Annotated in this window: 57 protein-coding genes (2 of these 57 only partly in view); 14 read left to right on the top strand and 43 right to left on the bottom strand. The window is 63.8% G+C overall.

Annotated elements, in window-relative coordinates; all coding sequences use genetic code 11:
• From RX330_RS31550 to RX330_RS31575, 6 genes are all read right to left on the bottom strand, one after another.
• Positions 1–153: the beginning of a putative bifunctional diguanylate cyclase/phosphodiesterase gene (locus tag RX330_RS31550; RefSeq protein ID WP_212088126.1), read on the bottom strand. 2,172 nt of this gene lie to the left of the window's left edge; only the first 153 of its 2,325 coding nucleotides appear in the window; it begins with the start codon at positions 151–153; the stop codon falls past the left edge of the window.
• Between the two features lie 240 nt (positions 154–393).
• Positions 394–1,761: a Tol-Pal system beta propeller repeat protein TolB gene (gene tolB / locus RX330_RS31555; protein WP_249153344.1), complete on the bottom strand. Its 1,368-nt coding sequence runs from the start codon at positions 1,759–1,761 to the stop codon at positions 394–396.
• 23 nt (positions 1,762–1,784) lie between these two features.
• Entirely contained in the window at positions 1,785–2,744 is a 960-nt protein-coding gene (locus RX330_RS31560) for a protein TolA (RefSeq protein ID WP_317241080.1), read from the bottom strand.
• Between the two features lie 3 nt (positions 2,745–2,747).
• Entirely contained in the window at positions 2,748–3,197 is a 450-nt protein-coding gene (gene tolR / locus RX330_RS31565) for a protein TolR (RefSeq protein WP_212088121.1), read from the bottom strand.
• 43 nt (positions 3,198–3,240) lie between these two features.
• Positions 3,241–3,957, bottom strand: a complete 717-nt coding sequence (gene tolQ / locus RX330_RS31570) for a protein TolQ (protein WP_212089081.1) — start codon at positions 3,955–3,957, stop codon at positions 3,241–3,243.
• Positions 3,958–4,513: 556 nt separating this feature from the next.
• The gene (locus RX330_RS31575; protein WP_317241081.1) at positions 4,514–5,281 is read right to left on the bottom strand and encodes a serine O-acetyltransferase; all 768 of its coding nucleotides are present in this window, start codon (positions 5,279–5,281) and stop codon (positions 4,514–4,516) included.
• A gap of 323 nt (positions 5,282–5,604) precedes the next feature.
• Here RX330_RS31575 and RX330_RS31580 point away from each other — a divergent pair, with 323 nt between their 5' ends.
• Positions 5,605–6,768, top strand: a complete 1,164-nt coding sequence (locus tag RX330_RS31580) for an acyl-CoA desaturase (RefSeq protein ID WP_317241082.1) — start codon at positions 5,605–5,607, stop codon at positions 6,766–6,768.
• 439 nt (positions 6,769–7,207) lie between these two features.
• On the opposite strand, the gene RX330_RS31585 is transcribed toward RX330_RS31580, so the two are convergent.
• From RX330_RS31585 to RX330_RS31600, 4 genes are all read right to left on the bottom strand, one after another.
• Positions 7,208–7,699 (bottom strand): DUF2852 domain-containing protein, encoded by a 492-nt coding sequence (locus tag RX330_RS31585; protein WP_212088115.1) that lies wholly within the window; start codon positions 7,697–7,699, stop codon positions 7,208–7,210.
• 121 nt (positions 7,700–7,820) lie between these two features.
• Positions 7,821–8,561 carry a TetR/AcrR family transcriptional regulator gene (locus RX330_RS31590; protein ID WP_212088113.1) on the bottom strand — a complete coding sequence of 247 codons (741 nt, stop codon included), beginning with the start codon at positions 8,559–8,561 and terminating at the stop codon, positions 7,821–7,823.
• Positions 8,562–8,678: 117 nt separating this feature from the next.
• Entirely contained in the window at positions 8,679–9,044 is a 366-nt protein-coding gene (locus tag RX330_RS31595) for a YciI family protein (RefSeq protein WP_317241083.1), read from the bottom strand.
• A gap of 55 nt (positions 9,045–9,099) precedes the next feature.
• The gene (locus tag RX330_RS31600; RefSeq protein WP_317241084.1) at positions 9,100–9,504 is read right to left on the bottom strand and encodes a YciI family protein; all 405 of its coding nucleotides are present in this window, start codon (positions 9,502–9,504) and stop codon (positions 9,100–9,102) included.
• Between the two features lie 398 nt (positions 9,505–9,902).
• On the opposite strand from RX330_RS31600, the gene RX330_RS31605 reads away from it, so the two are divergent.
• Positions 9,903–11,567, top strand: a complete 1,665-nt coding sequence (locus RX330_RS31605) for a PAS domain-containing methyl-accepting chemotaxis protein (RefSeq protein WP_317241085.1) — start codon at positions 9,903–9,905, stop codon at positions 11,565–11,567.
• A 115-nt stretch (positions 11,568–11,682) separates the two neighbouring features.
• Here RX330_RS31605 and RX330_RS31610 read toward each other — a convergent pair whose 3' ends face one another.
• Positions 11,683–13,260 (bottom strand): M6 family metalloprotease domain-containing protein, encoded by a 1,578-nt coding sequence (locus RX330_RS31610; protein ID WP_317241086.1) that lies wholly within the window; start codon positions 13,258–13,260, stop codon positions 11,683–11,685.
• Between the two features lie 189 nt (positions 13,261–13,449).
• Here RX330_RS31610 and RX330_RS31615 point away from each other — a divergent pair, with 189 nt between their 5' ends.
• The 3 genes from RX330_RS31615 to RX330_RS31625 all read left to right on the top strand — a co-directional run bounded on the left by RX330_RS31615 (position 13,450) and on the right by RX330_RS31625 (position 15,693).
• Positions 13,450–14,238 carry an SDR family NAD(P)-dependent oxidoreductase gene (locus RX330_RS31615; RefSeq protein WP_212088105.1) on the top strand — a complete coding sequence of 263 codons (789 nt, stop codon included), beginning with the start codon at positions 13,450–13,452 and terminating at the stop codon, positions 14,236–14,238.
• 99 nt (positions 14,239–14,337) lie between these two features.
• Complete coding sequence (locus tag RX330_RS31620) at positions 14,338–14,775, top strand: hypothetical protein (RefSeq protein ID WP_212088103.1); 438 nt, start codon at positions 14,338–14,340, stop codon at positions 14,773–14,775.
• 552 nt (positions 14,776–15,327) lie between these two features.
• A complete protein-coding gene (locus tag RX330_RS31625) occupies positions 15,328–15,693 on the top strand; it encodes a hypothetical protein (RefSeq protein WP_317241087.1) in 366 nt (121 codons plus the stop codon).
• 120 nt (positions 15,694–15,813) lie between these two features.
• Here the strand turns inward: RX330_RS31625 and RX330_RS31630 are convergent, their stop codons facing one another.
• The 4 genes from RX330_RS31630 to RX330_RS31645 all read right to left on the bottom strand — a co-directional run bounded on the left by RX330_RS31630 (position 15,814) and on the right by RX330_RS31645 (position 18,626).
• Positions 15,814–16,227, bottom strand: a complete 414-nt coding sequence (locus RX330_RS31630; protein ID WP_317241088.1) for a VOC family protein — start codon at positions 16,225–16,227, stop codon at positions 15,814–15,816.
• A 30-nt stretch (positions 16,228–16,257) separates the two neighbouring features.
• Positions 16,258–16,797, bottom strand: coding sequence for an SRPBCC family protein (locus RX330_RS31635; protein WP_317241089.1), 540 nt, complete (start codon positions 16,795–16,797; stop codon positions 16,258–16,260).
• 177 nt (positions 16,798–16,974) lie between these two features.
• Positions 16,975–18,261, bottom strand: a complete 1,287-nt coding sequence (locus RX330_RS31640) for an RNA polymerase sigma factor (RefSeq protein ID WP_317241090.1) — start codon at positions 18,259–18,261, stop codon at positions 16,975–16,977.
• Positions 18,258–18,626 (bottom strand): YciI family protein, encoded by a 369-nt coding sequence (locus tag RX330_RS31645; RefSeq protein WP_212088087.1) that lies wholly within the window; start codon positions 18,624–18,626, stop codon positions 18,258–18,260. Before RX330_RS31645 ends, RX330_RS31640 begins: the two co-directional genes overlap by 4 nt.
• Before the next feature lie 139 nt (positions 18,627–18,765).
• Here RX330_RS31645 and RX330_RS31650 point away from each other — a divergent pair, with 139 nt between their 5' ends.
• Entirely contained in the window at positions 18,766–19,731 is a 966-nt protein-coding gene (locus RX330_RS31650) for a 2-hydroxyacid dehydrogenase (protein ID WP_317241091.1), read from the top strand.
• A 109-nt stretch (positions 19,732–19,840) separates the two neighbouring features.
• On the opposite strand, the gene RX330_RS31655 is transcribed toward RX330_RS31650, so the two are convergent.
• Positions 19,841–20,545, bottom strand: coding sequence for a TetR/AcrR family transcriptional regulator (locus tag RX330_RS31655; RefSeq protein WP_317241092.1), 705 nt, complete (start codon positions 20,543–20,545; stop codon positions 19,841–19,843).
• Positions 20,546–20,648: 103 nt separating this feature from the next.
• On the opposite strand from RX330_RS31655, the gene RX330_RS31660 reads away from it, so the two are divergent.
• Positions 20,649–21,293, top strand: a complete 645-nt coding sequence (locus RX330_RS31660) for a glutathione binding-like protein (protein WP_317241093.1) — start codon at positions 20,649–20,651, stop codon at positions 21,291–21,293.
• 500 nt (positions 21,294–21,793) lie between these two features.
• On the opposite strand, the gene RX330_RS31665 is transcribed toward RX330_RS31660, so the two are convergent.
• From RX330_RS31665 to RX330_RS31710, 10 genes are all read right to left on the bottom strand, one after another.
• The gene (locus tag RX330_RS31665; protein ID WP_317241094.1) at positions 21,794–23,944 is read right to left on the bottom strand and encodes a methyl-accepting chemotaxis protein; all 2,151 of its coding nucleotides are present in this window, start codon (positions 23,942–23,944) and stop codon (positions 21,794–21,796) included.
• Positions 23,945–24,215: 271 nt separating this feature from the next.
• Positions 24,216–25,520: a TRAP transporter large permease gene (locus tag RX330_RS31670; RefSeq protein ID WP_212088072.1), complete on the bottom strand. Its 1,305-nt coding sequence runs from the start codon at positions 25,518–25,520 to the stop codon at positions 24,216–24,218.
• A gap of 31 nt (positions 25,521–25,551) precedes the next feature.
• Positions 25,552–26,145, bottom strand: coding sequence for a TRAP transporter small permease subunit (locus RX330_RS31675; protein WP_317244008.1), 594 nt, complete (start codon positions 26,143–26,145; stop codon positions 25,552–25,554).
• A gap of 10 nt (positions 26,146–26,155) precedes the next feature.
• Positions 26,156–27,157 (bottom strand): TRAP transporter substrate-binding protein, encoded by a 1,002-nt coding sequence (locus RX330_RS31680; protein WP_317241095.1) that lies wholly within the window; start codon positions 27,155–27,157, stop codon positions 26,156–26,158.
• 38 nt (positions 27,158–27,195) lie between these two features.
• Entirely contained in the window at positions 27,196–28,854 is a 1,659-nt protein-coding gene (locus RX330_RS31685) for a hydantoinase B/oxoprolinase family protein (protein WP_317241096.1), read from the bottom strand.
• Between the two features lie 2 nt (positions 28,855–28,856).
• Positions 28,857–30,941 carry a hydantoinase/oxoprolinase family protein gene (locus RX330_RS31690; protein ID WP_317241097.1) on the bottom strand — a complete coding sequence of 695 codons (2,085 nt, stop codon included), beginning with the start codon at positions 30,939–30,941 and terminating at the stop codon, positions 28,857–28,859.
• 141 nt (positions 30,942–31,082) lie between these two features.
• Positions 31,083–31,904, bottom strand: a complete 822-nt coding sequence (locus RX330_RS31695) for an NAD-dependent protein deacetylase (RefSeq protein ID WP_317241098.1) — start codon at positions 31,902–31,904, stop codon at positions 31,083–31,085.
• A gap of 52 nt (positions 31,905–31,956) precedes the next feature.
• On the bottom strand, positions 31,957–33,756 hold the full coding sequence (locus RX330_RS31700; protein ID WP_317241099.1) for a cation:proton antiporter: 1,800 nt from the start codon (positions 33,754–33,756) through the stop codon (positions 31,957–31,959).
• Positions 33,757–33,901: 145 nt separating this feature from the next.
• Complete coding sequence (locus RX330_RS31705) at positions 33,902–34,738, bottom strand: SDR family oxidoreductase (protein ID WP_317241100.1); 837 nt, start codon at positions 34,736–34,738, stop codon at positions 33,902–33,904.
• A gap of 72 nt (positions 34,739–34,810) precedes the next feature.
• On the bottom strand, positions 34,811–36,121 hold the full coding sequence (locus tag RX330_RS31710; protein WP_317241101.1) for a solute carrier family 23 protein: 1,311 nt from the start codon (positions 36,119–36,121) through the stop codon (positions 34,811–34,813).
• 142 nt (positions 36,122–36,263) lie between these two features.
• On the opposite strand from RX330_RS31710, the gene RX330_RS31715 reads away from it, so the two are divergent.
• Positions 36,264–37,598, top strand: a complete 1,335-nt coding sequence (locus RX330_RS31715; protein ID WP_212088057.1) for a dicarboxylate/amino acid:cation symporter — start codon at positions 36,264–36,266, stop codon at positions 37,596–37,598.
• Positions 37,599–37,782: 184 nt separating this feature from the next.
• Here the strand turns inward: RX330_RS31715 and RX330_RS31720 are convergent, their stop codons facing one another.
• The 10 genes from RX330_RS31720 to RX330_RS31765 all read right to left on the bottom strand — a co-directional run bounded on the left by RX330_RS31720 (position 37,783) and on the right by RX330_RS31765 (position 47,705).
• Positions 37,783–39,396, bottom strand: a complete 1,614-nt coding sequence (locus tag RX330_RS31720; protein WP_317241102.1) for an ABC-F family ATP-binding cassette domain-containing protein — start codon at positions 39,394–39,396, stop codon at positions 37,783–37,785.
• A gap of 168 nt (positions 39,397–39,564) precedes the next feature.
• Positions 39,565–39,912: a RidA family protein gene (locus RX330_RS31725; protein ID WP_025034068.1), complete on the bottom strand. Its 348-nt coding sequence runs from the start codon at positions 39,910–39,912 to the stop codon at positions 39,565–39,567.
• Between the two features lie 15 nt (positions 39,913–39,927).
• Positions 39,928–41,049: an NAD(P)/FAD-dependent oxidoreductase gene (locus RX330_RS31730; RefSeq protein WP_317241103.1), complete on the bottom strand. Its 1,122-nt coding sequence runs from the start codon at positions 41,047–41,049 to the stop codon at positions 39,928–39,930.
• Positions 41,046–42,464, bottom strand: coding sequence for an NAD(P)/FAD-dependent oxidoreductase (locus RX330_RS31735; RefSeq protein WP_317241104.1), 1,419 nt, complete (start codon positions 42,462–42,464; stop codon positions 41,046–41,048). Before RX330_RS31735 ends, RX330_RS31730 begins: the two co-directional genes overlap by 4 nt.
• On the bottom strand, positions 42,461–42,757 hold the full coding sequence (locus RX330_RS31740; protein WP_317241105.1) for a (2Fe-2S)-binding protein: 297 nt from the start codon (positions 42,755–42,757) through the stop codon (positions 42,461–42,463). The genes RX330_RS31735 and RX330_RS31740 overlap by 4 nt, the downstream gene beginning before the upstream one ends.
• Before the next feature lie 18 nt (positions 42,758–42,775).
• Positions 42,776–43,912: an NAD(P)/FAD-dependent oxidoreductase gene (locus tag RX330_RS31745; RefSeq protein ID WP_317241106.1), complete on the bottom strand. Its 1,137-nt coding sequence runs from the start codon at positions 43,910–43,912 to the stop codon at positions 42,776–42,778.
• Positions 43,913–43,921: 9 nt separating this feature from the next.
• A complete protein-coding gene (locus tag RX330_RS31750; RefSeq protein ID WP_317241107.1) occupies positions 43,922–44,731 on the bottom strand; it encodes an ABC transporter permease in 810 nt (269 codons plus the stop codon).
• The gene (locus RX330_RS31755; RefSeq protein ID WP_317241108.1) at positions 44,728–45,606 is read right to left on the bottom strand and encodes an ABC transporter permease; all 879 of its coding nucleotides are present in this window, start codon (positions 45,604–45,606) and stop codon (positions 44,728–44,730) included. The genes RX330_RS31750 and RX330_RS31755 overlap by 4 nt, the downstream gene beginning before the upstream one ends.
• On the bottom strand, positions 45,603–46,643 hold the full coding sequence (locus RX330_RS31760) for an ABC transporter ATP-binding protein (protein ID WP_317241109.1): 1,041 nt from the start codon (positions 46,641–46,643) through the stop codon (positions 45,603–45,605). Before RX330_RS31760 ends, RX330_RS31755 begins: the two co-directional genes overlap by 4 nt.
• Before the next feature lie 27 nt (positions 46,644–46,670).
• Positions 46,671–47,705 (bottom strand): ABC transporter substrate-binding protein, encoded by a 1,035-nt coding sequence (locus RX330_RS31765; RefSeq protein WP_317241110.1) that lies wholly within the window; start codon positions 47,703–47,705, stop codon positions 46,671–46,673.
• Positions 47,706–47,977: 272 nt separating this feature from the next.
• On the opposite strand from RX330_RS31765, the gene RX330_RS31770 reads away from it, so the two are divergent.
• Positions 47,978–48,904 carry a LysR substrate-binding domain-containing protein gene (locus RX330_RS31770; protein ID WP_317241111.1) on the top strand — a complete coding sequence of 309 codons (927 nt, stop codon included), beginning with the start codon at positions 47,978–47,980 and terminating at the stop codon, positions 48,902–48,904.
• Positions 48,905–48,955: 51 nt separating this feature from the next.
• Positions 48,956–49,663, top strand: a complete 708-nt coding sequence (locus tag RX330_RS31775; RefSeq protein ID WP_317241112.1) for a type 1 glutamine amidotransferase — start codon at positions 48,956–48,958, stop codon at positions 49,661–49,663.
• A 184-nt stretch (positions 49,664–49,847) separates the two neighbouring features.
• On the opposite strand, the gene RX330_RS31780 is transcribed toward RX330_RS31775, so the two are convergent.
• Complete coding sequence (locus RX330_RS31780) at positions 49,848–50,315, bottom strand: nuclear transport factor 2 family protein (protein ID WP_317241113.1); 468 nt, start codon at positions 50,313–50,315, stop codon at positions 49,848–49,850.
• A gap of 78 nt (positions 50,316–50,393) precedes the next feature.
• Positions 50,394–50,756, bottom strand: coding sequence for a YbgC/FadM family acyl-CoA thioesterase (locus tag RX330_RS31785; protein ID WP_317244009.1), 363 nt, complete (start codon positions 50,754–50,756; stop codon positions 50,394–50,396).
• Positions 50,757–51,180: 424 nt separating this feature from the next.
• Between RX330_RS31785 and RX330_RS31790 the strand changes: the two genes are divergently transcribed.
• The 4 genes from RX330_RS31790 to RX330_RS31805 all read left to right on the top strand — a co-directional run bounded on the left by RX330_RS31790 (position 51,181) and on the right by RX330_RS31805 (position 53,146).
• Entirely contained in the window at positions 51,181–51,423 is a 243-nt protein-coding gene (locus tag RX330_RS31790; RefSeq protein ID WP_317241114.1) for a helix-turn-helix transcriptional regulator, read from the top strand.
• Between the two features lie 199 nt (positions 51,424–51,622).
• Positions 51,623–51,994 carry a hypothetical protein gene (locus RX330_RS31795; RefSeq protein WP_317241115.1) on the top strand — a complete coding sequence of 124 codons (372 nt, stop codon included), beginning with the start codon at positions 51,623–51,625 and terminating at the stop codon, positions 51,992–51,994.
• Entirely contained in the window at positions 51,969–52,511 is a 543-nt protein-coding gene (locus tag RX330_RS31800; RefSeq protein ID WP_317241116.1) for a helix-turn-helix domain-containing protein, read from the top strand. Before RX330_RS31795 ends, RX330_RS31800 begins: the two co-directional genes overlap by 26 nt.
• Complete coding sequence (locus RX330_RS31805; RefSeq protein WP_317241117.1) at positions 52,502–53,146, top strand: hypothetical protein; 645 nt, start codon at positions 52,502–52,504, stop codon at positions 53,144–53,146. Before RX330_RS31800 ends, RX330_RS31805 begins: the two co-directional genes overlap by 10 nt.
• Positions 53,147–53,154: 8 nt before the next feature.
• Here RX330_RS31805 and RX330_RS31810 read toward each other — a convergent pair whose 3' ends face one another.
• The 5 genes from RX330_RS31810 to ruvB all read right to left on the bottom strand — a co-directional run.
• On the bottom strand, positions 53,155–53,619 hold the full coding sequence (locus RX330_RS31810; RefSeq protein ID WP_317241118.1) for a YbgC/FadM family acyl-CoA thioesterase: 465 nt from the start codon (positions 53,617–53,619) through the stop codon (positions 53,155–53,157).
• Positions 53,619–53,753, bottom strand: a complete 135-nt coding sequence (locus RX330_RS31815; protein WP_410707094.1) for a hypothetical protein — start codon at positions 53,751–53,753, stop codon at positions 53,619–53,621. Before RX330_RS31815 ends, RX330_RS31810 begins: the two co-directional genes overlap by 1 nt.
• Positions 53,754–53,821: 68 nt before the next feature.
• Positions 53,822–54,742, bottom strand: a complete 921-nt coding sequence (locus tag RX330_RS31820) for a metallophosphoesterase (protein WP_317241119.1) — start codon at positions 54,740–54,742, stop codon at positions 53,822–53,824.
• 103 nt (positions 54,743–54,845) lie between these two features.
• Entirely contained in the window at positions 54,846–55,715 is an 870-nt protein-coding gene (locus tag RX330_RS31825) for a DUF6869 domain-containing protein (protein WP_317241120.1), read from the bottom strand.
• 98 nt (positions 55,716–55,813) lie between these two features.
• A protein-coding gene (gene ruvB / locus RX330_RS31830; protein WP_317244010.1) for a Holliday junction branch migration DNA helicase RuvB crosses the window boundary here: on the bottom strand, positions 55,814–56,527 show its 3' portion. 324 nt of this gene lie beyond the right edge of the window; only the last 714 of its 1,038 coding nucleotides appear in the window; its start codon lies beyond the right edge, outside the window — the gene reads right to left on this strand; it ends in the stop codon at positions 55,814–55,816.

Below are 56,527 nucleotides of genomic sequence, written 5' to 3' on the forward strand. Positions count from 1 at the left end.
TCCCGTCTTCAGCGCGGTCGCGGCCGCCGCAACGACACCGAAGACGAGACCCGTCAGCAAGGGAGCAGGCGTTTCGAACAGCGAATCGATCAGCGCCGCCGAAATTCTCGGCGACGCCGGCTCAGGTTCTCCGCTCTGGCTTGCGAATTGCATTTGTGTTTGTACGCGCGTCCTGTGTGACGCGTAGTTTTACTCAAACCAGATGAAGTCTTTCTGAGGGAACATCGTTAAAGTCGAGTTGTTTTTCGGCAACGACGAACCCATTTCTGCTGATATTTCAAGCAACTAGGCAAGGCTTGCCGAGCTCAAGGTGAAGGAAAGCTTGCTTTCCTCCCCGATCCCGAAAAAGTTTGCGCGTTTCTCTTCGATACATCGCGCGCTGCGCCGAGGGATCTACTGGCCCGCGGTCGAGGACAGTAGCGGCGACCATGCCGGGTCGGAGGCGAACCCCGGCGTCGGCACCTTCAGCTCGTTGCGTCCCGAGATGTCGACGCTGTACAGCGAGGGCCCGCCGCTGCCGCCGGGATCACGGAAAAACATCAGCACGCGGCCGTTCGGCGAGAAGGTCGGGCCTTCATTGTGGAAGCCGGAGGTGAGCAGCCGCTCGCCGCTGCCGTCGGGCTTCATGACACCGATCGCGAACTGTCCGCCGCCCTGCCTGGTGAAGGCGATGTAATCGCCCTTCGGCGACCACACCGGGGTCGAATAGCTGGCGTTGGTGTCGTCCTTGGAGAAGGAGATCCGCTGCGCCTGCCCGCCGCCCGCGGCCATCACGTAGATCTGCGACCGGCCGCCGCGATCGGATTCGAAGCAGATGCGGGCACCGTCCGGCGAGTAAGACGGAGACGTGTCGATCGCCGGCGTGTCGGTGAGACGCGTGGTCGCGCGCGAGCGCAGATCCATCACGAACAGGTTGGAATTGCCGCCCTGCTGCAGGCTCATGATGACGCGCTGGCCGTCCGGCGAGAAGCGCGGCGCGAAGGTCATGCCGGGGAAGTTGCCGACGATCTCGCGCTGGCCCGTCTCGATGTTGTAGAGATAGACCTTCGGATCGCCCTGGCCGAACTCCATGTAGGTGATCTCTTGCGAGTTCGGCGAGAAGCGCGGCGTCAACACGAGATCCGCGCCGCGAGTCAGGTAGCGCACATTGGCGCCGTCCTGGTCCATCATCGCGAGCCGTTTGACGCGGCGCTCCTTCGGCCCGCTCTCGTCGACGAACACGACGCGGCTGTCGAAATACCCCTTCTCGCCGGTCATCCGCTCATAGATCTGGTCGGAGATGATGTGGGCGATGCGGCGCCAATATTCCGGCGACGTGAAATATTGCTGTCCCGCGAGCTGCTGGCCACTGATCACGTCCCACAGGCGGAACTCGGCCTTGAGGCGGCCGTCCGGCTGCCGCGTCATGCGGCCGGTGACGAGGGCCTGCGCGTTGAGCGTCTTCCAGTTCTGGAATTGCGGCGCGACGTCCATGTTGCTGATGCGCTCGATGAAGGCCGCCTGGTCGATCGGCGCGAACAGGCCCGAGCGCTTCAGGTTGTTGGTGATGACCTGCGTGACGCCGTTGCCGACGTCGCCGTCGGACGGAGAACCCGGCAGGAAGTTGGTGATCGCGATCGGGATCGGCTGGAATGCATTGGGGTCGATGCGGATGCGGCCGTCCTGGCCCTGAGCAAAGGCACTGCCGCCCCCGAGCATGGCAAGCGTCGATCCGGTCAGGGTCATGAAGCGGCGGCGGTTCATCGATCGGACGTCATTCATTGCAAAATTCTTTTGTTCGGATGTCACAACATATCTTTCAGGCCGAAAGTCATGGGAATGAGCTTCCAGCTCTCGTACTGCTGCTTCGGCATGAACGAATAGACCTGACACTGCACGATGGCGCGCTTGGCGCTCTCCGCCACCGCCTGCGCGATCGACCGCGACGGTCCCCGCACTGCGACGACGATCGGCTCGGAGGCGAGCGATCCATCGATCTTCATGGGAATGTCGATGTCGGCCTCGTACTGATCGGCATCCTGGCCATTGTAGGTCGGCGTGAAGCAGCGCTTGACCGCGCCCTGGAATGCACCGCGCCAGGTCGCGACGTTGTTCGCGGCTGTTCCCGTCGCTGCTCCCAGCGACGCTGACGCATTCAGCGCCGTTCCGGTGAGCTCGTGCCGGGTCGCAGCGCGCTTGTCGAGGTCGCGCTGGATCTGCGCGGGATCGAAGCTGCGCTCCTTGGGCTTGGGCTGCTGCTGCGGCTGCACCGCCGCAACCTTTTGCTCCACCGGCTTCGGCGGCGGCTTCTTGGTGTCCAGCTTCTTCTGGAGCTCGGCGATCGGATCTTCCTTGGCCGGATCAGGCTTCTTTTCCTGCGGCTTCGGCTCTTCCTTCGGCTTGGCCTCGGCAACGGGCTTCGGCGGCTCGGGCTTCTTCTCGACCGGCTTCTCGACGGGTTTCGGCGGCGGCTCCGGCTGCGAGTTGGTCTTGATCAGCTCTTTCTTCTCGGTGACCTTGCCGACGGCGTCTTCCTCGGGCTTCGCTTCCGCGATCTTCTCGACCTTCGGCTTCGGCTCTTCCTTCTTGCCGGTCTTCTGCCCCGCCATCATCTTGGCGAGCTGATCGGTGGAGATGATGTCGATGGGAAGCGACTCTTCCGGTGCGAGGTAGGCTTTGCTGCTGAAGGTGACGAGCCCCCATCCCAGCACGAGGACGTGGAGGGCGATCGACGCAACGAGTGTCTTGTCGACGTTCACCTTCACCGCTTACCCCTGATCCGCTTCCGTGACGAGGGCGAGCTTCTTGAATCCGGCGCCGGACAGCAGGCCCATCACCCTGGCCACCGTGCCGTAATCAGCCTTCTTGTCGGCGCGCAGATAGATGCGCTCCTCGAGCCCGCCGCGCGCATCCGTGATCGCCTTCAGCTTGGGCACCAGCTCGTTGATCGCGATCTCGGAATCGTTGATGAAGACCTTGCCCTTGATGTCGACCGACATCTGGATCGGCTTCTGGTCGTTGTTTTCGAGGCTCTTGGCCTGGGTCTGCGGCAGGTCGAGCGGCACGCCGACCGTCAGCATCGGCGCCGACACCATGAAGATGATGAGCAGCACCAGCATCACGTCGACCATCGGCGTGACGTTGATCTCGGCAACGACGGGCTTGCGCCGGCCTCGGCGCCCGCCGCCTCCGGACGAACTCGCAACGTTCATCGCCATGATCGAGTGCCCAAATTGCCCTTCACACTATACATGCCGGCCGTCAGCCCCGCTCGTCGATCTGGCGCGACAGGATGGCTGAAAATTCATCGGCGAAGCCTTCGAGCCGCTGGGCCTGCCGGTTCACCTCGGAGGTGAACTTATTGTAGAAAATAGTGGCAGGAATGGCGGCGATAAGGCCGACGGCAGTCGCAAACAGGGCCTCCGCGATACCAGGCGCCACCACCGCCAGAGAGGTATTTTTCGACGCCGCGATCGACTGGAAGCTCGACATGATGCCCCAGACCGTGCCGAACAGGCCGACGAAGGGCCCCGCAGAGCCGACGGTGGCGAGCACCAGCAGGCGGCGCTCCAGCCGCTCGACCTCGCGCGCGATCGAGACGTTCATGACCTTGTCGATGCGCATCTGGAGACCCGCGACCGAGCGGGCTTGGCTCTCGAATGACCGCTTCCACTCGCGCATCGCGGCGACGAAACAGGCCGCCATGGAGTGCGTCGGCTTGGCCGAAAGCGTGCGATAGAGCTCCTCGATCGATTCACCGGACCAGAATGCCTGCTCGAAACGGTCCATCGAGCGGCGGGTGCGGGCGAACAGGAAAATCTTGTCGATGGCGATCGCCCAGACCCAGACGGAGCAAGCCAGGAGCCCCAGCATCACCGCTTTCACGATCCAGTGAGCCTGCCAGAACAGCGCAATCAGCGACACGTCGGCGGAGGCAGCAACCGGAAGGGCTGACTGAGCCAATTCGGCCGGATTCATAAGCGGTATCCTCTCAAGGCGATCGTTACCCGATGTGCCGGCCAGCAAATGGCTGCCGGTTCCCCAATAGCCGCGCTAGAACCGGGCGCGGCCGGCAAGCCCGCTCAAAGCCTTGTCTTTCTGGGGTGCAGGGGCTCGTCCAAAGCCGGCCGTCTGCATTCCCTGCCAAGATGTCAAAACTATGGGCCTTTGGCCCCGGGCCTTGACGGGCCTGGCTTTACGCTTTGGGCGCGACTGTCCGCCCTTACCAGAGCCCGCCGTTGGTTAATGCGAGGTTACCAGGGATGAATTTGGTTGCGGGAAAGGCAGCCGACGCAGGCGGTTGAGGACCGAGCTGGTGTTCCGGGCGCGTCGCACGCTCCTTCGCCTTGCACTGCGTCCAGGGAACGAAGGTTCCACGCGCACGGCGGACCGAGGCCCCCGGCAAATTGTCCCGGAAATCACTTCCCGCGAGGTCCTGCCAGAACCATCAACCCCAAGACGACCGCCGCCATACGGCGATCACCCGCTCCATGATTCATCCCGTTGGCGCCGCATCCGATGACGCGATGGCGCTTCACGCCGCCGGGGCGGGCTCGGGGCAGTTGATCAATCGTGCAGGATTTCCCACGACGGTGCAGCCGCCGGGAACGTCGGCGGTCACGACCGTGTCGGCGCCGATCCTGGCAAAATCGCCGATCCTGATATCGCCCAAAATGGTCGCGCCGGCGCCAATGAAGACGCCGCGGCCGATGCGCGGCGAGCGCGTCGGCAGCTCACTGCCGCGGCCGATGCTGACGTTCTGAAGGATGATGGTCTCGTCGCCGATCACCGCATTGGCGCCGATCACGATGCCCGTGGCGTGATCGAGATAGACGGACGAGCCGATGCCGGCCGAGGGATGAATGCTGACCTGCAACACGTTCGACGCCTCGTTCTGAAACAGCAGCGCCGCATCGCGATGATCATGATGCCAGAGCCAGTTCGAGACGCGCCAGGCTTGCAGCGCGACGTAGCCCTTGAAATGCAGCAGCGGCGCCAACAGGCCGGCGATGGCCGGATCGCTGCGCACGATGGCCTGCAAATCGCGGCCGGACGCTTCGATCAAATCCGGCGAGTGACGAAATGCCTCGCGCGAAAAGGCCATGAAGCGCGTTTGCCCGGCGACGTTGCCGCCAAGCCTGCGCCCGATGAGATCGGCCAAAACCGCCGCAAAGCCGTCATGGGCGAGAACCGCTTCAGCGATCGACCTGCCGAAGACGGGATCGGATGCGACCGCACGCCGCGCCTCGTCGCGAATCTGCTGCCAGAGGCCATCGCTCGTCGCGGTCACAGCTGCCGTCATCGCCGCCTCCGGTGTTTTGGGCCGCTTTCACGTCTCAGATATAGCCCGTGGGCACCCCGCGCACCACGCCGCGCGGGCGGCACGGCGCTACCCGAGCACCATGCCGCGGTTCACCGGGAGGCTACGAGCTTGCGTGCCGGGCATCCGCGACCATATAGTCAGTCGAGTTCTCGGCCGATGCTGCTTTGGCCGAGGAAATCCCGGGCAAAGCAGCTCGTTCGCCCCCCGCGGTGGTCCGCCATCCGCGGGTTTTTCGTACCCGGCAGCCCTCGGAGCTGCCGACGCGAATCCCGGATCCCCTTTACCTGAGGTCACGCCAAGACATGTCGCCTAACGCGCCCGCCGACGACCACCACGACGACATCATGTATCCCTCCGCCGTGCCGTTCGTGTTGGTCCATCTCGGCTGTGTCGCGGCGATCTGGACAGGCATTACGTGGCAGGCCGTCGCGATCTGCGTCTCACTCTATTGCCTGCGGATGTTTGCAATCGGCGCCGGCTACCACCGCTACTTCTCGCATCGCGCGTTTGCGACCAGCCGGGTGTTTCAGTTCATTTTGGCCTGCCTGGCGCAAAGCACCGCGCAGAAGAGCGTGTTGTGGTGGGCCGCCAAGCACCGGCATCACCATCTGCATTCCGACACCGAACTGGATGTGCATTCGCCGCGTCAGCGCGGCTTCCTGTACAGCCATGTCGGCTGGATCTTTTACCGCGAGCACGACACGACCGATCTCGTGAAAGTGGGCGATCTCGCGGCCTATCCGGAGCTGATGTGGCTACATCGGCTCGAGCTTCTGCCGGCCACCGTGCTTGCGGCGCTCTGTTTCCTGGTTGCGGGATGGTCGGGTCTTGTCGTCGGCTTCCTGTGGAGCACGGTGCTGCTCTATCACGCCACCTTCTGCATCAATTCGCTCGCCCATGTGCATGGTCGCAAGCGCTACGTGACGGGCGACGATTCCCGCAACAACTGGCTGCTGGCGCTGCTCACTCTCGGTGAAGGCTGGCACAACAATCATCATGCCTACCAGAGCAGCGTGCGCCAGGGCTTTCGCTGGTGGGAGATCGACGTCACCTATTACGTCTTGACGATCCTGTCATGGATGGGCGTCGTCTGGAACATGAAGGCGCCGCCCGAGCAGGTCCTGCGCAATGAGCAGCCGCTCGGCGCGCGGGTGATCAATCGGGCGGCCCGCGAGCTTGCCGGACGGTTCGATGCGCAGACGTTGGCGCACGCGATCTCGTCGGCGCGGCGCCGTGCCGAACTCGCCCAATTGCAGCTGCCCTCGCTGCACGACATCCTCAACCGCGCACATGAAGGTGTCGATGCGCTGACGCATCTGCATCTGCCGAAGATTCCGACTCGTGACGAGTTTCTCGCCGAGGCCAAGGCGATGTTCGCGCGCACGCGATCGCTCAACGAGATCGTGGACCACGCCTACGAACACTTCCTCGCTTCGGTTCGCGCGCAGCTCGCGACAGCGCGCTGAACCTTGCGGCCACTGAGCGCATAGAGCCAGCCGCCGCGGCGACGAGAACATGCAGGACAAGCAGCGCGAAATCGCGGAGCAGGATCACGGGACGATACTCCGCTTCGCGAACAAGACCGTACGGTTGAGTGCGAAACGAGGCGCGCCCCAGTAGAGATAGAGGCTGAGGAAGAACCGCCAGGGCTCGCCGAGCTGTCACCGGGATAGAGCTGAACTTCCGTCGGCCATCCATTGATGGAACGCGATCGCTCAGCGCCTGGTCGAGCCTGGTGCCCAACGGGTCCCAGGCATGGTCGGTGACCTGCGCCGGCGGGGCGCGGTGGGGAGCGCATCTCAAAAGCCAAACCGCCCGCCTGCGGGTTGCGCAGACGGGCGGCTCGGGGCCATCAGGACTTTGGGGGCATGCGCCTGAAGGCTTTGAGAGTGTCGGCCTTGAAGGTCAGCCCTGCTGCTGGTCGGTCGGCGGCGGGGTCGGACGCGTCTTGTGCTGCGCCATGAACTGGTCGAACTCTTCCTTGTCCTTGGCGTGACGCAGGCGGTCGAGGAAATTCTTGAACTCGACCTGCTCTTCCTCGAGGCGCTGCAGCGTCTCAGAGCGATATTCGTCGAAGGCACGGTTGCCGGAGGACGGCGGGCCGAAGCCAAAGCCGAAGCCACGGCGCTCCATGCGGCCGCGCATGCGATCCATCTTGTACTGCATCCGCTCCATCTTGTTCTGCCAGCGATCCTGGTTGCTCCAGCACGACATTCTTCTGCTCCCGAGTGTGAAAAAGAGAAGGGCAAGTCCGATCGGCCACCAGATGATGAAGCCGAGAATGGTCACGGCAATCCAGCCGGGATGCCAGGGCGTATCGAGCATGCGTGGACGCTCGTACTGTTGGTATTGCTCAGAGGGGCCGCGCCATCGATTGACATCAGCGGTGTAGGCCATTTCCGATCTCCATCACGGCATCTGCGCCGTTGTGAATGTAAATAACATTTACATAGCTAGACCATCCCGCGATTTTGTCAAGCCGGCGGCCTGACACGCCCGCGTGATTATCTACGCAATTTTATTTCGGTTTGCCCCAGGGGCCGCCCGGAGGCAGGCCAGAACCGGAGGATGCCTCCGGTGGCACCGGTGGCGGCTCGGCGCGCTTGCCTGCGGGACGACGGTCGGTCGGGAAACCGAGGCCGCGCAGATAGATCAGCACCTCGGCCTCCAACAGCTCGTCCGGCGACATCGGCAGTTTTCGCCGCGCGGCATCACCGCGGGAAAACAGCGAGGCCACGCCATGGGCCATGGACCAGATGTGCAAGGCCATCATCATCGCCGGTGGCCGCGGCGTGCCTGGCGGCGTCAGGGCAGCGAGCCGCTCGGCTGCGGCGCGAATGATGTTGAACGCGCGTTCGCTGGCGGCCTGAAGCGCGGGATTGGCATCCACCGGCACGCCCGATTCGAACATCGCGTTGTAGAACGCAGGCTCCTCGCGGGCGAAGGCGAGATAGGCCTTGCCGACACGTTCGAACGCGGTGACCGTATCGGGCCGTCCATCGTCCCAGGCCGCGACCAGGCGCGCCTCGAACTGCTCGAAACCGCGCTGGGCGATCGAGGACAGCAGTTCCTCGCGGTCTCGGAAATGCCGATAGGGTGCCGCCGCGCTGACGCCGGCCATGCGCGCGGCATCGGCGAAGGTGAAGCCGGCCGCGCCCTTCTCGGCAATCAGCCCGAGAGCGGCCTGCAACAGGGCCTCCTTCAGATTGCCGTGATGATAGCCGCGCTCGGCGCGGCGCTGCTCCTTGCGCCAGCTCATGTGAACGACCTTTACATGAGGTGGGCGCGAAGGTCACTAGCGGCCGACGGGATTGATTAACCGGTATGTCCACGGGTCACGCCGGCGTCGGGCCGGGCGTGACCTCCTGTGAGCCAGCTAAAGCTCCGGAATCGGGAGCACGGGCATGACCTCGATCGCCTCGCCCGGGAAGATCGCAAAATGCGGATGGTTCTCGAACAGTTTTGCAGCTTCCTCTTGCGAGGGAGCGCGCACCACCGTGAAGCCGGTCAACGCATTGCTGGTCTCGGTGATGCCGCGCGCGTCGATCCTGCGGGTCTTGCCGAGCGGGCCGCCCATCTCGACGATGACGTCCTTATGCTTCTCGACCCAGCCGTGCCAGGCGGCCATGCCCTCCTGTTCCCTCGCTTTCCGTTCGGCCTCGGGCAGCGCGCGCCAGGCCGCCATTTTCGACCCGCTCATGCTGCCGATATAGACGGCTAGAAACTTGTGTTCGGTGCTCATCGGTTCTCTCCTTGAACGATCGACGACAGCCACGAATTTTTCGCGGCTGCTGTGGCTACTTCTTCAGACCGTCGAATCCGGCGGCGGCCGCCTGAACGTCAGGCGGAAAGTCACTGATCTCCTGCACCTGCCGGATTTCGATGATCTCGTTCGGCGAGGCCGGGCACTGCCTTGCCCAGGCAATCGCCTCGGCCCGCGAGGCGACCTCGATCATCCAATATCCGCCCAGGACTTCCTTGGCCTCGGCGAAGGGACCGTCGGTGACGATGGGCTTGCCGGTCGCAAACGAAACCCGCGCCCCCATCGATGGCGGATGCAGGCCGTCGAGCGTGATCAACACGCCCGCATCCTTCAGCGCCTCGTTGTAGCGCATCATCGCCGCGACTCGCTCGGGATCGAGCTGGACGTCCGGCGGCGCGGTCTCGTAGCCGACCGGGATCATCAGCATCATGAATCGCATGGGTCGTATCCTGGCTTCCGGGCTGTTCCCGAGATTGTCGCAGGCCGCAGGCCCGCGCTCGGCTCCAAGACGAATGGGCTCTTACCGAGCCGACACGCCGGCTGAAATTATTCGGCACCGACCCGACCAGCCGACATGCCAGGCGCTGTCGCGCCCCCGAGCCCGGAAAAATAATGCAACAGCGCTCCGTACAATTACGGCCCGCTCTATCAACTCTGCCGTGCATATAAAGCCAAAACGCCCGCAAGTCGAGGTAGATAGCAAACGTACGGAGATCCGCGGGAACGGGCCGCCGCGCGGCGGGGATTTACCGTTTGCTCAAGAAAGTCGGGCAAATTTTTTGCTTCGAGGAAACCATACGACCACCATTCATTATCACCGACCATTGCGAGGCTTAGGTGTTCAATTTCCATAGCAAGAAGGTCAGGCACGCCGTCGCCGAAGTCGAGGCGCTCGATCGGTCGCAGGCCGTGATCGAATTCGGCCTCGATGGCACCATTCTGGATGCCAACGAGAACCTCCTGAAGATGAGCGGCTACACGCTGGCCGAGATCAAGGGCAAGCATCACAGCATCTTCGTCAGCCCCGCCGAGCGCGAGAGCGCTCGCTACCGGGACTTCTGGGCCAGTCTGAACCGTGGCGAATTCCAGACCACGCAATACAAGCGGTTTGGCAAAGGGGGGAAGGAGCTCTGGATCCACGCCTCCTACGCGCCGCTGCGCGACGAGAATGGCAAGGTGGTCAGCTTCATCAAGTTCGCCACCGACATTACAGCCTACAAGATCAAGACCATGGAGGATTCCGGCAAGATCGCCGCGATCGACCGCGCGCAGGCTGTGATCGAATTCAACATGGACGGCAGCATCATCACCGCCAATGAGAACTTCCTGAGCGCAATGGGCTACGCGCTCGACGAGATCAAGGGTAAACATCATAGCATGTTCGTAACGCCCGAGGACCGCGCGAGTGCGGCCTATGCCGCGTTCTGGGCCAAGCTGAACCGCGGCGAGTTCGAGGCCGCCGAATACAAGCGGCTGGGCAAAGGCGGCAAGGAGATCTGGATCATCGCCACCTACAATCCGATCCTCGACGAGAACGGAAAGCCGTTCAAGGTGGTCAAGTTCGCCACCGACGTCACTGCGCAGAAGATGAAGGCGGCCGACAATGACGGACAACGTGCCGCCATCCAGAAGTCGCAGGCGGTGATCGAATTCAACATGGACGGAACGATCCGAACCGCCAACGAGAATTTCCTCAAGGCGATGGGCTATTCGCTGGCGGAGATCAGGGGCGAGCACCACTCCATGTTCGTCGAGCCGAGCGAGAAGAATTCGGTCGCCTATCGCCAGTTCTGGGAGACTCTCAACCACGGCGAATATCAGGCCGCCGAATACAAACGGATCGCCAAGGGCGGACGGGAGATCTGGATCCAAGCCTCCTACAACCCCATCTTCGATCTCAACGGCAAGCCTTACAAGGTGGTGAAATACGCCACGGACATCACCGCGCAGGCGATCGGCCGCAAGAAGGCCGATAATGCGCGCGGGCTGATCGAAGCGGTCGCGGCCGGCAGCGAGGAGATGAGCGCCTCGATCCGGGAGATCTCCGAGACCATGGCGAAATCGCGCGAGACCTCCAAAATCGCGACGACGAGGGTCGAGTCGGCAGACGGCCAGGCTCAGAAGCTGGCCGCCGCGGCGCAAGCCATGAGCGGCATCGTCGAGATGATCTCGGGCATTACCAGCCAGATCAACCTGCTCGCACTCAATGCCACGATCGAATCGGCGCGTGCGGGCGAAGCCGGCCGCGGCTTCGCAGTGGTCGCCTCCGAGGTCAAAAGCCTCGCAAACCAGGCCAAGCAGGCGACCGACACGATCACCTCCGAGATCGACGCGCTCAACGTCATCTCGGGCGACGTCGCCAGTTCGCTCACCGCGATCAAGGCCGCGATTGCCGGCGTCAACGAGTTCATCGCCTCCACTGCCGCCGCGGTCGAGGAGCAGAGCATCGTGACATCGGAGATGTCGACGAACATGCAGCGGGCCTCGGCGGAACTGGCGTAGACGAAACTCGCGGATCAAGCCGCGACGAGATCAGGACGAATTATCGTCGCGCTTCCGGCGATCGCTTCAACATGACCTTTGCAGAAAATCGCTACTCGCTTTTCCGGATGACGCTCTAGCGTTTCTTCTTTCCCGTCTTTCCGGTCTTGACTGCCGCAGCCTTTGCCCGCGTTACCTTGCCTGACTTTTTTAGCTTCTTGCTCTTTGGCTTCTTCGCCTTCTTCGTTGTCTTGCCGGGCTTCTTCGGCTTCGTGCCGGACGTGCCGGCAAAACTGATGTCGAGCGTGATCGCGCCGTTGTCGTTCAGCTTGATGTTATTCAGGATGATTCCGGATTGCGTCCCGGGAAACGACGTGGAGGCGAGTCCCGCATCGGACAGTTCGAAGTGGTTTTCCGAACCGGGAAAGGGATCGCCGGCATCACCCTGATTCCCATCATTGGGATTGTTGAGGTCGTTGCTGCCATCTGCCTGCACAAGCACGAGGCCTGCCCTGTCCTTGTCGTTCTGCTTCTTGATTTCGTCCACCTTCCAGACCAGCAGTCCTTCGCCCGGGAGGTCGAAATCGAAGCCGGCCTTCTTCCTGTTCTCGAGCAACAGATACTGCGCGTCACTGAACTTCGGGCTTTTGACCTTGACGATTTCGCCGCTTGTCGCCGTGTAAGGCTTTATCGTCAGCTTCCCCGAAGTCGTAACGGTCGTCGCTTTGACCCAGCCATGCTGGAGCTTGTGAAGGGGCGCCGGGTGCGCCGGACGTACTCCGTTGCCGTTATAGGATCCGCCCGCCATCAGATCCCACATGCCCGTGCCGTCCCAATAGGTTCCGTCCTCGTTGTAATTCGGGTCGTAGAAATCCTGCCACTCGAAGGCGAGATGACCGAGCTCATGCGCGCAGACGCCGACCTTGCAATCGTTGGGGACGGTCAAATAGATCGTGGCGGACAGATCCTGCGCCACCTCGATCGGTTTCTTCAGATTCCATTTGTGCGACCAGATGTGCTTACCTTGAAGCTCAACGCTCTTCATCTCCTCCGCACCGCGCCCCGAATGGATGATGAACAACGCAGTCACGATGCCACGGTTAAGCTTGTCGAGCGATGAATCGAATGTTACGCCCTCGGCAAGCGCAGCCTTGACCGCATCTTCGGCGAGACGCTGCGCGTTGTGCGGATAGCTGGTGTCCTGCATCCCGGATTCGCCATTGGTGTAGTAGGAATACGCCTCCGGCATCCGCAGCCAGCCATGCACCGTCCCGGTTACGTCGACCTTGCCGTGGCTCGCTTCATGGTAGAAGTCCCGCATGCTGCCGGTCGGATATGTGCCCTTCGAGAACAGCAAATCCTCGTAATGCGACTTCTCCAACGTTTTCGGACGATCCGCGAAATCGACCAGCAGCGCCTTGACCTTCACCTCGCCCAGGACCTGGTGCTTGGGAATATCGAGCTTCAGCGGGCCACCTGGTGACGGCACGAACTGTGCTTCATCATCCATTCCAACCAGGCCGACAGAGGGGTCGACGAATCTGATCTTCGTAAGATACTCCGCAAATGACATCGTCGTGTATTCGGCAGACCGCTTGTACTCCATGTACAGCGTGGCCATCACGTCCGGCGCCGGAGGAACCCTGCAAGCGAACCTTCCGTGATTGTTTCGACAGCGGCAACTCCACCCGCCCGCCGATGCGATCAATTTCATGATGCCTCTCCGTGAAATGAATTTCGACAATAAGTAGGAATTGTGCGATGAATAAATTCGACCAGAGATAGTAGTTCGCATCAAACCATGGAAGGGCATTTGCTCGAAGAGCCTAGGGCGCGATAGTTTGTCGCGTGTCCCTCAAGCATGCTAGGGAAGCCGCCTCACTTCCTGAACGACGGATACGCCATGCCCCCTGCCCCGCACCACGTCGCCCTCGTCACCGGAGCCGCGCGCGGCATCGGGCTAGCGACCGCGAAGAAGTTCTTGGCCGAGGGTTGGCACGTCGCGTTGCTCGACATCGAGGGCGAGCTGCTCGGCCGTGCCCTCGCCGAGATCGGCCAAAGCGAGGCGACGCTGGCGCTGACCTGCGACGTGTCCGACGCGGTTGCGGTCAGCGCGGCCATGACCACGGTCGAGCAGCGGTTCGGCAGGCTCGATGCGCTCGTCAACAATGCCGGCATTGCGGTGTTCGCGCCGCTGATGGAAACGTCCGAGGCCGACTGGCGCCGCGTGCTCGAGGTCAACCTCACCGGCCCGTTCCTCTGCACCAAGGCGGCGGTGCCCTTGATGCGCGAGTCCAATGGTGGCGCCATCGTCAACATCACGTCGATCTCGGCGGTGCGCGCCTCGACGCTGCGCTCGGCCTACGGCACCAGCAAGGCCGGCCTCGCACACCTCACCAAGCAGCTCGCGGTCGAGCTCGCCTCGCTCGGTATCCGCGTCAATGCGGTCGCGCCGGGGCCGGTCGACACGGCGATGGCGAAGCAGGTGCACACCAGGGAGATCCGCGCCGACTATCACGACGCGATTCCGCTCAACCGCTACGGCCTCGAGGAGGAGCTTGCGGAAGCGATCTACTTCCTCTGCTCGGCGAGCGCGAGCTACATCACAGGACAAATTTTGGCCGTCGATGGCGGTTTCGATGCGGCGGGTATCGGCCTGCCGACGCTGCGCGGACAACGCCGCAACGGGTAGGAACGGAACTTGTAAGGTGGGCAAAGGCGTGTGAGCGCCGTGCCCGCCACACCTTTCCAGATTTGCGGTGACAATGGTGGGCACGACGGTGGAGGCTTCATGCGACGCATCTCATTGCTCAAAGCCGTGATGTTTGCATTTGCTCTGCTCGCCATCACGCCGGCCGCCGCCGAAATCCGCATCATTCAGTCTCCGGGCGGGCAGGTCGGGCCGTTCCTCGATCTGTTCGAAAAGGTGCGCGAGAGCGGAGAGCGCGTGGTGATCGACGGCCCTTGCCTGTCTGCCTGCACGCTGGTGCTGAGCATCGTGCCGGACGAGCGCATCTGCGTCACCAAACGCGCGGTGCTCGGGTTCCACGCAGCACGTTCGGTGGACCGGCGCGGGCGCTTCTATGCCGAGCCGGAAGCATCGGTCGCGGTGCTTGCCGCCTATCCCGGCCCGGTCCGCGACTGGATCAGCCGCCGCGGTGGCCTCACCTCGCGATTGCTGTTGCTGAGGGGACGTGATCTCGCCGCGATCTATCCGCGCTGCCGCTGACGAATTTGACCGCCGCCACGCATGTGACGTGAATGAGTTATGTGAACCGCGTCACATTAAAAGGCATTTGGCATGGCGGGCTCCAGGCCATACGGCAGGTTCCCTGTGCTCGCACCCAACGTGCACACGGGGTCTCTGTGCCATCACGCCGAAGCTGCCTTCGATGCTATGGCTGCCTTCAATAGAGAGTCTGAATCACCGGCACCAGCTTCATGCTGACGCAGATGAGCATCCCCCAAAGAGCAAAATTGATCTGTAGCGCCGCCGCCATCGGTCGCTCCCCTTCCAAGTGACGTCCATCCCAGTTTGTAGATTTTATGACTCACCAATAACGATTCTGACTTGCAGATCACAGCCCAATATTGCGTCAATTGTTGTGCGATGCAGTCCGCATGGTTTCACGAAGCGGCCTCACTGCTCCCGCAAAGTAATGCGATTGTGAATCATTGCTCGGCCATGCCGGCTAACTCGTTTGCCTTAAGTTCCATTTGACCGACGTGATGCAAGTTTCCTGTGCGGGACTTGCATCGCGCACCGAACTTTGGGTCCGGCATGATACGACACGGCTTCATCTTGCTCGCTTTCTGCGCAGCGCTGCTTGGATGTGCAGTCGCACCGGCGCAGGAGCGTCGTCCGATCGCGTGGGACGGCCTCGGGCAGGACCCCAACAAGAGCGCGAACCGCGCTAACATTGCGAAGCGGCGCGCAACGACTCCCGCGCCCGCGGCAGCCGATCCCAATCAGGAACGCGAACGCGTGCTCGGCACCTTGAGGCCATACTCAGAAGCGTGGTGGGCAGTTTACGACGAGATCGAAGCGGAGAAGGACAGGCAGCTCGGCACCAAGCTCGTGATCTGCCCTCGCTGCGTGCAATCGTCATCGCCGGCGGGCGAGGAGGTGACCGGATCAATCCGTTAGGTCGAACCGCGCGTGACGGAACACGCTACGCTCCGTGATACCTTCGATGTGTCCCCTCTCCCGCAGCAACTGGAGAGAGGGGATTCCCAACTCGACAAGACATGCAGGCGGTCGCGACCGTCACATTCCGTCCGCGGGGCAGTTCACCATCCAGGGGATGCCGAACTTGTCGACGCACATGCCGAAGCCCTTGGCCCAGAACGTCTTGCTGAACGGCATGTTGACGGCGCCGCCATCGGCGAGCGCATTGAACTTGCGTTCGCCATCGGCGGGATCCCTGACCGTGATCGAGATCGAGAAGCCCTGCGGCTTCTGGAAATGCTCCGGCGGCACGTCGGAAGCCATCAGCACGGTGCCGTCGGGCAGCGACATCCGGGCATGCATGATCATCTTTTCGCGTCCTGGCGTGGCGGGCACCTCCGGCGGTGCGTCCGAGGCGCGCATCATCGCATCGATCTTGCCGCCGAGAACCTTGGCGTAATAGTTGAACGCTGCTTCGCAATTGTCCTGATAGAACAGATAGGGATTGAGCATCGTTTCTCTCCTTTTCGTTGGCAGTGAGGCTTATTGCTTCTCGGTGAGCTTCTTCAGGTTGGCGAGGCCGGCCTCGAAATCATTGCCGATCATGCTGTCCATGTTGATGAACACCTGCATCACTTTCGAGACGAACGGGGCCGGGCCATACATCGACCATGTGACCAGTGTGGCATCGCCTTGCGGCACAAAGGTGAACTCGGCGGTGTTGTGGCCCTCTAACGGCCGCTCGAAATCGAGCTTGATCCGGAGCTTCGAGGGTCCGCTCGCCTCCAGGATCTCCATGTGGCCGGCGCCGACATTGTTGTTGCCGTCCCAGGCATAGGTCGCGCCCTTGCCTTCCCCAGGTCCGCCGAAGCTTCGTTTCATGGCGGGATCGCGATTCTCATAGGGCGACCAGCCGGTCCAGCGGCGAAAATCGGCGACGACCGGATAGATCGCATCGGCGGGCGCTTTCACGGCGAGACTGCGCTCGACGCGGATTGTATCGGGTTTCGTCAGGGCAAAGACAAGGATGCCCGCAATTCCGGCCGTGAGGACGATGGCAATGACGGCAATGGCTTTCAACATGAGGGGCTCCCTGGGATACGGGCTTAGGACGAACGGGAACGGCAGGAGCCGACAAGTTGCCGGAATGAATTTCCTGATTGCCATTCCCGGGCGATGCGAAGCATCGAACTCCGTTGCGCAATTGCGCACCGGAGAATCGGGTTCACTCCTTGGGTGCCCCGGAATGACGGAGAACCGTCACGTCGCCTTCGCGCTTTCCTTCGGCTTCGGCTGGCTGTCCCGGATCAGGCGATCGAGATGCATGCGGATGTGGGCGGCCTCCGCGGACGTGTTGGCGAGCGCAATGGCGCGGTCGAAGGCGATGCGGGCCTCGTCGTTGCGGCCGAGCTGCATCAGGAAGGCGCCGCGCACACCGAAGAAATGGAAGTAGTTGGCGAGCTTCGGCGCCAAGGGCTCGATCAGGTCGAGTGCGGCTTGCGGCCCCCGCACCTTGGAGACCGCGACGGCGCGGTTGAGCGTCACCACGGGGGACGGCTGCACGACCTCGAGCGCGCCGTAGAGCAGGTCGATCTGCGTCCAGTCGGTCTCCTGCGGCGTCGCTGCGCGGGCATGCAGCGCGGCGATCGCGGCCTGGATCTGATAGGGTCCGCTGCGGCGGTGTCGCATCGCCTTGTCGATCAGGGCGAGGCCTTCGGCAATCATGGTGCCGTTCCACAACGAACGGTCCTGGTCGTCGAGCAGGATCACCGACCCGTCAGCGGCAAAGCGCGCGGCGCTGCGCGCATGTTGCAGCAGGATGAGCGCCGCGAGCCCCATGATCTCCGGCTCGCTCGGGAACAACCGCAGCAGCAGCCGGGCCAGCCGGATCGCCTCTTCGCACAGCGGCTTTCTGATCTCGGCAGTATCGCCAGTGGTGGAATAGCCCTCGTTGAAGATCAGGTAGATCATCGCCGCGACGCCGGCGAGCCGCTCGGAGCGCTCGACCGCGCCGGGCGCTTCGAACGGCGTTCCCGCCTCCGCGACCTTCGCCTTGGCGCGGGTGATGCGCTGCTCCATCGCCGCGTCCGAAACCAGGAAGGCGCGCGCGATCTGCTTCACCGTGAGGCCCGAGACGATGCGCAACGCCAGCGCGATCTGCTGCGTCGCCGGCAATTGAGGATGGCAGCAGATGAACATCAGGCGCAAAATGTCGTCGCGATAGTGCGAGCCGTCGAGCCGCTCGGCCAGCGCGCCTTCGGCGTCGTCCAGATCGGAGATCGCCTGATCGTCGTCCGGCAGCGGCTGCTGCTTGCGGGTCCTGCGCACCTCGTCGATGGCGGCATTGCGGCCGACCATGATCAGCCAGGCCGCAGGATCGCGCGGAGGCCCGTTCTGCGGCCAGGACTTGAGTGCGCGCAGGGACGCGTTCTGGAACGCCTCCTCGGCGGTATCGAGATCGCGGAAATAGCGCAGCAGCGCGCCGACCGCCTGGGGTCGCGCAGAGGTCAGCGCGGTCTCGATCCAGGCGGTGTCGGCCTCGCTCACGTCAAATTTCCTCCGGGCCGGAACACGCCGACGGGACGCACCTCATAGGCGCCGCCGGGATTGGCCGCGCCGAGGTCGCGGGCGACGTCGAGGGCCTCGTCGAGATTCTTGCAGTCGACGATGTAGAAGCCGAGCAACTGCTCCTTGGTCTCGGCATAGGGGCCGTCGAGCACCAGCGGCGGGTCTTCCTTGCGCAAGGTCGCCGCCGCCGTGGTCGGCAGCAGCCGTGCGACCGGCCCGAGCCGGCCTTGCTTGGTGAGATTCTCCTGCACCACGGCGAGCTTCTTCATCACGGCCTCGTCCTGCTCCTTGCTCCAGGAGCCGACGAAGTCCTCATCGTGATAGCAAAGGATTGCATAAAGCATGGGCGACACTTTCCTCGTCTGTTCTGAAGACGGTTGACTATGCCCCGGGCCGACAGGGCTGCGGAAAAAAATAGCAGGAAATATCCGGCAGGTCGTGCCAAGGAGGGCCTTCCTGAGCGGAACCTGAGAGGCACTTCGAATGAGCACGGGCACACTGGCCGTCCTGATCAACAGCACGCAGCAGAACTGGCTTCCGGAGCGCTGGAAGACCCGGTTCGATGCGGTCTGCGGCGGCCGCCGCGTGGTGCTGCTGCCCGATGCTTCCCTCGATCCGGCCGAGGTGCACTATGCCACGGTGTGGAAGCCGGTGCCGGGCGCTCTCGCCGCCTTCCCTAATCTGCGGGCGATCTTCAATCTCGGCGCCGGCGTCGATGCGCTGATGGCCGACAAGAGCCTGCCCGATGTGCCGCTGGTCCGCGTCGCCGTGCCCGATCTCACCAACCGCATGACCGAATATGTCGTGCTGCACGTGCTGATGCACCATCGTCAGGAGCTGTATCTGCGGGACTCTCAGCGCGCGAAGCGCTGGGAGCCCAGATATCAATGGCCGGCGAGTGCCGTCACGGTTGGCGTCATGGGGCTTGGCACCTTAGGCGCGGACGCGGCCGACGTGCTGCGGCGGCTCGGCTTCCGTGTCGCCGGCTGGAGCCGCAGCCCCCGCGCGATCGAGGGCGTCGAATGCTTCCACGGCACCGACGGAATGAATGCCTTCCTGCGCAAGACCGACATCCTGGTCTGCCTGCTGCCGCTGACGCCCGACACGCACGGCATCCTCAACCGCGACGTCTTCACAAAGCTCAACCGCGATAGCCTGCTCGGTGCGCCGGTGCTGATCAATGCCGGCCGCGGCGGTCTTCAGAACGAAGCCGACATCCTGGCCTGCCTCGACGACGGCACGCTGGGCGCCGTCTCGCTGGACGTCTTCGTGCAGGAGCCGCAGCCGGCGGACAGCCGGTTCTGGACTCATCCCAAGGTGTTGCTGACGCCGCACAATGCCGCCGACACCGACGCGGACGCGATCTCGGCCTATGTTGCCGAGCAGATCACGCGGTTCGAGGCAGGCGGTGCGCTGGAGAACGTGGTGGACCGCGCAAGGGGGTATTAGGCCTCGGGATTTCGCGAACGCTATTGCTCCGAATCCTCGCCAAACCACTTCTTGTGGTTATGGGTCCCGGATCTGCGCGCGCTTAGGTGCGCTTGTCCGGGACGACAGCTCAGGTCTTGGAGCCCGCGCCCAACATCATGTCGATCGCGCCCTTCACGATGGCCTCGAGGTCCTTGCGCGACACGCGCGCGCGCGAGCGGATGGCGATGGTGTGGATGGTGGCTGATGCGATCTGCGCCAGCACGACCGGATCCGCACTCTCCGGCAACTCGTCGTTGTCCTTGGCGCGGCGGAAGCAATTTGTGAAGCCCTTGTCGAGCTCGGTGAGACCGTCGAGCACCATGGCGCGGATGTCTGGATCACTCACCGCCTCCGAGGCCGCGGTCACCACCGTGAAGCAACCGCGCGGGCCAGCCTCGCCGGACAGATAGATGTTCAGCGCACAGGCGAAGATGCGCTCGAGACGTTGGCGCACCGGCATCTCCTGTCGAAAGATCTCGACCATCGCGGCACGGGCCTCCTCGCGATAGCGCTGATAGCTCTTGATGTAGAGCTCGCGCTTGTCACCGAAGGCGCCGTAGAGGCTCGGGCGATTCATCCCGGTCGCCTCGCTGAGATCATCGAGCGAGGTCGCGGCAAAGCCCTGCTTGCGGAACAGGTCCAGCGCCTTGCCGAGCGCGACTTCGGGCTCGTAGGCGCGCGGCCGGCCGCGGCGCTTAGGTTCACCGCGGCGCTCGGGTTCGCCGCGGTGCTCGGGTTCGCCGCGGTGCTTGCCCTCGCTGGCAGCAGCTGGCGGCTTTGATTTTTGTACCATTCTGCAAATAATCCTTGACCGACCCCATATTATGCAAGACAGTACAAAAATCAATCTGGCCGGGTTGAGCGAAAATCTCAAAGAGTGCCCAAGGAGGCTACAGATGGATCTCTATTTCTCGCCGCTCGCCTGCTCCATGGCGACGCGCGTGGCGCTGTACGAAGCCGGCGCCGAGGCGAACTATCTCGAGGTCGACCCGCCGACCAAGACAGTGCTGAGCGACGGCTCGGACTTTCGAGCCGTCAATCCGATCGGCCTGGTGCCGACGCTGCGCACCGACGAGGGCGTGGTGCTGACCGAGAACGCGGCGATCCTGCAATACATCGCCGACCGCTTCCCGCAATCCGGGCTCGGCGCCACCGCGGGCATCGAGCGCACGCGGCTGCATCAATGGCTGTGCTTCGTGGGCACAGAGCTGCACAAGAGCCTGTTCGTTCCCCTGCTCGACCGCAAGGCGCCGCAGGAGGCCAAGGCCTATGCCCTGGAGAAGAACCTGTCGCGGCTCGACTATCTCGACAATCATCTGAAGGGGCGCGACTTCCTGCTCGACCATTTCAGCGTCGCCGACGCCTATCTCGTCACGGTCATCAACTGGACCATGGCGACGCCGCCGATCGAGCTCGCGAAATGGCCGAATTTGAAGGCGTATTATGAACGCATGCGCCAGCGCCCCTCCTTTGCCAAGGCGATTGCGGAGGAGTTCGAGCTGTACAAGGCCGAGCAGGCACGCAAGAAGGCGGCGGCTTAGGCCGGATTGGACTCCGCATCGCTCGTCCTCGATCAAGACGTCGTCCCCGCCGACAAGGCCGGGGCGGCGTCTGCGTTTGATGGCGTGTTTTGCGATGGCATCGCCTTTCTCGTGTCCCGGACGCGCTGCAACGTCCTTCGCGTTGCGGCGCAGAGCCGGGACCCAGAGGGTTCCACATTCCGCTGATGCATGGGCCCCGGCTCTGCAGCGCACCACGCAGCGAAGACGCGGCGCGCTGCGCTGCGTCCGGGGCACGAGGCCGCTGTTTGGCGATAGACATGCCTTCTCATCCTCGCGGCGTGTTTTGCCCGAGCTTTGCGTTCGTCTCACGCCCTCTGAAAGCAAGGGCGCAGGGAAGGCCGGGCGCCGGCTGGCACCCGAAGGCCGTTTCGCCGGGGGTCCGGCGCTTTCTCGACATCGAGCAAGCGCTTTGCCGATCAAGCCGTTGTCCCCAGCAGGCGGACAACGGCTTTCTTTCAGATCGCGGCTCTTTGCGGCGTTCAGGCAGCCCTGACGCTGTCGAGAAAGCGGCCCACTTCGGTTCGCAGACGATCGCTGTCGGTTGAAAGGGCTTTCGCTGCGCTGAGCACCTGCGTGGAGGCCGAGCCGGTTTCGGTCGCGCCGCGCTGGACGTCAGCGATATTCGACGAGACCTGGTGCGTGCCTTGAGCCGCCTGCTGGACGTTGCGCGCAATCTCCTTGGTCGCCGCGCCCTGCTCCTCGACCGCCGCAGCAATGGCCGACGAGATTTCCGACAAGGACTTGATCGTACCGCCGATCATCTTGATGGCGTTGACCGAGTCCTGGGTCGCGCCCTGAATGCCCGTGATCTGTTGGGAGATCTCGCCGGTGGCTTTGGCCGTCTGCTCGGCCAGGGCCTTTACTTCGGAGGCGACGACGGCAAAGCCGCGGCCGGATTCGCCGGCCCGCGCGGCCTCGATCGTTGCGTTCAACGCGAGCAGATTGGTTTGGCCTGCGATCGTGTTGATGAGCTCCACCACGTCGCCGATCCGGGCCGCGGCCCTGGAGAGCTCACCGACCTTTTGATCGGTGAGGCGGGCCTGCTCGACCGCCTCATTGGCCATCCGCGCCGACTCCTGGACCTGCCGGCCGATTTCGTTGACGGACGACGACAGCTCTTCCGTCGCACTCGCGACGGATTGCACGTTGGTGGACGCCTCCTCGGAAGCCGCAGCGACCATGGTCGCAAGCTTCTCTCCGTGCTCCGCGGTCGAGGTCAGCGTGTTCGCCGAGGCCTCCAGCTCGGTCGATGCCGACGAGACGGTCTCGATGATCTCGCCCACGGCGCCTTCGAAATCCCCTGCGAGCTTGGTCATCTCCAGCTTGCGTTGGGCAGCCGACCGCCTCTGCGTCGCGCCGAGTTCATCGCGGTCGAACCGTACGATCGCCTGCAGCGTCTGCAGGTTTCTCAGCGCCACACCGAGCTCGTCGTCTCGTTCGACGACGATGCGATTATCGAGCTTGCCCTGATTGATGCTGAGCATGGCATCGTTCAGGCGCTGAAGCGGGCGGACGATGGCACGGATGGTTTGCCGGCTCACGAGCCCGCCGATGGCGATGCTGGTCACCAGGAGAACAATCGCAATGCCGACCAACCAGCCATATTCGTATTCGGCCGCATCGTATTCCGCCTTGGCCTCCTTGACCTGGATCATCACGAGCTTGTCGAGATCGGCCTTCGCCGCCTCGTACAGCTCGCGCGCCCGCCCGGCCAGCAAGGCGGCAAGTTCCTCGTACTTTCGCTCGGCGGAGAGCGACAGCGCCGGCTTCAGTCCGTGCTCGACATAATTCACGCGCTTGGGCGTGAAGCTGTCGGCAATGCTTTTTTCTTCGGGCGTGAGGTAGGTCGCCATGTATTTGGCCCAGGTCTTCCCGACTTTCTCGAGGTTGGCGTTCACCTTGGCCGTGAGGCCTTCAACCGGCTTTCCGGCCCGTCCATTCGCGGCCGCCTCGAACAGCAGCACCGTGTTGTCCCTCATCCGGTCATTGATTTCGAAGAGCTGTTCCAGCGGCACCGCACGGTCTTCGTAGATCGATTTCAGCCGCGAATTGCTCTGGCGCGTCCCCTGCAAGCCCATGACGCCGATCGCCAGCAAGAACAACGAGAGCATGGTGACAAGCGTGACCAGGCGCGCGTTGAGCGTGCCGGTGAAGATGGCCAATCGATCAAGCAAGGAACGCCGGCGAAGCATGCCGGCATCCAGCCTGTAACCGTGCGGCTTGTTCTCGCGGATCATCGCATACACTTGTTCCGCCTCGGCGCGCTGGTCGGCGGGCAGCTTGGTGCGGATGGAGCTGTATCCGACGATCTGTCCGTTCTGCCGAATCGGAGAAGCCGTCGCGAGCACCCAGTAGAAGTCGCCGTTCTTGCGCCGATTCTTCACGGCGCCCGACCACGGCTTGCCCTGCTGCAACGTCGCCCAAAGATTTTCGAAGGCCGCGGGCGGCATGTCCGGATGACGGATGATGTTGTGAGGCTGCCCCATCAACTCGGCCTCCGAAAATCCGGAGGCTTCGACGAACTGGTCGTTGAAGTAGGTCAGCTTCCCTTTCGTATCGGTGCGAGAGACGATGAGGGCTTCGTCGGTAATGGGATATTCGGCCGTCGTGACCGGAAGATTGGTCCGCATGGGAGCCTCCGAGTAGCATTCGAAAAAATCGAACCTGTAAACGTCAGGTAAGCGCCGAAAGCATTTAATTTGCCTAAATTCAGAGCATCGATCCGGGCACTGCGATCACTTTGTTTCACGGTTTTCGGCAAAAACGCATCTAGTGCGGGATGCTGCAGAGCCGCAGCAACCGCTGGATGGTCGCGGTCTGTCTCGCAATGTCACACGCGTTCGCGGTCGCGCGCCGGCGGGTCTGATCGCCGCGAACGTTGCAGCCGCTTCTCGTTCGCAGCTAGCCGTACAGCACTCGCGGTAGGATCGTGACGATGCCGGGCCAGAGCGTCAGCAGCAGCACGAAGCCGATCATGATGATCAGATACGGCATGGTCACGCGCGCGATGTAGCCGAGACCATCGTCGGTCAAGCCCTGGATCACGAACAGGTTGAAGCCGACCGGCGGAGTGATCTGCGCCATCTCGACGGCGAGCACGAGGAAGACGCCGAACCAGATCTCGTCGAAGCCGGCACCCTTCACGATCGGCAGCACGATCGGCAGCGTCATCACGATCATCGAGAAGCCGTCGAGGAAGCAGCCGAGGACGAGATAGAAGACGATCAACGCCACGATCAGCATGAAGGGCGACAGGCCTAGCCCCTTGACGAAGGCCGCCACCGCCTGAGGGATGCCGAGGAAGGCCGCGGCATTGCCCAGGATCGAGGCCCCCAGCACGATCAGCGCGATCATCGAGCAAGTGACAACCGAGCCGATCAGCACGTCGCGCATCACTTGCTGCGACATTGATCCCTGCGCCCAGGCGACCAGCGCGGCGCCCAGCACGCCGACGGCGGCGGCCTCGGATGGCGTCGCGAGTCCGCCATACATCGAGCCGAGCACGCAGACGATCAGAAAGAGTGCCGGCGCGAGATCCTTCAGCGCTGCGAAGCGTTCGCTCCACGGCACTTGCGAGAGCCTGGCTTCCGTTTCCGGCACCATGCTCCGGTCGAGGCTCGTGTGTAGCATCACCCAGGCCATGAAGGTGGCGGCGAGCAGAAATCCCGGCAGCACGCCGGCGGTGAACAGCTTCAGGATCGAGACGTCGCCAAGCACGCCGTAGATGATCAGGATGTTTGACGGCGGGATCAAAAAGCCGAGCGTGCCCGCGCCGGCCAGCGAGCCGATCGCGATGTCGCGGGAATAGCCGCGGCGCAGCAGCTCGTTCAGCGACATGCGGCCGATTACCTGCGTGGTGGCGGCCGACGAGCCCGAGATCGCGGCGAAGATGGTGCAGCCGATCACGTTCACGTGCAGCAGACGGCCGGGCAAAAGCCCGGCCCACGGCGCGAGGCCCTGGAATAGGGAGCGTGACAGGCGGGTGCGAAACAAGAGCTCGCCCATCAGGATGAACAGCGGCAGCGCCAGCAGCTCCTGCGTGGTCAGGATATTCCAGGCGTATTGCGGCAAGAGCTTGTCGAGCGGGATCGAACGGAACATCGCGAGCAGCAGCGTCGCGGTGAGCGCGAGCGTGAGGCCGATCCACACGCCGCACGCCAGAAGCGCGAACAGGATCGCAAACAGGGCGACGACTTCGATGGTCATGCGATCTTGAATCCGGGAGCGAGCAAAGCTGTCATTCGACGGGCGAGGCCTTCATGCGATGGTCCTCCAGCGGCAGGCCGAGGGCGGCCTGGATCGCGCGCGCCAGGAACTGCAGCGTCAGCAGCAGCATGCCGAAGGTGACGACGGCTTCCGGAAACCACAGCGGCGTATCGCTGGAGGTCGAGACCTGGCCGCGCACATAGGCGCCAAAGGCAAACTTCGCCATCGCCGAGGTCAGGAACGCCATGAAGGCGAAGCCGGCCGCCGCCGACAGGATCTCGAGCGCACGCTGCACCGGCGCCGGCACGTTCTTGAGCAGCAGCACGACGCGGATGTGGCCGCCGACGCGCAGGGTCATGGCGGCGCCGAAGGTGAAGGACGCCGCCATCAGATAGGACGAGTATTCCCAGGCGATCGAGATCGACGGCGGGAAGAATGAGAGGAAGTTGGAAAGGAAGCGCGTTGCGACCTCGCACAGCATCAGCAGCGTCAGCATCACGAGACAGCCGCCGCCGATCCAGCCGTCGAGCCGGCCAAGACGGTCGATGCCGTCGAGCAGGATCCGCAGCGGCACCGGCGCCGCTGCATTGAGGCTCTGCGGAGCTTCGGGCGAGACGCTCACCACGGCCGCACCCTCACCCACGCTTCATCTCGGCGAGATAGGCTCGCACCGGCTTGTCGGCAGCCGGCACGCGCTTGAGAAACGCGTCGAGTTGCGGCGCGGTCTTGCCGCGAATGTCCTTCATCATGGCGTCCGAGACCGGCACGACCTCCATGCCGCCCTCCTTGAGACGGTTGAGGCTGTCGACGTCGGCCTTGAGCGAGTTCGCCCAGAAGGTCGGCTCCATCTTCGTCGCGATATCCGCAACCAGCTTCTGTTGGTCGGCGGACAGCGCCTTCCAGGCATCGAGATTGACGGTGAGCATCTGCGACGACCAGACGTGGTTGGTCGGGTAGACGTATTTCAGGAATTCCCAGAACTTGCCGTCGACACCCGAGACGGACGAGGTGGACACACCCGAGACCGCACCCGACGCCAGCGCCGGTATCGTTTCGCCCCAGGGGATCATCACCGGCGCCATGCCGACCACGGCCAGCATGTCGACGGCGTTTTTGTCGGGCACGCGGATCTTGATGTTCTTGAGGCCCTCGACGTCGGCGACCTTGACCTTGAGGTGCAGATACTGCGTCGGCCACGGCACGACGTAGAGGATCTTCTGGTTGTTGCGCGCGGCGACCTTCTCGTATTCGGGCCGCACATATTTGTGCAGCACCTTCAGCTCGTCCATCGAACTGCACAGGAAGGGAATGCTCTCGACGCCCATGAAGGGCTCGTCGCCGACCTGCTGGATGTTGAGGACGTCGGCGAGCGGCACCAGACCGTCGCGTACGGCGCGCAGATGCTCGGGGCCCTTGAATCCGAGCTGACCGCCCGCCTTCACGGTGATCGCGACCGTGCCGCCGCTCTGCTTCTTCACCTCCTCGGCGAACGCAAACGCGTTCTGGGTGTGGAAATTGCCGTCGGGCCAGACCGTCGACATGTCCCAGCTCACGCTCGCCGCCCGGGCGCGCGTGGAGATTTGGCCGGCGGCAAGCAGCGTCGCTGCCCCCGCGGTGAAGTTCCGTCGTGTGATCATCAACCCCCTCCGTTCGTTATGCCCGTCGCCGGATGGCGTCAGCGCGCATACCCATAAACTGCAACCGCATTGTCGGCAGACACGAGGCCGCTTTCGATGTCGTCCCTGATCGCCGCATGGTCACGCTCGGTTGGCGCACCGATGCCGGCACCGCCCGGCGTCAGCACCACGAGGCGATCATCCGGCGGCACCTGCTGAAAGCCCTTGCCGCGCAGCTTCTTGCCGGACTTCAGGCCGACATAGCCGGCTTCGCCGTTCTTGCCGCCATCGCGGCCGCGCGGCGGATGATCGATGCGGTCGAACGCCGCCAGGATATCGAACGGCGCGTCGACGCCGCTGCCGACCTCGATGATCTGGCCGAGGCCGCCGCGGGTGCGCCCTGCCCCGCCGGAATCCGGCCGCAGCTCCTTGCGCCAGAAGATCAAGGGCGTCTGCGTCTCCGCGATCTCGACCGGCGTGCCGCGCACGCCGCTGGGATAGGCGGTCGCCGACAGTCCGTCCTTGCCGAAGCGCGCGCCCGTGCCGCCGTTGGACGTCACCGCCATCGAGAACCCGTAATTGCCGCCGACGCCGCTTCGCGTCTGGCCGCGCACGTTGAGATTCCACAGGCACGAGGTGCCCTCCGCCGGCACGCGCTCGGGAATGATCTGGCGCAGGCAGCCGAACACGACGTCTGGCAGCATCTGGCCGATGATGTGGCGCGAGGCGACCGGCGCGGGCTTCGGCGCATTGAGGATCGCCCCTGGGGGAGCGGACACCGTCAGCGGCGAGAGCGAGCCGGCATTGTTCGGGATCTGCGAGGCGACGACACAGCCGAGGCCGAACACGGTGTAGGCGGTTGTATATGAAAGGGGCACGTTGATGCCGAACTTCGAGGCCGCCGAGGTGCCGTCGAAATCGACGTGAATGCCCGTATCCGAGATCGTCAGCGTCGCGGCCAGCGTCACCGGCGCATCATAGCCGTCGACCACCATGGTGTTGCGCCAGCTGCCCTTCGGCAGCTTTGCGATCTCGGCCAGCACGGCCTCGCGGGAGCGCTCGCAGATGTAGTCGCCGAGATCGTCGAGCGTGTCGATGCCGAACTCGGTCATCATCTCGACCAGCCGCTCGCAGCCAACGTCGTTGCAGCCGGCGAGCGAATAGGTGTCGCCCTCGGTGTCGATGGGCAGCCGCGTGTTGGTGCGGATCATCGCCATCAGCGTCTCGTTGACGACGCCCTGGTCGATCAGCTTCAGCATGGGGATGTAGAGACCCTCCATGAACACGTCGGTCGCGTCGGGCCCGAAGCCGATGCCGCCGATATCCATGAGATGGCTGGTGCAGGAGAACAGCGCCACCGGCTTGCCGTCCTTGAAGCAGGGCGTGGTAACGACGAAGTCGTTGAGGTGGCCGGTGCCCATCCAGGGATCGTTGGTGATGTAGGCGTCGCCCTCCTTCATCGTCTCGATCGGAAAGTGGTTGATGAAATGCTTGACCGATTCCGCCATCGAGTTGACGTGACCGGGCGTGCCGGTCACCGCCTGCGCCAGCATCCGGCCCCTGAGGTCGAACACGCCGGCCGAGAGGTCGCCGCATTCACGCACGATCGGGCTGAAGGCGGTGCGCAGCAGCACCTGCGCCTGCTCTTCGACCACCGCGATCAGCCGGTGCCACATGATCTGAAGATCGATCAGGCTCGCGCCATTTGCCTTGCTCATGATCAGGCTGCCTTTCGTTCCATGACGATGCTGCCGGCACCGTCGATGTGGGCGTCGAAACTGTTGGAGACGAAGGTCGAGGTCTCGTCCTCCGCGATCACGGCCGGGCCCGCGATGGTCGCGCCCGGCGCCATGTCCTCGCGGCGATAGAGCGGGATCTCGATCACCTCGCCGGCGCGGCCATCGAAGAATTTGCGGCTGCCGGTGGCCTTTCCGGCGGGCTTGCGCGCGACGGCGGCGACCGCGGACGGATTGCGCGCGTCGGTGGTGGCCAGCACCGACCAGCTCAACACCTCGATCGCGGCACCCGGGATCGACCGCTCGAACATCGCGGAATAGTCCGCCTCGAACTTCCGGCGAAGGCCGGCGAGATCGGCCGCCGTCAGCCGCCGGTTGGGCAGCTCGACCGAGATCTCGTGACCCTGGCCGACATAGCGCATGAAGGCGGCGCGGCGCTCGCGCACCGGCGCACCGGCCGCGCCAGGCTCGACCAATGCGCGCGCTTCGGTCACCATCTCCTGCAGGAGATCGGAGACCGCTTCGGTGTCGAAATCGTCGAGCCGGACATGACGGCTGCGCACCAGCTCATAGGCGATCGGCGCGGCCAGGAACCCGACAGCCGAGCCGACACCGGCATTCGACGGCACGATCACCCGGGAGACGCCGATCTTCTCTGCGACACGCGCCGCATGCAGCGGCGCGGCACCGCCGAAGGCGATCAACGTGTGCTGGCCGACAATCTCGCCGCGCTCGACCGCATGGACGCGCGCCGCGCTCGCCATGTTCTCGCAGACGACTTCATGAACGGCATAGGCCGCGGTTTCCGCGGACAGGCCGAGCGGCTCGCCGACATCGCGCAGCAGCGCCTGCTTGGAAAGCTCCGGATCGAGCTTGATCGTCCCGGCCGCAAACGCGTCGGGATCGATCATGCCGAGAGCTACGTCCGCATCCGTCACGGCCGGACGCCGGCCGCCGCGGCCGTAGCAGGCCGGTCCCGGCTCCGATGAGGCGCTTTCGGGCCCGACGGTGACGCGCTTCATGGCATCGACATGCGCGATCGAGCCGCCGCCGGCGCCGATCTCGACCATCTCGATCACGGGAATGCGCACCGGCAGGCCGGAGCCCTTGAGGAAACGCGCCGCGCGATCGACCTCGAACACGCGCGAGGTCTCGGGCTGGTACTTCTCGATCAGGCAGATCTTCGCGGTGGTGCCGCCCATGTCGAAGGACAGCACCTTGCTCTCGCCAAGACGCGCCGCGATCTGCGCCGCGAAAATGGCACCGCCGGCGGGGCCGGATTCGACGAGACGCACCGGAAAGCGCCGCGCCGTCTCGATCGAGGTGACGCCGCCGCCGGAGGTGACGAGGTAGATCGCGCCGCGAAACTGCTCGACCTGCAGGGCGTCCGCCATGCGGGCGAGATAGCCGTCGATCAGCGGTTGCACATAGGCGTTGGCGACCGCTGTCGATGTGCGCTCATACTCGCGGATCTCGGGACACACGGCGGAGGACACGGTCACGGAGATGCCGGGCATCTCCTCTGCCAAGATCGCGGCCGCTCGTCGCTCATGCTCGGGATTGGCATAGGAGTGCAGAAAGGCGATGGCGACGCTCTCGACGCCCAGCTCACGCAATTTCGGCGCGAGTGCGCGCACCGAAGTTTCGTCGAGCGCGAGGCGGACGACGCCGTGGGCGTCGACGCGCTCGGGCACGGTGAAACGCAGGCTGCGCGGCGCCAGGGGCCTCGGCTTGTCGATGCCGAGATCGTACTGGTCGTAGCGGCTTTCGGTGCCGATATCGAGCACGTCGCGAAAGCCTTCGGTCGCGATCAGCGCGGTTTTCGCGCCGCGGCGCTCGATGATGGCGTTGGTGGCGAGCGTGGTGCCGTGAATGAAGACATCGATGTCGCTGATATGCGCGCGCGCGGCAGTGAGAATGAGGCGCATGCCGTCCAGAACTGCCTGTTCGGGCCGCTGCGGCGTGGTCAGCAGCTTGCGCGTCTTCCGTATCTCGCCCACGTCCAGCACGATGTCGGTGAACGTGCCACCGATATCCACGGCAAGCCGTACCTCGGCTCCCTCAAGCATTCCAAATTCTCCGTGCTGATCGTCGAGACTGAGGTCGAAAGCGCAGCAATTTCCATGCCATGGACGACGAGGACAACGCCGCGCCCGGCTATTCTGCTTGGCACCTATGCAATAGGCAAGGCGTGTTCGCCGCCGGTGCGATCAGAGCAGGAATGCAAGCGCCGCTTCGCAGCGCTCCTCAACCTTCAACGTCAGGAGATCGTCGGCGCGGGTGCGTCCGAGATTGACCGCCGCGATCGGGATCTGCCGTTTCGCAGCCGCCTGCACGAAGCGGAATCCCGAATAGACCATCAATGACGAACCGACGACGAGCATCGCGTCGGCCTGCGCCAGATGGTCGTGCGCCGTAGCGACGATGTCGCGCGGGACGTTCTCGCCGAAGAACACGACGTCGGGCTTGAGGATGCCGCCACAGGCCTCGCAAGCAGGCACTTCGAACGACGAAAAATCCTCGTGCTCGAGATCGGCGTCGCCATCCGGTGCATCGGCGGCATCGAGCTTCAACCACGCCGCATTGGCGTGGCCAAGCGCACGCTGAAATTCCTCGCGCGGCATCTTCGCTTCGCAGCCCATGCAGCGGACCAGATCGAGCCGGCCATGTAGGTCGATCACCTGACGGTGGCCGGCGGACTGATGCAGCCGGTCGACATTCTGGGTCAGCAGCATCCCGCACCGCCCGTTCGCCTCGAGCCGGGCCAGCGCGCGATGCGCATCGTTCGGCCGCGCCTGGCCGAACCGCCGCCAGCCGATCAGGCTGCGCGCCCAATAGCGCCGGCGCGTATGCTCGTCCGAGATGAAGGACTGGAAGTTGACCGGCTGGGTCCGCTTCCAGTTGCCGTTTCTATCGCGATAATCGGGAATGCCCGAATTGGTGCTGCAGCCGGCGCCGGTCAGCACGAACAGATTTTCGTGGCGGCCGATGAAATCCTGGAGCGGAGGGTTTGCCAGCGGAGCATTGGTCATGGCGCATGATGTAGTTCGCGTCGGCAGGTTTGCCAGATCACGGGAGAGCCGGCTATTGCGGGGACCGGCGCCCGGTGAGATCGAGCGGACGAGGTTTCTCCTGTCCGGCAATGCGGGCGGCCCGCTGCAGCGTCAGCCGGAATTCGTCCCGCTTCTCGTGCACCGAGGCGATGGCATGCCCGACCGCAACGCCGAGACCGACCAGGGCCGCTTCGGAAAGCTGCAGGCTTGCCTCGATGGTTTCGGGCACCGCGTCGGTTGCGCCGATCGCATAGAGGTGGCGGGCGTGATCGGCGTCCCGCGCGCGTGAAACGATCAGCACATCCGGTCGCGCCGCGCGAATCCGCTCGACGACGGCATCGATCGCCGGCCGCGACTGGATGGTGATGATCACACCGGTCGTCTGCATCAGGCCGCAAGCTTCGAGGAAGCCCGGCTCCGTCGCGTCGCCAAAATAGACCTTGTGGCCGTCGCGCCGGTCGCGCGCCACGGCAACGGCCTCGTGATCGACCGCGATGTAGTTCAGGCCATGGCCGGTCAGCAGCGAGCAGACGACCTTTCCGACGCGGCCGTAGCCGATCACGATCGCCTGCGCCTGGTCGCCGGGCGGCCGAACCGACAGCTCGGGATCAGGCGAGCGCTCGGGACCCAGCTTTGCGGCTAATCGTCGTCCGAGCATGCTCAGAAGCGGCGTCAACGCCATCGTCACGGCGGCGACGGCGACGGCAAAGCTCGACACGCGAGGCTCGATCAGACCGCCGGCCACCGCCATTCCGATGCTGACGAAAGCGAATTCGCCGACGGGACCCAGCAGGAAGCCGATTTCGATCGCCGCGGGCCAGGAGAGCCTGAAGAGACGGCCGAGGAGGATGAGCACGATCGCCTTGCCGGCGACAATGCCGATGACGGCGGCCAGCAGCCAACCGGGCTCGCGCATGAACACGCGGAAGTCGATGGCCATGCCGACGGTGAAGAAGAAGATGCCGAGCAGCAGGCCCTTGAACGGCTCGACGGTGGCCTCGATGGCCTTGCCATACTCCGTTTCCGCCAGCATCAGCCCCGCAACGAATGCCCCGAGCGCCATCGAGAGGCCGGCCTGGTGCGCGGCAAGCCCCGCGCCGACGATGACGAACAAGGTCGCTGCGACGAACAACTCCGTCGAATGAGTGCCTGCAACCATCTGGAACAGCGGACGCATCAGCAGCCGCCCGACCAGAGTAAGAAAAGCGACCGCCAGTGCGGCCTTCAGGACAGCACTGGAAATGTGAGTCAGGACCGAGCCGCCGCTGTCCGCCCCGAGCACCGAGACGAAAACCAGAATGGGGACCACGGCGAGGTCCTGGGCCAGCAGCACCGAGAAGCTGGCGCGACCGGCCGTGGTCGCAAGGCGCCTCTCGCTGGACAGAAGCTCGAGCACGATCGCCGTCGAGGACAGCGCAAGGCTCGCGCCGAGGATCACGGCCGTATCGGAGCCCTGCCCGGCGAGAAGCGCCACGCCGAAAATGATGGCTGAGGTCAGAAGGACCTGCAGGCCGCCAAGCCCGAACACCAGGCGTCGCATCGTGACCAGCCGCCGGAAAGACAGCTCGAGCCCGATCAGGAAGAGCAGGAACACGATGCCCAGATTGGCGATCCCCTCGACGTTCTGCGCGTCCGTCACCGTGAACCAGTACAGGAACGGGACTTCGCGAACGAGCGAACCAAGGCCGAGCGGACCGAGGATGGCGCCCGCACCGAGATAGCCCAGCACGGGATTGATGCCCCAATGGCGGACGATCGGCACCACGACGCCGGCGGTACCGAGCACCACCAGCGCGTCGCTATAGGCATTGATGTTGATCGCTGTGGTCACGAGCCCTTCACGTGTCGGCGACTGCCAATAGCGGCAGCGTCGTCCACGGTCGATAGCACACAGCGCCGCAGACGCCCAACTCGGCCTGCCCTCTAGCCTCACGAGGCATGATCCTCACGAGGCATGGGGCGGCCGAAGCGGACGTTCAACTCGCCCAATTCTCCCGGAATTCGGGAAACAGCGTCAAGCCTCCGCAGGCATAGAGGGTCTGACCGGTGATGTAGCTGGCGTCGTCCGAGGCGAGGAAAGCAAACACGGCGGCGATCTCTTCCGGCGTGCCCACGCGTCCCATGGGAATGTGGGAGGTGACAACGCCGCGCTTCTCGGGATCTCCCGTCCAGGCCGCGTTGATCGGCGTGTCGATCGCGCCGGGACCGACCGCATTGACTCGGATGCCTTGGCCGGCGAATTCGAGCGCGAGAGTGCGCGTCAGATTGGCCATGCCGCCCTTGCTGATGGAATAAGCGAGATAGCCGGGCTTGGGAATGATCTGATGCACGCTCGAGCAGTTGATGATGCTGCCGCCTCCGCCGCGCTTGACGAAGTGCGCGAGTGCCTTCTGCGCGCAGAGCACGGCGCCGTTCAGGTTGACGTCGATGATGCGGCGATAGGTTTCGATGTCGAGCGCCTCGCTCGGCGATTCCTTCTGGAAGCCGGCGTTGTTGACGAGACAATCGAGGCGCTTCCAGCGCGCAAGGATCGTTTCGAACATCGCGGCGATGTCCTGTTCGTTGCCGACATTGGCCTTGACAATGCAATGTTCGGGCTCGCCGTGACCGCGATCGCGCGAAGCGGCCTGCGCGAGCGCGCGGGTTTCTTCCGCCCGGTCCTCGTGCTCGAAATAATTGATGGCGACGGTCGCGCCTTCCTGGGCAAGCCGGACGGCGACCGCACGGCCAATGCCTTGCGAGGCGCCGGTCACCAGCGCGTATTGGCCGACGAGGCGCGAGGGAAAGACGCTTGGGCGATCGGTTTGTGGCATGAGTGATCTCCGGGGATGCTGATCATCGACGGAACCGGCGCTTTGTTCCATCCCTCAGCGCATTGCTGTACTTCAGCCAGCGTGCCGGGCCCGGGTCAAGGTCAGGATCTGGTACAGGATGATGGCGCCGAAGGTTGCGGTGCCGATTCCGCCAATCGTGAACGCGCCGAATTTCAGTGTGAGATCGCCGGCGCCTGCGGTGAGCGCCACTGCGACGGTGATCAGGTTTGCAGGATCTGCAAAGTCGACCTTGTTCTCGACCCAGATCCGGCCAGCCATCGCCGCAATCAACCCGAACAGCACGATCGAGAGGCCGCCGATGACGGGCCCCGGGATCGACAGGATCAGCGCGCCGAATTTCGGCGAGAAGCCGAGCAGGATCGATACGATGGCGGCGAAGGCAAACAACAGCGTCGAATAGACCTTCGTCGCCGCCATCACGCCGATATTCTCGGCATAGGTGGTCACGCCGGTGCCGCCGCCGCAGGCCGCCACGATGGTGGCGAGGCTGTCGGCGAACAGGGCGCGGCCGAGATAGGCATCGAGGCTCCGGCCCGTCATGGCGGCGACAGCCTTGATGTGACCGAGGTTCTCGGCGACGAGAATGACCGCAACCGGCGCGATCAGGAAGATCGCATCGGCCTGGAACGTCGGCGTGGTGAAGTTCGGCAGCCCGAACCACGGCGCGGCCGCCAGTTGCGCGAAGTCGATCGGCTTGCCGAATCCGAGACCATTCGCGAGCAGCAAATACAAAAGATATCCGCCGATCGCGCCGAGGATGATCGGCAGCCGGCGCCACAGCCCTGGCGCTGCCACGGCAACCACGCCGATGATCAGAACGGTCGCGAGCCCGATTCCAGTGTCGAACCCATTGGCGCTCACCGCCTTGACCGCCACGGGCGCGAGGTTGAGGCCGATCGCCGCGACCACGGCGCCGGTGACGGCCGGGGGCAGCAGTCTCTCGACCCAGCCGACCCCCGACCACATCACAATCAGCGCGATCACGCCGTACAGGACGCCGGCGCCGACGATGCCGCCGAGCGCAACCGACAAATTCGGGTTCGGGCCCTGCCCGGCATAGCCGGTCGCGGCGATGACGACGGCGATGAACGCGAAGCTCGAGCCCAGATAGCTTGGCACGCGCCCGGCAACGATGACGAAGAAGATCAGCGTGCCGATGCCGGAGAACAGGACTGCAACATTGGGATCGAACCCCATCAGCAGCGGCGCGATGATCGTCGAGCCCGACATGGCGACGCAATGCTGGAAGCCGGACACCGCGGTCTGCCCCCATGACAGCCGCTCCTCCGGCATGATCACGCCCGAGGTCTTGAGCTTCCAGCGGGGAAAATAGCCTTGGTCGGAGCTGGTTGCAGTCGCCATGTTCCCCCCAAATGTCGGTGCAATGATCGATCTTCGTGCGATCCGACAAAAATGTGATTGTCACTTCTGCGGCGGCCGTCACATGGTGCGGATCAAGCACGATCCAAATCCCGCAAGATCAATGCGGTCCGGGGCACATTCTATGTCACAAGTCGCGATCCAGCCAGCCATCCAGCGCCGGCATCAACCCTGGTACAAGATCCTCTACATCCAGGTCCTGGTCGCGATCGCGCTCGGCGTGCTCATCGGCTACCTCTATCCCGATCTCGGCAAGGCCCTGAAACCGCTCGGCGACGGCTTCATCGCGCTGATCAAGATGATGATCGCTCCGGTGATCTTCTGCACCGTGGTGCACGGCATCTCCTCGATGGGCGACCTCAAGCGCGTCGGCCGGGTCGGGCTGAAGTCGCTGATCTATTTCGAGACGGTCTCGACCGTCGCGCTCGCGGTCGGCCTCCTGGTCGGCGAGGTTCTCCAGCCCGGGCGCGGCTTCAACATCGATCCCGCCACGATCGATCCGAAATCGGTGGCGACCTACGTCACCAAGGCCCACGAAGAAGGCATCGTCGCCCATCTGATGGCGATCATTCCCGACAGCTATCTGGGCGCGATCGCGCGGGGCGATCTCCTGCAGGTGCTGTTGATCTCGATCCTCTCGGGCTTCGCCATCGCCTTCCTCGGCAAGGCCGGCGAACCCATTGCGGACGCGATCGACAAGGCCGCGAAGATGTTCTTCGGCATCATCCGCATCATCGTGCGCGTGGCCCCGATCGGCGCTTTCGGTGCGATGGCGTTCACCGTCGGCGCCTACGGCCTCGGCTCGCTGCTCAACCTCGCGGCCCTGATCGGCACGTTCTATCTCACCAGCATGCTGTTCGTGCTGATCGTGCTGGGCGCGATCGCCCGGCTCGCCGGCTTCTCGATCCTGCGCTTCATCGCCTACATCAAGGACGAGCTGCTGATCGTGCTCGGCACCTCGTCCTCCGAGACGGTGCTGCCGCAGATGATCCAGAAGATGGAGCATCTCGGCGCCTCGCGCTCGGTGGTCGGCCTCGTCATCCCCACTGGCTACAGCTTCAACCTCGACGGCACCAACATCTACATGACGCTGGCGACGCTGTTCCTGGCGCAGGCGACCAACACCCACCTGACCATCTGGCAGGAGCTCGGCATCCTCGGCATCGCGATGATCACCTCGAAGGGCGCTTCCGGAGTCACCGGCGCCGGCTTCATCACGCTCGCCGCGACGCTCTCGATCGTGCCCGACATCCCGATCCAGTCGATCGCGATCCTGGTCGGCATCGACAAGTTCATGAGCGAGTGCCGTGCCCTCACCAATCTGATCGGCAACGGCGTGGCCTGCGTCGTCATCAGCATCTCCGAGGGTGAGCTCGACCGCGACGCGCTGCACGAGACCATGGCCCACCCGCTGGAGATGGGCGAAGCCCTGGAGCCCGGCGGGGGCGGATCCTCGTAGTTGCACATGTCGGGCACCGTCCGCTTCCGATGCGGTAGTATCCCGGAGTAGCAAATTGATGCGGCGCGAGTCACAACAGCGACGTTGGGATCACGGATTGATACTCAGTTTTTCCGCCCGACGCGCTGGGGGCAGGGCGTCGGGCTTTTGAAGATCTTCGCCACATTTTGACCGGGCGGTGGGATCACACGATCCCACCATTGGCGTGCGACCTCATGGTCGCAAGATCGAGCCGTCGTGTGATCCCGATCGCCTTCAGAAACGCCTCGTCGTGGCTGACGACGAGCAGCGCGCCGTCATAGCCTCTCAAGCCAGCTTCAACGGCCTCGATGGACTCGATGTCGAGATGATTGGTCGGCTCGTCAAGGATCAGCAGGGATGGCGGCCTCGTCCCGCCCAGCACGCAGGCAAGCCCCGCACGGAACGTTTGTCCGCCGCTCAGGCTGCCGACGATTTGCAGCGCTGCATCGGCGCGAAACATGAACCGGGCAAGCGCGGCATGGCACGCATTCGCGCCCGCCGCTGGATTGAGGCGGCCGAAGTTCTCCAGGATCGATAGGGCGGGATCGAGCAGGCTGACTCTCTGATCGAACAGCGCGAAGTCGGATCTGACCCGGACGGTGCCCGAGAACGGGCGCAACTCGCCGGCAATGAGTTTCAGCAACGTCGTCTTGCCCGAGCCATTGGGCCCGACGAACGCGACGCGCTCCGGACCGACGATCGTGAACGACAGATCACGCAAGACCGGCTGCTCCGGCCGATAGCCGGCGGTGACGCCGTCGAGCCAAGCCACCTCCTTGCCCGCCGGCAGACCAGTCGCCGGCAACTTCACCGACAGCGGCTGAAGAACCTCGATGCGGCGGCGCGCCGTGTCGACGGCCTCGCGCGCTTCCGCACGCCGCCGCTCGGCGATCTGCGCAATCTTTCCGCCGCTGTCCTCACTGCGGTCCTTGCGCGCGCCGGCCAGGATGCGCGGTATGTCGCCCTTGGCGCGCTTCTTCTTCCCGCCGCTGTCCTTGCGTTGTTTCCGCTCGGCGGCCTCCTGGGCTTTGCCATCGATCTCGGACAGGCGCCGCTCGGCGTGCGCGAGATCGTGCCTGACGGAAGCGAGCTCGATTGCCTTCTGCTCGCGGTATCGGCTCCAATTGCCACCGTATCGGGTTGCGCCCAGCGACGTCAGCTCGACGATCGCATCCATGGTTTCGAGCAGATCCCGATCATGGCTGACGACGATCGCGCCGCCGCGCCAGGCGGCGAGGAGATCGGCCACCGCCTTGCGTCCGTCCCGGTCGAGATTGTTGGTGGGCTCGTCCAGCAGCAGGAAGTCGGGCTCGGCAAACACCAGCGCGGCGAGACGGACGCGCGTGATCTGGCCGCCGGACAGGCGCGAGAGCTGCGTCTCGGGCGACGGATCGGAGCCGAGGCGTGCCAGCGCGGCCTGAAGCCGCGCTTCGAGCGTCCAGTCGATCGCGGCGATGTCGTCAGCGGAGGCCTCGCCCCGCTCCGCACGGCGCATCAGCTCCAGGGCGTGGCGCACACCGAACAGATCAGCCACCGTGCTATCTGCACGCGGCTGCACGTCCTGGCGCAGCAGGCCGATGGTGCCATCGATCAGAACGCCGCCGGACTGGGGAACGTGCTCCCCCAAGATCGACGCAAGCAGCGTCGTCTTGCCGACGCCGTTGCGGCCGACGAGCCCCGTGCGCTCGGCCGCAAATGTCAGATCGATGCCGGAAAGAAGTGAACGGCCGTCAGGCGTGGACAGCGAGAGGTTCGACAGGATGATCGAGGCAGGCATGGATTTCCCCGTGAGCAAGGCGGATGGGCGTTGCGGTCGGGGTGAAATCCATGGCTGCGAAGCTCCTGATTGAGAGGTCTCTAACTAGTCCCGCAAATGGGCTAGATCAAGCCGCGGTTCGAGGGAACGACAGCGCCACGGAAAGCGCTGTCGTCGATAGGCCTGCGATCAACCCTTCAGCGCTGTCACCACCACCTCGATCAGAGCACCGCCGCCGAGGTCGGCGACGCCCACGGTGGCGCGGGTCGGCAGATTGTCACCGAAGAATTCGGTCCAGGCGGCATCCATCTCCTTCTTCTTGGAGAGGTCCGTGACGAAGATCGAGGCGCTGACGACGCGGCTCTTGTCGGTTCCCGCTTCCTTCAGATAGCCGGCGATCTTGCCGAGGATGTTGCGGGTCTGATCGCCCATCGAGACCGAGGTGTCGTCGGCGATGGTGCCACCGAGGAAGACGAAGCCATTGGCCTCGACGGCGCGGTGCATGATCGGCGTGCGGATGCTGCGGGTAATGCTCATGATGTCCTCGTGTTGTTAGAGCGTCGTGGGATGGAAGCGGTCGATGCCGAGATCGCTGACGCGGGTCTGGGTGCCGCCGTTGACGATCAGCTCCGCCATGACGGCACCGGCGCCGGGGCCGAGCTGGAAGCCGTGCAGCGAGAAGCCGAACTGGTGATAGAGGCCCTTGTGACGGCTGCTCGGTCCGAACACGGGGATATCGTCCTTCATCTTCGCCTCGATGCCGGCCCAGGCCCGCACGATGGTCGCGCTGCGCATCACCGGAAAGAGCTCGAACACGGTGCGGGCGCTGATCGCAAGGCTCTTCCAGTCCAGCACCGTCTCGTTGCGGTCCTGATAGGGCGTCGCCAGATGGCCGCCGCCGATCAGCACGGTGCCGTTCTTGAACTGCTTGAAGGACAATTTTCGACCGCGAAGGATGACGACGGGGTCGATGAAGTGCGGCACGCGCGAGGTGATCATCAGCATCGGCGCGACGGTCTCGACCGGCACGGGCTCGCCGAGCGCGGCCGCGATCTTGCCGGCCCAGGCGCCGGCGGCGTTGACCAGCACCGGCGCGGCGTAGGTGTCCAGGCCGACGTCGACATGCCAGAGGCCGTCACGGTACCGGATATTGCCGGCCGCCACGCCCTCACGCACGGTCGCGCCAAGCTGCTCGGCCTTGCGGCGGAATGCCGTCGTCGCCTGCGCCGGGTTGGCTGCGCCGTCGCGGCGCGAGACCACGCCGCCGGGACAGGTCTCGGCGACCGCCGGCACGAGACGACGCAGTTCGGCCGCGTCGATCAGCTCTTCATGGGTGAAGCCGAGGGCATTGAGCTCAGCAACACGCGCGCGGCAGACCGCGAGCTCCTCATCGTTCTCCGCAACCAGCACCTGGCCGTAGCTCTCAAAGCTGCAATCGTCATCGAGGAGATCCGAAATCTTCTCCCAGATCCCCATCGAGCGGATCGAGAGTGGAATTTCGGGGATGTGCCGCGCGAGCTGGCGCACGCCTCCGGCGTTGACGCCGGAGGCGTGACGGCCGGCATAGTCCTTCTCGATCAGCACCGGCTTCATGCCGGCAAGGCACAGATGCAGCGCGGTCGAGCACCCGTGGATGCCGCCGCCGACGACGATCGCATCCACGTTCCTGGTCATCCGCGCACCACCGCCTTGACGTCGGCCTCGCTCTTCGGGACGGCAGCGAGCTCGGCCAGCGTGATCGGCTTCACCGGCGCGCGCAGCCGGTAGTATCCAATCTCCTGCGGGGTCTTGCCGCGTGCCTGCGCCATCAGCTCGGTGACGGTGAGACCGCAGAGCCGGCCCTGGCACGGACCCATGCCGGTGCGGCGATAGGCCTTGAGCTGGTTCGGCCCGGTCGCGCCGATCGCAACCGCGTCGAGAATGTCCTTCGCGGTGACCTCCTCGCAGCGGCAGACGATGGTGTCGCCTGCGGGAATACGGAACTGCGGTGAAGGACGAAACAACGTGTCGAGGAAGACGCGGCCGCGCTCGGCCTTGGCGAGATCGGAACGGAGCGTTGCCAGCGACGGTAGCTTCGCGCCGGCCGCGGGCGCCAATGCCTCCACCGCCGCGCGTGCCGCGATGCGACCGCGCACCACGGCCGCGTTGGCGCCACCGATGCCGGCGCCGTCGCCGGCAATCGCGATGCCGGCCACCGACGAATTACCGCTCGCATCGAGCACCGGCGACCAGCACAACTGCAATTCATCCCAGCGATGCTCGACGCCTGCCGCCATCGCCAGATTGACGTTGGGCACGACGCCCTGATGCAGCAGCAGCAGATCGGCAGGAATGGTTCCGCGCTTGCCGCCGGCGACATAGCTCACGTTCGCGAGCAGGCCGTCACCGGATGCCGAGAGTTCGGTGACGCCGGAGACGACCTGCACCTTGGCCTTCACCTCGCGCATCATCGAGAGACCCTTGGCGAAATAGGGCGAGGTCAGGAAGGCGAAGGCGTGCGGGAGCGCCGCGAAGTAATTGCCGCGCTCGGTGGTGTCGAGAATGCGGTCGATGCGGCCGCCGAGCCGCAGGATCTGCGCGGCGAGCAGCCAGAGCAGCGGCCCCTGCCCTGCGATGACCGTGCGTCCGTCGGGCACGAGCGCCGACGATTTCAGCATCGTCTGCGCGGCGCCCGCGGTCATCACCCCCGGCAGCGTCCAGCCGGGAATCGGAAACGGCCGCTCCAGCGCGCCGGTCGCGAGGATCACGCGCTTGGCCTTGACGAAGGCGGACGCGCCGCCGATCGACACGGCGATATCGAGATTGCGATCGAGGCTCCAGACGGTGGCACGATGAATGACCTCGGCCTTGCTTGCGTGCAGCGACTGCACGAGATCGGCACCGGCCCAGTAATCGGCGCCGAGCTGGTCGCGCTCGGTGACCGGCGTCGAGGCGATGGCACGGAACACCTGGCCGCCGGGGCCGATATTCTCGTCGAGCAGCAGCGTCGATAATCCTGCTTCGGCGGATGTCGCGGCGGCCGCCAGGCCCGCGGGCCCGGCACCGATCACCACGACGTCATAGGCTTCGCGCTTGGGAGTCACACTCATCTTCCGATCTCCCGCTTGCCCTTCTGGATCTCGATCTGCATGCCCTCGGCGACGGGCACGAGGCAGCCCTGGCGGTTGCCGACGCCGTCGATGGTGACGAGGCAGTCGAAGCACACGCCCATCATGCAATAGGGCAGACGCGGCGCGCCGCTCACCGCGGTCGAGCGACGCGCGTCGCAGCCAGATGCCAGCAAGGCTGCGGAGACGGTATCGCCCTGGCGCGCCACTACGGCAACGCCATCGACAAAGATCTGCACCTGTGGGCGCTTGTCCCGTTCGGATCGTCTAAACATCTGGCTTCCTCAATATCTCTAGTAGCCGCTGTTGTTCGCCGCGGCCGCAGCGCCAAAGCGCCTGGCGGAGAACGCGCCGACCAGCTCCGGCTCGAGCGCGCCCTGCGCCACCATGCGTGCGACCTCGAAGGCGTGGTTGGAGGCGAGCGTCACGCCGGAATGGCAGCAGGCGACGAAGGCCCCGGGATGCGTCTCCGACTGGTCGTAGATCGGAAAGCCGTCCTGCGGCATGACGCGGATGCCGGCCCAGCTCCTGACCACGTTGAGCCGCGACAGGTGCGGGAACATGCGCTGGGCGCGATCGGTCATCACGGCGCTGATCGAATGCTTCAGCGCGCGATCGTCCAGCTCGTCCTCCTTGCTGTCGCCGATCATCACCGTACCCTCGTCGGTCTGGCGGATCGTGGTCAGCGGGTGCGGCAGGAACGGCATGGTGCGCTCGGTCACCACGATCTGGCCGCGGGTCGGCCCCATGGGCGCGTACAGGCCGACCATCGGCGCCAGCGTCTGGTTGGCATTGCCGGCGGCAAGGACGATTTTCGCGGCGCGCAACTCGCCCTTCGGCGTGGTCAGGCGGAATTCGCCGCCGCTCTTGCTGATCGCCGAGACCGGACGCTCCGGAAGATAATCGATGCCGAACGCCTTGAAGCCGGTGTGGAACGCACGGAACGTGCGCAGCGAATTGACATGGCCGTCGAGCGGGCAGTAGCTGCCGCCGGACACTTCGGGCCCGATCAGCGGCAACGCCTTCTTCACCTCGGAGGCCGGCAGCATCTCCATCTTGTAGTCGGCCGCGCCAGTCTGGTTGTGCATGCGCTTGACGAGCTCGGTGCGCTGGCCGAATTCGTCCTCGCCGAGCGTGAGATGAAAGCCGCCGTTCTGCTGGAGCGAAACGTCGAGACCGGTCTGCTGCTTCAGTTCGGAGGCAAGCCGGCTCCATGCCTGTGACGCCTGTACGGTCCAGACCGTATAGGCGGGCATGCCGAGCCCCTTGCTCTGGACCCACACCAGCGCAAAGTTCGCGCGCGAGGCGCGCTTGGTGATGTCGCCCTCGTCGAGCACGGCCACCTTCTTGCCGAGCCGGCCGAGGCCCCAGGCAATGGCGGAGCCGAGCAGCCCGCCGCCGACGACGGCGACGTCGTAGTCCCCTGACATAAGATTCTCCTATCGTCCGGCGTCGCCACCCTTGCCGGCGAGCACGCGGTCGAGCCCGTAGAAGCGGTCGAGCAGAATGAGGGCGGTCATGGTGATCGCGATCACGCAGGCCGAGACCGACGTGACCAGCGGATCGATGTTGTCCTGGATGTAGAGAAACATGCGCACCGGCAACGTCTCGGTGCCGGGTGCCGCGAGGAAGACGGTCATGGTGAGATCGTCGAAGGACTGGATGAAGGCGAGCGCCCAGCCGCTGATGACGCCGGGCAGGATCAGCGGCAGCGTGACCCGACGGAACAGGGTCCAGCCGCCGGCGCCGAGCGAGACCGCAGCCATCTCGACCGTGCGGTCCATGCCGGTCGCTGCCGCCAGGGTCAGCCGCAGCGCAAAGGGAAACACGATGATGACATGCGCGATGATCAGCGCCGCAAAACTGCCGCCGAGACCGGCCGACGTAAAGAAGCGCAGGAAGGCGATGCCGAGCACGACATGCGGGATCATCAGCGGCGACAGGAACAGCGCTGCGAGCGCATCACGTCCGCGGAAGCGATAGCGCGCGATCGCCAGCGCCGCCGGCACCGCGAACAGCAGCGCCACCAGGGACGACAGCGCGCCGAGCCCGAGGCTGACCCAGAACGCGTGAATGAACTCCGGGTAGTTCGCGATCGTCCTGAACCAGCGCAGCGAAAAGCCGTTGGTCGGCAGCGAAAGGAAACCTTCGGGAGTGAAGGCGACGAGGCAGACCACCAGGATCGGCGCCACCATGATGATGACGAAGACGGTGTGGAAGATCAGCGCGAGCGGGCCGTTCCGTCTCATCGAAACACCTCCGCATAGCGTCGCTCGATCAGCGCGTTGCTGCCGACGACGATCAGCACCAGTGCAGCCAGCAGCAGCGTGGCGACCGCAGCCCCGAGCGGCCAGTTCAAGGTGTTGAGGAATTCGTCATAGGCGAGCGTCGCAGCGACCTTGAGCCGGCGGCCGCCGATGATCGCCGGCGTCGCAAAGGCGCTGGCCGAAAGCGAGAACACGATGATGGCGCCGGACAGCACGCCCGGCATGATCTGCGGCATGATGATGCGGCGGATGATGGTGGCGGGGCCCGCGCCGAGCGACATCGCGGCATTCTCGATCTGCGGATCGAGCCGCTGCAGCGCCGCCCAGACCGACAGCACCATGAACGGCATCATCACATGCGCGAGCGCGATCACCATGCCGGTTTCAGTGAACATGAAGGGAATCGGCGAGCCGATCACGCCGAGCGACATCAGGAGCTTGTTGACGAGCCCGTTATTGCCGCCGAACAGCAGCGCCCAGCCCAGCGTGCGCGCCACCACGGAGATCAAGAGCGGCCCGAGGATGATCAGCAGGAAGAAGCTCTTCCAGCGTCCGCTCATACGGTTGAGAATGTAGGCTTCGGGCGCACCGAGCAGCGCGGTCAGCAGCGTCGTCAGGATCGCAACGCGAAACGTCCGCCAGAACATTTCCGCGTAATAGGGATCGGTCGCGATCTCGTGCCAGTTCTTGAGGATGAAGACCGGCTCGATGCCCTTGTACTGACCCCAATCGTGGAACGACAGCATCACCGTCATCGCCAGCGGAATCAGCAGCACGCCGACGAACAGCAACAGGGCGGGCGCGGTCAGGGCCCATGGCGCGCGTACGCTGCGCTCCTCCTCCGCGGCCGTACTCATGCAGCGGCCCTCGCGCGAACGCTCATGTCCTCGGGACGCCACCACAGCCGAACCGCGTCGCCTTCGGCCGGCTGCGCCTGGCCGTCGTTCTGGCGGACCACGATCGCCGGGCCGCATTCGCTGTCGCACTGGAACAGCCAGTGATTGCCCTGGAAGATGCGCGTGACGATCTTGGCGCTGAGACCGACGTCGCCAAAGCCGATCCGCTCGGGGCGAATGCTGACGGTCACGGGGCCGCCAAACCCGGCCGGCGCCGGTGCGCGCCAGGAGCCCGCCACCAATTGTGTCGGCGAGACGGTCCGATCGATCGTCGCGGCAAAGTCGTTGGTCTTGCCCAGGAACTGCGAGACGAAGGCCGAGGCCGGCATCTCGTAAGTCTCCTGCGGCGTGCCGATCTGCTCGATCTTGCCCTGGCTCATCACCACGATGCGGTCGGACAGCGACATCGCCTCGTTCTGATCGTGGGTGACCAGGATCGTGGTGGTGCCGATGGTGCGCTGGATCTGGCGCAGCTCGATCTGCATCTCCTCGCGCAGCTTGGCGTCGAGATTGGACAGCGGCTCGTCGAGCAGGAGCACGCTCGGCTTGATCACCAGCGCACGCGCCAGCGCCACGCGCTGCTGCTGGCCGCCGGACATGCGGCGCGGATGGCGGTCCTCGTAGCCCGCGAGACCCACCATCGCCAGCGCAGCGCGAACACGTTCGGCCCGCTCGCTACGCGGCACATTGCGCATCTCGAGGCCAAAGGCGACGTTCTCCGCTGCGGTCATGTGCGGAAACAGCGCGTAGCTCTGGAACACGATGCCGAGCCCGCGCCTGGCCGGGTGGATCGCGGTCAGATCCTTGCCCTCCAGGCGGATCGCGCCGCGCGTGGGGTCGAGGAAGCCCGCGATCATCTGCAACGTCGTGGTCTTGCCGCAGCCGGACGGGCCGAGGAAGGAGACGAACTCCCCCTTCCCCACCGACAGACTGAAGTCGTCGACCACAGTCTGCGTGCCGAACTGTTTTGCGACCCGATCGAGCTCGAGATAGGCCATGCGCTGTCTCCGCTAGCGACGATCAGATCAACGCTCGACCTCGCGATTCCAGCGCTTGGTCCACTCCTCGCGCTTCTCGTTGATGACGGTCCAGTCCGGATTGTAGAGCTTTGCCGCGCGCTCGCCGATCGGGGCCATCTTGCCGAGGTCGGGCGGGATCACCAGCGATTTCAGCACCGGGCCGTAGCCGTAATCCTTCAGCAGCACGAGCTGGATCTTGGGATCGAGCAGCATCTTGACGAAGCTTGCCGCGAGCGGCGAAGCGTTTGGCTTGTTGATCGGGCATGCCGTCGTCAGCAGCGTCGCCGCGCCTTCCTTGGGATAGACGAAATCGACGGGGAAGCCGGTATTGGCAAAGCTCTGCACGCGGCCGGTGCCCCACACCGCGATCACGGCCTGGCCGGACTGGAACAGCTCGGTCATCTTGCCGGGCGACGGCTCATAGGCGAGCACGTTCGGATTGACCTCTTCCTTGAAGATCTTGAAGCCGGAATCGACGTTGGTCTCGCCGCCGCCGTTCATCTTCGACAGCATCACCAGCGCCTCCAGGCCATAGGTGTTGTTGATCGGCGGGATCACGAGCTGCTTGGCGTATTTCTTGTCCTTCAGATCGTTCCACGAGGTCGGCGGCGCCCAGCCTTTCTCCTTGAACACCTTGGTGTTGTACATCAGGCCGGTCGCGACGATGCCGATCGCGACCGCACGATCGTCCTTGAAGCGCGCGGTGTCGTAGAGATCGGCCGGCAGTCCCTCGAGCTTGCTGCAGAAGCCGAGCTGGATCGCCTGGTACATCGGGCCGTCATCGACGATGGCGACGTCGATCTGCTGATTGCCCTTCTGCGCCTGAAGCTTGGCCAGCGTGTCCGTGGAGTTGCCGGCGACGTATTCGACCTTGACGCCGTTCTCCTTCTCGAAGGCCGGGATCACCTCATCGCGAATGGTCTTTTCGAACGAGCCGCCATAGCCGGCGATGTAGAGCGTCTTTTGCTGGGCCGAGGCGGCCGACGGGACGGCGATGAGCGCTGCGATGCTGACCGCGGTCAGAAGGCGAAAAGTTGTCATGTGGACCGATCTCCATACCGGAATGAGGTGACGTGCCGACAAATCCCCGGCTGGGGCGCCTTCCGCATTTCCTTCCGCGCAAATTCCTCTCAGATCAGGGCTCCGGCCCCTGATCGGCGGGTTTTGACGCGATTTGGAGGTTTGAACCCCTCCAATCTGCCGAAAAAGCGGGCTGGCTCCAGCGCTGATGAAAAAGATCGCAGAACCAGGCTTCCATCGTCCAATGAATAATGGCACCCTCTGCATGCCAGAATGTTATGAATGGACTCGAGATGGCGCGGATCAATTCGCGGCAGGTGGAAGCCTTCCGCGCGACGATGCTCACCGGCAGCGTCACCGAGGCGGCGAAGCTGATGGTGGTGACGCAACCGGCGGTCAGCCGGCTGCTGCGCGACTTCCAGGCGCTGCTGAAGATGGAGCTGTTCGAGCGGCGGGGCACTGGCCTCGTGCCGACTGCCGCGGCCATGGCGCTCTACACGGAAGTGGAGCGCTCCTTCGTTGGCCTCGAACGTATCACCGCGGCGGCCGAAGAAATCCGTGGCCGCCGCACCGGCTCGCTGCGCATCGCCGCGCTGCCGGCGCTGGCGAACGGCTATCTGCCGCGGCTGGCCGGCCACTTTCTGATGGAGCGACCTAACCTGAACCTCGCCTTCTTCGGCGTGATCTCGCCGATCGTGGTCGATTGGGTGTTGAACAACCAGTGCGACATCGGCTTTGCCGAGGTGCCGATCGCCCATTCCGGCCTGCCAAGTCTGCGGCTGCCGGCGCCCGCGCGCGTCGCGGTGCTGCCGACCGGTCATCGCCTCGCGGAAAAGGAGGTTCTGGAGCCGCGGGATTTCGAGGGCGAGACGTTCATCTCGCTGTCGGCGGGATCATCGAGCCGGCATCTCGTTGACCAGGTCTTTCACCGTCACGATGTCCGCCGCGTGCTCAGGGTCGAGACGACGTTGTCGGAGATCATGTGCGGCATGGTCTCGTCAGGGCTTGGCGTCGCGATCTGCGATCCTTTCACCGCAGCGGAATTCGCCACCCGCGGCGTGGTCGCGCGTCGCTTCCTGCCGCGCATCGACTTCGAATTCTCCGCCGTCTTCCCGGCGCAGCGCAGTCCTTCACCGGTGGCGCTGGATCTGGTGGAGACGATGCGCAAGGCGCTCGTCGAACTCGAGCACGAATCCACACCGGATTTTGCGCCCGGCTGACTTGGACGCCTTGCGATTCCTGCTGTATCCTTCGCGTCTCGCAGGCAGCACATGGCACGCATCACCATCATCGAGACCGGGCTCGTCCCGCAAGAATATCGCGAGCGTCACGGCTCGTTCCCGGACATGTTCGAGCGCATGGTCCGTGCCGAGGATCCCGAAGTCACGGTGGATGTCATCAGCATCCCGAAAGGCGATACACTTCCCGATCCGCGCCAGCTCAAGGCGGTGCTGATCACCGGCGCTGCGGCCGGCGTCTATGACGGGCTCGACTGGATCGCGCCACTGGAAGATTTCGTACGCGCCGCTTATGCCAACAAGACGCCGATGGTCGGCGTCTGCTTCGGCCATCAGCTGATCGCACAGGCACTCGGCGGCACCGTGCGCAAGTCGGAGAAAGGCTGGGGCATCGGCCGGCATGTCTATCAGGTGCTGCCGGAGAACGGCGTCATTGCCGGCGAGGAAGTCGCCATCGCCGCCTCGCATCAGGACCAGGTGATCGAGCCGCCGAACGACGCGCTCACGATCCTCTCGTCAGAATTTACGCCACATGCCGGCCTGCTCTACGCCAACGGCACCACGCTGACCGTGCAGCCGCATCCCGAGTTCGACGTGGCGTTTGCGCAAGTGTGCTGCGACCTACGCGACGGCAAGGCGCCGGATGACATCGTCGCCACGGCAAGGGCATCGCTGGCGGAGCCGATGGACAACGCGAAACTGGGTGGGGCGATCGCGCGGTTCTTGACGCGGCGCGTCTAGCGAACGGCACGCTCCCTTCCCTTCTTCCCTTGCGGGAGAAGGTGGCGCGAAGCGCCGGACGAGGGTTCTACCCACTCGCTGGACTGCTCGTGAAGAGAGATACCCCTCACCCGTCTCGCCGCTGCGCGACGAGCCACCCGCTCCCACAAGGCGGAGAGGGTGCAGGGTGCTCGCCGGCGAAATTCTAGAACGGATCGCTGCCCAGCCCCGCCACATCCGCCGGCCGCGGCCCCGGCGCGGCCCAATGAAATCGTCGATCCTTCTCAGCTATCGCAATATCGTTGATCGAGGCCTCGCGCCGCTTCATCAGGCCGTGCTCGTCGAACTCCCATTGCTCGTTGCCGTAGGAGCGATACCACTGGCCGCCGGCATCGTGCCATTCGTACTGGAAGCGCACGGCGATGCGATTCTCGTCGAAGGACCAGAGGTCCTTGATCAGGCGGTAGTCCTGCTCCTTCTCCCATTTGCGGGTGAGAAAGGCGACGATGGCCTCGCGACCCTGAAAAACCTCCGAACGATTGCGCCAGCGGCTGTCCTCGGTATAGGCGAGCGAGACGCGCACCGGATCGCGCGAATTCCAGGCGTCCTCGGCCATGCGCGCCTTTTGCGCGGCGGTCTCACGGGTGAAGGGCGGAAGCGGCGGGCGCGACATGATGAGCCTCATGGGTTGGCGGAAGCGCAATCTATCGCCACATGCTGCGGAGTCGAGAGGCCGTCCCCAATCGGGCGATCACGAAACCAGATCGGCCTTCATCAAGGTCCGGATCGATTTCGGGATCGGCTGGGCCCGGCCGCCGCTGATGAAGGCGACACGCACCTCGGCTTTCACCAGCACGTCTTCACCCTTCTTCACCTCCTGCGCAAGCATGATGGAGGCACCCTTCACCGCGATCGGCCAGGTCACGACGTCGAGCACGTCGTCCATCCGCGCCGGCTTGAGGAAATCCAGATGCATCGAGCGCACCACGAAGGCAAAACCCGCGCCCTCGGTCTCGACCTGATCGAACAGCGCCTGCTGCTCGGCGCCCATCAGCCTGAGATGATTGGTCCGTCCGCGCTCCATGTAGCGCAGATAGTTGGCGTGATAGACGATCCCCGAAAAATCCGTTCGGCCGCTATCGCAACAGCGCGCGGCACTATTTTTTCTTGGGCGCTGGAAGCAACGAGCTGCGTGATTTCGTCCTTCGCTTCTTTACCGCTTGCGCTTCATGCGCCGCTAATCTCGCCCGAATTTCTCGGATTGCTTGTTGCGCTTCTTCGTCCGCCATTTGGCGACCGATAGCTCCCGCGAGCGCACACCATGCGTCCTCAAAATGGGATTGGGTAAAAATATTTCGCGGGTCATCGTGCGCGAGCGGACGCATGACTGCGGATATTGGGGTTCTACGGTATCTTCCGGTGGGCATCGGACGCGCTCCCTCTGCGTCAACGATATTCACTAACCTAAGTTTTTTCCACTGATGTTCTCGAAAAAGGTGAATTTTGACGTAAATTCAATATCTTAGTAGAAAGCTCGCATGTCGCCGGAGCAATGTCGGGCAGCGCGAGCGTGGTTGAATTGGTCCCAAGAAGAGTTGGCGACCAAGGCGAAGGTTTCGAGCAGCACGCTTCGCGATTTCGAAGCGGGGCGCCGGGTGCCTATTTCGAATAACCTGACGGCTATTCGGCGCGCCCTTGAAGACGGCGGAATACACTTTCTTTTCTCCAAGGCGGGCGACCAGCCTTGGGGCGTCAGCAACAGCCCCGATCAGCCGACGTAGATTTGAGCGCGACAGCCCTCCATTGGTAATGGAGCGCTCTACCGTTTTAATTGTCTGCCACTCCATGCAACCTGTAGTGTTGCCGAAGGCTTTGCCTTTTTAACCTTAATTCCTTAGCCGTTAGCGGTTGCCCTTATAACAAAATTGATATATGTCGCTCGCACGCCTTCTTGCGGGTAGAACAAAAATGTGATATTTGATGCCGCATGAACTTAAGCAATGGCCGGCTTCCGTCTACCCCGACGAAACTGAAGAGTTTCCCGAGGCGAAGCCGGACATTGACGTGGCATTGCTTGAACTCCACCGGCGGGGACCGTCTCCGCTGGGCTATCAGGTCAAGGCTTTAGGTAAAGGTAAGGGTGGCCTTTGGCAGATGAACCTCAGGGTTGAGCGCAAGCAAATTCGGATCCTCTACGCGCCCTACAAGGATTCCATCGTTGTCTTCAGAATCCACAAGAAGGGATCACCGCAGGAGCAACAACGCGCTTACAAGTTAGCAATGTCTCGCAAGAAAGAAGCCGAAGCGCTCATGAAAGGTGGAACCCATGTCAATTCACTTATCCTCCATTGATCTTCGCCTACTGGAGAAGCTGCAAGGTGACCGCTCTTATCGACAAGCGTTCTTCCTTGCTGAGAGCTCCGCTCTAATTGCCAAACAACTAATTGAGCTACGGAAGCGTCGCGGGCTAAGTCAGAAAGAAGTCGCAGACGAACTACAAACAGGTCAGCCCGCAATCTCGCGCGTCGAACGCGCCGACTATCGTAACTGGTCATTTAATACACTTCGCCGTCTCGCGGCGGCGCTCGATGCACGAATTCGAGTAGTCATAGAACCCGCTGAAGACGTAATCCGCGAATACATCATTGAGAACAAGAGTGACCAAGTGAGCGAACTAAGAAGGATTTTCGTAAGGGGCGCGACGGATGCAAAACCCTCCGAGCGTGCGCTTATCGACGAACCGGAATCAGCTCTGACATCCCCTGCGCCTAAACAGCGCCCGCGTGCCAGCATATTAGATGACGCTGACGTGCCACCGCCAAAGCAAACGCCAAAGCAAAACGGATTGATGGGTGCAACGTGGAACTGATTGGCTATGACGTTTCAAGGATTGTTTATCTGACGAACTTTGTTCGCCGGGAAGGAAGCGGCTACCTACCCGAGATAGCTCAACGAGTTATTCAAACGTATTCCTTTTTAAAGTCTCCGAGCGCGGATGACCTACAAAAGGACGCGCAAACCTTTGCAATGGGCAAATTTCAGGGAATTCAGATCAACGAGCTTAGCGTTTATGGTGACGGCATCATTGTGTCTGGACGGTGCAGTACTCAAACACTCCAAGACTTCATAGCTGATCTTTTTGCAATGATGACAAAGGACTTCGGCTACATCGAAACCAGAGTCCTAGAGCCTGAAATGCATTACGAAAGTAGTTTAATTGTTCGATCGGGCAAAGCCCTCGATTCAGTCATCGCGCCACCGCAGCGAGTAACGACTACGATCGAACAAACGCTTCGAGCGCAGACACGGGCCGAATATAGGCCAATCGGCTTCAATTTTGAAACCGATGTAAGCGGCCTGGGCACCCGTCGCCGACCTGTACGTTTTTCGCTAGAGCGACGCTTAGGAGTGCCGTTCTCCAAAAACGTCTTCTACAGCCAAGCGCCGATAACTTCCGCAGATCACCTTGCGCTGCTTGAGAAGCTTGAACAGATCGCCGACTAATAAACGCCTTAGTGATTAGCAGCGCCCATCGCGAGCCGAAGCGCGCGCGGTATGCGCTGCGCTTTTCCGTTACTTACAAACGCCACTCTCACGCGCGCTTCGACAATTAGCTCGTTATCGCGTTTGCACCGCTGTAGCAGTGTAATAGACGCGCCTCTGACTTGATCAGGCTGGGTCACGACATCAAGGATGTCGTCCATGAAGGCAGGCTTCAGAAAATCGATCTGCATGGAGCGCACTACAAATGCAAAGCCGGACGGGGCTTCTCGTTCCGTATCCTCAAAAAGCGCGCGCTGATCTGTCCCGAGCAATCTTAAGAAGTTTGTTCTACCCCGTTCCATAAATCTAAGATAGCTCGCATGATACACGGCTTTACTGAAATCCGTATCTTCGTAGAACACACGCACTTTCATGTGGTGAGCGCCATCGCGAAGCTCACCATCGAGTGAAGTAATTTCGCTGGGCTCCGCCATCAAGTCGAACCGAACAATTCTGATATTCCGTCTTTATGATAGACGAGCTGCAAAAAGTCGGTGTCCTCGTAATAGACGCGGACCTGCATGTGGTGGCGGCCGTCGCGGATCTCGCCGTCGAGATGGGCAGTCACGTCGCGAGCCTCTTCGCTTGTCGATCACCGGCCCGTTTTGCGCAAAAACGGCCGGCCGCGCAAGCGGGTCAGGACACAACCGACGTGGCGCGTCCCAGCGTCACCTCGACGATCTCGGGCGGCACACCGACGCGGACCGGCATGATGCTGCAACCGAGGCCGCCGGAGACGATGAGATCGCATTTCAGGCGGAAATGCCCGTAGGCGAGCCGCAGGCCATTCTTGGGCGAGACAGCCGGCGACCAGCCGAGCAGGCGGACCTGGCCGCCATGGGTATGACCGGACAGTTGCAGCGCGACGCGCGCGGGCACCAGCGGCGCGATGTTGGGCTCATGCGCGAGCAGGATGACCGGCGCATCGTCGGTGACCTTGGCGAGCGTGGCGTTGAGATCGTCGGCGCCGAAGCGCGCCATGCTGCGGAACCGCCGCGCCGGCAGGAAGGCGAGTTGATCGCCTAGGCCGGCGAGCCAGAACGGGCGGCCGTCCTTGGAAAGGCGCACGACATCGTTCTCGTAGACGGGGATGCCGGCCGCCTCCAGCGCCCGATGCGCGATGGTCGGCCCGTGCCCCGCGCGCTGCACCGGCTTGTCGTCCCAGTAATCGTGATTGCCCATGACGGCATGGACGCCCAGCGGCGCCTTGAGGCCGGCGAGCACCCGCGCCCATTCGCGCGACGGAATGAACCGCGTGACGTGATGGAGGCCGGCGACATAGTCGCCGAGCAACACGATGAGATCGGCGTTCAGCGCGTTGGTGCGCTCGACGATGCCTTCGATCCGCCCCAGCGACATCCAGGGATCGCAGGCATGGATGTCGGCGATGGCGGCGATCTTCAGCGGAAAATCCGCCGGCCACTGCCGCGGCTTCGGATGATAGCGGGTGACGCGAAGCCGCAGCACCGGCTCGATGCCGACGCCATAGGCGGCGGTCGAGACGCCGAGAGCGGACAGCCCGCCGATGGAACGGATGAAATGACGGCGCGTGATCATGGAAGCTCGCTTCTGATGCAGCCTCGATGCGATCCGATTGGAGCGGAATTGGGGTGCGCTGGTGCAGGCCGTCAGCATCCTCGTGCAGAGACCTGCACGAACATTACCAGCGGCTTTCGCCGATCAACGCATCCAGCCGCGCCTTCAACGCCTCGGGCGCGCGGTAGTACCAGATACCGCCGAGCAGATCGCGAAAGCGTTCGTTGACACGCGCCTCGCGCTCGATGCGGTCGATCGTGGCGGCGTTGATCACGTCTTCGAGGGGACCTGCGGCCAGCAGCGACAGCAGCACGGGGTTGGCCTCGATCTTCAGGATCTCCAGGACCAGGTCGATCAATCCGTCGGGATCCTCCTCGCGCAGGTCGCGCTCGAAATCCATGATAGCAAACAGATTGTCGTCCCGGTCGCGATCGGATTTGGAATATTGCTCGACCCAGGCGCCGGCGAGTTCGGCAATCGACATGCTGGCGCAATCGAGCGGATGGCGCGGCGTGCGCTGGGCCAAATGGTCGGCCTGCCAGGCCTCGCTATCGGCATGCTCTGCAAGGCGCAACATCAGGGGATCGTCGGGCGCGATCGGCACGCCGCCGAGGAGCCAACGCAACCGGTCATTGTGCCCGGCCTCGTGCTCGATGCGCGCGATCATCGCCTCGCCATGTGCATAGAGCAGCGACAGCAGGAACTTGTCGTTGAGCTGCATCACCGTCGGCTTGTCGGCTTCGGTCTTGAGCACCTCCAGCACGAGATCGAGCGCTGCCTGCGGCCGGCGGTGCGGCAGATGGTCGAAATACAGTTTCAGGGCCCAGACGCTGCCGGCCTGATCGCGCCGGCTGACGCGCTGAAGCGCGCACCACATGGACGCCAGCTCACTGACCGGCATCGGATCGAGGAACGCCTCGGTGTCATCGGGCGTGCGCAGCTGTGGCGCGGCCACGATGACCTCGAGCAAAGCGGTATCGTCCGTCGTCCGCATTCTTCCCACTCCAATCCGTGTGCGTCAGCGGCAATTCAGATCGCCGCGTGTTCGGATTAGTGATGGGATTGACCCGGCGGGTTCACCGGTTGCGGCAGTCAGTCGTCCTCGGCCGGGTCCGTGCCGAACAGGCCGAACTGCGCCGCCGCATCGCGCGAGGGCTCGGCAATGCCGAGATGGCGGAAGGCGTGCGAGGTGAGCAGGCGGCCGCGCGGGGTGCGCTGGAGGTAGCCGCACTGGATCAAATAGGGCTCGATGATGTCCTCGATCGCATCGCGCGGCTCGGACAGTGCTGCGGCCATGGTCTCGACGCCGACCGGGCCGCCGCCATAGTTCATCGCGATGGTCGTGAGATAGCGCCGGTCCATGGCGTCGAGCCCTGCGGCGTCGACCTCGAGCGCGCTCAGCGCGTGGTCGGCGATCTTGCGGTCGATCTTGTCGGCATCGGCCGCCGAGGCGAAATCGCGCACGCGGCGGAGCAGGCGGCCGGCAATGCGCGGCGTGCCGCGGGCACGGCGCGCGATCTCGTTGGCGCCATCGGCGCTCATGCCGACATTGAGCACGCGCGCGCCGCGACTGACGATGCTCTCCAATTCCTCGATCGTGTAGAAATTCAGCCGCACCGGAATGCCGAAGCGATCGCGCAAGGGATTGGTGAGCAGGCCAGCGCGCGTGGTGGCGCCGACGAGGGTGAATTTCGACAGCTCGATCTTCACCGAGCGCGCGGCCGGACCTTCGCCGATGATGAGGTCGAGCTGAAAATCCTCCATCGCGGGATAGAGCACCTCTTCGACCGCCGGGCTGAGGCGATG

Origin of the sequence: Bradyrhizobium sp. NDS-1 (assembly GCF_032918005.1) — a bacterium.
GTDB lineage: Bacteria > Pseudomonadota > Alphaproteobacteria > Rhizobiales > Xanthobacteraceae > Bradyrhizobium > Bradyrhizobium tunisiense.

Coding starts and splice junctions, on each gene's coding strand:
- RX330_RS31720 (WP_317241102.1), bottom strand. CDS start 39,396: ATGCCTGCCTCGATCATCCTGTCGAACCTCTCGCTGTCCACGCCTGAC.
- RX330_RS31690 (WP_317241097.1), bottom strand. CDS start 30,941: ATGCTTGAGGGAGCCGAGGTACGGCTTGCCGTGGATATCGGTGGCACG.
- RX330_RS31710 (WP_317241101.1), bottom strand. CDS start 36,121: ATGGCGACTGCAACCAGCTCCGACCAAGGCTATTTTCCCCGCTGGAAG.
- RX330_RS31585 (WP_212088115.1), bottom strand. CDS start 7,699: ATGGCCTACACCGCTGATGTCAATCGATGGCGCGGCCCCTCTGAGCAA.
- RX330_RS31800 (WP_317241116.1), top strand. CDS start 51,969: ATGTCAATTCACTTATCCTCCATTGATCTTCGCCTACTGGAGAAGCTG.
- RX330_RS31595 (WP_317241083.1), bottom strand. CDS start 9,044: ATGAGCACCGAACACAAGTTTCTAGCCGTCTATATCGGCAGCATGAGC.
- RX330_RS31810 (WP_317241118.1), bottom strand. CDS start 53,619: ATGGCGGAGCCCAGCGAAATTACTTCACTCGATGGTGAGCTTCGCGAT.
- RX330_RS31775 (WP_317241112.1), top strand. CDS start 48,956: ATGGCACGCATCACCATCATCGAGACCGGGCTCGTCCCGCAAGAATAT.
- tolR (WP_212088121.1), bottom strand. CDS start 3,197: ATGGCGATGAACGTTGCGAGTTCGTCCGGAGGCGGCGGGCGCCGAGGC.
- RX330_RS31625 (WP_317241087.1), top strand. CDS start 15,328: ATGATACGACACGGCTTCATCTTGCTCGCTTTCTGCGCAGCGCTGCTT.
- RX330_RS31790 (WP_317241114.1), top strand. CDS start 51,181: ATGTCGCCGGAGCAATGTCGGGCAGCGCGAGCGTGGTTGAATTGGTCC.
- RX330_RS31660 (WP_317241093.1), top strand. CDS start 20,649: ATGGATCTCTATTTCTCGCCGCTCGCCTGCTCCATGGCGACGCGCGTG.
- RX330_RS31745 (WP_317241106.1), bottom strand. CDS start 43,912: ATGTCAGGGGACTACGACGTCGCCGTCGTCGGCGGCGGGCTGCTCGGC.
- RX330_RS31580 (WP_317241082.1), top strand. CDS start 5,605: ATGTCGCCTAACGCGCCCGCCGACGACCACCACGACGACATCATGTAT.
- RX330_RS31575 (WP_317241081.1), bottom strand. CDS start 5,281: ATGACGGCAGCTGTGACCGCGACGAGCGATGGCCTCTGGCAGCAGATT.
- RX330_RS31600 (WP_317241084.1), bottom strand. CDS start 9,504: ATGCGATTCATGATGCTGATGATCCCGGTCGGCTACGAGACCGCGCCG.
- RX330_RS31820 (WP_317241119.1), bottom strand. CDS start 54,742: ATGATCACGCGCCGTCATTTCATCCGTTCCATCGGCGGGCTGTCCGCT.
- RX330_RS31680 (WP_317241095.1), bottom strand. CDS start 27,157: ATGATCACACGACGGAACTTCACCGCGGGGGCAGCGACGCTGCTTGCC.
- tolQ (WP_212089081.1), bottom strand. CDS start 3,957: ATGAATCCGGCCGAATTGGCTCAGTCAGCCCTTCCGGTTGCTGCCTCC.
- RX330_RS31825 (WP_317241120.1), bottom strand. CDS start 55,715: ATGCGGACGACGGACGATACCGCTTTGCTCGAGGTCATCGTGGCCGCG.
- RX330_RS31620 (WP_212088103.1), top strand. CDS start 14,338: ATGCGACGCATCTCATTGCTCAAAGCCGTGATGTTTGCATTTGCTCTG.
- RX330_RS31795 (WP_317241115.1), top strand. CDS start 51,623: ATGCCGCATGAACTTAAGCAATGGCCGGCTTCCGTCTACCCCGACGAA.
- RX330_RS31725 (WP_025034068.1), bottom strand. CDS start 39,912: ATGAGCATTACCCGCAGCATCCGCACGCCGATCATGCACCGCGCCGTC.
- RX330_RS31715 (WP_212088057.1), top strand. CDS start 36,264: ATGTCACAAGTCGCGATCCAGCCAGCCATCCAGCGCCGGCATCAACCC.
- RX330_RS31615 (WP_212088105.1), top strand. CDS start 13,450: ATGCCCCCTGCCCCGCACCACGTCGCCCTCGTCACCGGAGCCGCGCGC.
- RX330_RS31685 (WP_317241096.1), bottom strand. CDS start 28,854: ATGAGCAAGGCAAATGGCGCGAGCCTGATCGATCTTCAGATCATGTGG.
- RX330_RS31635 (WP_317241089.1), bottom strand. CDS start 16,797: ATGTTGAAAGCCATTGCCGTCATTGCCATCGTCCTCACGGCCGGAATT.
- RX330_RS31755 (WP_317241108.1), bottom strand. CDS start 45,606: ATGAGTACGGCCGCGGAGGAGGAGCGCAGCGTACGCGCGCCATGGGCC.
- RX330_RS31735 (WP_317241104.1), bottom strand. CDS start 42,464: ATGAGTGTGACTCCCAAGCGCGAAGCCTATGACGTCGTGGTGATCGGT.
- RX330_RS31730 (WP_317241103.1), bottom strand. CDS start 41,049: ATGACCAGGAACGTGGATGCGATCGTCGTCGGCGGCGGCATCCACGGG.
- tolB (WP_249153344.1), bottom strand. CDS start 1,761: ATGAATGACGTCCGATCGATGAACCGCCGCCGCTTCATGACCCTGACC.
- RX330_RS31695 (WP_317241098.1), bottom strand. CDS start 31,904: ATGACCAATGCTCCGCTGGCAAACCCTCCGCTCCAGGATTTCATCGGC.
- RX330_RS31670 (WP_212088072.1), bottom strand. CDS start 25,520: ATGACCATCGAAGTCGTCGCCCTGTTTGCGATCCTGTTCGCGCTTCTG.
- RX330_RS31645 (WP_212088087.1), bottom strand. CDS start 18,626: ATGCTTTATGCAATCCTTTGCTATCACGATGAGGACTTCGTCGGCTCC.
- RX330_RS31740 (WP_317241105.1), bottom strand. CDS start 42,757: ATGTTTAGACGATCCGAACGGGACAAGCGCCCACAGGTGCAGATCTTT.
- RX330_RS31705 (WP_317241100.1), bottom strand. CDS start 34,738: ATGCCACAAACCGATCGCCCAAGCGTCTTTCCCTCGCGCCTCGTCGGC.
- RX330_RS31630 (WP_317241088.1), bottom strand. CDS start 16,227: ATGCTCAATCCCTATCTGTTCTATCAGGACAATTGCGAAGCAGCGTTC.
- RX330_RS31655 (WP_317241092.1), bottom strand. CDS start 20,545: ATGGTACAAAAATCAAAGCCGCCAGCTGCTGCCAGCGAGGGCAAGCAC.
- RX330_RS31665 (WP_317241094.1), bottom strand. CDS start 23,944: ATGCGGACCAATCTTCCGGTCACGACGGCCGAATATCCCATTACCGAC.
- RX330_RS31590 (WP_212088113.1), bottom strand. CDS start 8,561: ATGAGCTGGCGCAAGGAGCAGCGCCGCGCCGAGCGCGGCTATCATCAC.
- RX330_RS31770 (WP_317241111.1), top strand. CDS start 47,978: ATGGCGCGGATCAATTCGCGGCAGGTGGAAGCCTTCCGCGCGACGATG.
- RX330_RS31765 (WP_317241110.1), bottom strand. CDS start 47,705: ATGACAACTTTTCGCCTTCTGACCGCGGTCAGCATCGCAGCGCTCATC.
- RX330_RS31750 (WP_317241107.1), bottom strand. CDS start 44,731: ATGAGACGGAACGGCCCGCTCGCGCTGATCTTCCACACCGTCTTCGTC.
- RX330_RS31760 (WP_317241109.1), bottom strand. CDS start 46,643: ATGGCCTATCTCGAGCTCGATCGGGTCGCAAAACAGTTCGGCACGCAG.
- RX330_RS31650 (WP_317241091.1), top strand. CDS start 18,766: ATGAGCACGGGCACACTGGCCGTCCTGATCAACAGCACGCAGCAGAAC.
- RX330_RS31780 (WP_317241113.1), bottom strand. CDS start 50,315: ATGTCGCGCCCGCCGCTTCCGCCCTTCACCCGTGAGACCGCCGCGCAA.
- RX330_RS31610 (WP_317241086.1), bottom strand. CDS start 13,260: ATGAAATTGATCGCATCGGCGGGCGGGTGGAGTTGCCGCTGTCGAAAC.